The organism is Pelomonas sp. SE-A7 (genome assembly GCF_030345705.1).
Lineage (GTDB): Bacteria > Pseudomonadota > Gammaproteobacteria > Burkholderiales > Burkholderiaceae_C > JAUASW01.
Genome location: NZ_JAUASW010000001.1, coordinates 1,138,798 through 1,193,592, shown reverse-complemented (window position 1 = coordinate 1,193,592; position 54,795 = coordinate 1,138,798). Strand labels below are relative to the sequence as shown.

Annotated in this window: 53 protein-coding genes, 2 tRNA genes and 1 pseudogene (2 of these 56 cut by a window edge); 31 read left to right on the top strand and 25 right to left on the bottom strand. The window is 67.1% G+C overall.

All coding sequences use genetic code 11. The features are described from left to right. A protein-coding gene (locus QT382_RS05310; RefSeq protein ID WP_289252999.1) for a hypothetical protein crosses the window boundary here: on the top strand, positions 1 to 388 show its 3' portion. 140 nt of this gene lie to the left of the window's left edge; only the last 388 of its 528 coding nucleotides appear in the window; its start codon lies off the left edge, out of view; its stop codon occupies positions 386 to 388. A 77-nt stretch (positions 389 to 465) separates the two neighbouring features. Here the strand turns inward: QT382_RS05310 and mnmC are convergent, their stop codons facing one another. The 7 genes from mnmC to QT382_RS05275 all read right to left on the bottom strand — a co-directional run bounded on the left by mnmC (position 466) and on the right by QT382_RS05275 (position 10,266). Continuing rightward, positions 466 to 2,367: a bifunctional tRNA (5-methylaminomethyl-2-thiouridine)(34)-methyltransferase MnmC2/FAD-dependent 5-carboxymethylaminomethyl-2-thiouridine(34) oxidoreductase MnmC1 gene (mnmC, locus tag QT382_RS05305; protein WP_289252998.1), complete on the bottom strand. Its 1,902-nt coding sequence runs from the start codon at positions 2,365 to 2,367 to the stop codon at positions 466 to 468. Next, positions 2,364 to 3,197, bottom strand: coding sequence for a DUF4010 domain-containing protein (locus QT382_RS05300; protein ID WP_289252997.1), 834 nt, complete (start codon positions 3,195 to 3,197; stop codon positions 2,364 to 2,366). Before QT382_RS05300 ends, mnmC begins: the two co-directional genes overlap by 4 nt. Continuing rightward, positions 3,194 to 4,555, bottom strand: coding sequence for an MBL fold metallo-hydrolase RNA specificity domain-containing protein (locus QT382_RS05295; protein WP_289252996.1), 1,362 nt, complete (start codon positions 4,553 to 4,555; stop codon positions 3,194 to 3,196). Before QT382_RS05295 ends, QT382_RS05300 begins: the two co-directional genes overlap by 4 nt. Positions 4,556 to 4,685: 130 nt before the next feature. Next, positions 4,686 to 5,372, bottom strand: a complete 687-nt coding sequence (locus QT382_RS05290) for a dioxygenase family protein (protein ID WP_289252995.1) — start codon at positions 5,370 to 5,372, stop codon at positions 4,686 to 4,688. 99 nt (positions 5,373 to 5,471) lie between these two features. Then, on the bottom strand, positions 5,472 to 6,914 hold the full coding sequence (locus QT382_RS05285) for a DEAD/DEAH box helicase (RefSeq protein ID WP_289252994.1): 1,443 nt from the start codon (positions 6,912 to 6,914) through the stop codon (positions 5,472 to 5,474). A gap of 164 nt (positions 6,915 to 7,078) precedes the next feature. Next, on the bottom strand, positions 7,079 to 8,653 hold the full coding sequence (locus QT382_RS05280; protein WP_289252993.1) for an ABC transporter substrate-binding protein: 1,575 nt from the start codon (positions 8,651 to 8,653) through the stop codon (positions 7,079 to 7,081). A gap of 35 nt (positions 8,654 to 8,688) precedes the next feature. After that, positions 8,689 to 10,266: an ABC transporter substrate-binding protein gene (locus QT382_RS05275; RefSeq protein ID WP_289252992.1), complete on the bottom strand. Its 1,578-nt coding sequence runs from the start codon at positions 10,264 to 10,266 to the stop codon at positions 8,689 to 8,691. Positions 10,267 to 10,444: 178 nt separating this feature from the next. Between QT382_RS05275 and ettA the strand changes: the two genes are divergently transcribed. The 4 genes from ettA (at position 10,445) to QT382_RS05255 (ending at position 14,926) form a co-directional block, all read left to right on the top strand. Next, positions 10,445 to 12,109: an energy-dependent translational throttle protein EttA gene (gene ettA / locus QT382_RS05270; protein WP_289252991.1), complete on the top strand. Its 1,665-nt coding sequence runs from the start codon at positions 10,445 to 10,447 to the stop codon at positions 12,107 to 12,109. A 135-nt stretch (positions 12,110 to 12,244) separates the two neighbouring features. After that, complete coding sequence (locus tag QT382_RS05265; protein ID WP_289252990.1) at positions 12,245 to 12,745, top strand: Spy/CpxP family protein refolding chaperone; 501 nt, start codon at positions 12,245 to 12,247, stop codon at positions 12,743 to 12,745. A gap of 96 nt (positions 12,746 to 12,841) precedes the next feature. After that, on the top strand, positions 12,842 to 13,549 hold the full coding sequence (locus tag QT382_RS05260) for a response regulator (RefSeq protein WP_289252989.1): 708 nt from the start codon (positions 12,842 to 12,844) through the stop codon (positions 13,547 to 13,549). A 15-nt stretch (positions 13,550 to 13,564) separates the two neighbouring features. Beyond that, a complete protein-coding gene (locus QT382_RS05255; RefSeq protein WP_289252988.1) occupies positions 13,565 to 14,926 on the top strand; it encodes a sensor histidine kinase in 1,362 nt (453 codons plus the stop codon). Positions 14,927 to 14,941: 15 nt separating this feature from the next. On the opposite strand, the gene QT382_RS05250 is transcribed toward QT382_RS05255, so the two are convergent. Further along, positions 14,942 to 15,352, bottom strand: coding sequence for a hypothetical protein (locus tag QT382_RS05250; RefSeq protein WP_289252987.1), 411 nt, complete (start codon positions 15,350 to 15,352; stop codon positions 14,942 to 14,944). Between the two features lie 233 nt (positions 15,353 to 15,585). On the opposite strand from QT382_RS05250, the gene QT382_RS05245 reads away from it, so the two are divergent. From QT382_RS05245 to QT382_RS05235, 3 genes are read left to right on the top strand one after another with little or no spacing between them, the layout of a single operon-like run. Beyond that, positions 15,586 to 17,181 carry a flavin monoamine oxidase family protein gene (locus tag QT382_RS05245; RefSeq protein ID WP_289252986.1) on the top strand — a complete coding sequence of 532 codons (1,596 nt, stop codon included), beginning with the start codon at positions 15,586 to 15,588 and terminating at the stop codon, positions 17,179 to 17,181. Between the two features lie 3 nt (positions 17,182 to 17,184). Next, complete coding sequence (locus QT382_RS05240; protein ID WP_289252985.1) at positions 17,185 to 17,592, top strand: c-type cytochrome; 408 nt, start codon at positions 17,185 to 17,187, stop codon at positions 17,590 to 17,592. Then, positions 17,589 to 18,098, top strand: coding sequence for a RidA family protein (locus tag QT382_RS05235; RefSeq protein WP_289252984.1), 510 nt, complete (start codon positions 17,589 to 17,591; stop codon positions 18,096 to 18,098). Before QT382_RS05240 ends, QT382_RS05235 begins: the two co-directional genes overlap by 4 nt. Here the strand turns inward: QT382_RS05235 and QT382_RS05230 are convergent. Genes QT382_RS05230 through trpS form a run of 3 tightly spaced genes read right to left on the bottom strand, consistent with a single transcriptional unit; the run spans position 18,088 to position 20,905 of the window. After that, a complete protein-coding gene (locus tag QT382_RS05230) occupies positions 18,088 to 19,461 on the bottom strand; it encodes an MATE family efflux transporter (protein WP_289252983.1) in 1,374 nt (457 codons plus the stop codon). The two genes, QT382_RS05235 and QT382_RS05230, sit on opposite strands and share 11 nt — an antisense overlap. Continuing rightward, positions 19,458 to 19,880 carry a DUF3717 domain-containing protein gene (locus tag QT382_RS05225; protein WP_289252982.1) on the bottom strand — a complete coding sequence of 141 codons (423 nt, stop codon included), beginning with the start codon at positions 19,878 to 19,880 and terminating at the stop codon, positions 19,458 to 19,460. Before QT382_RS05225 ends, QT382_RS05230 begins: the two co-directional genes overlap by 4 nt. Positions 19,881 to 19,888: 8 nt before the next feature. After that, a complete protein-coding gene (trpS, locus tag QT382_RS05220; RefSeq protein WP_289252981.1) occupies positions 19,889 to 20,905 on the bottom strand; it encodes a tryptophan--tRNA ligase in 1,017 nt (338 codons plus the stop codon). 52 nt (positions 20,906 to 20,957) lie between these two features. Between trpS and purN the strand changes: the two genes are divergently transcribed. Then, positions 20,958 to 21,584 carry a phosphoribosylglycinamide formyltransferase gene (purN, locus tag QT382_RS05215; RefSeq protein WP_289252980.1) on the top strand — a complete coding sequence of 209 codons (627 nt, stop codon included), beginning with the start codon at positions 20,958 to 20,960 and terminating at the stop codon, positions 21,582 to 21,584. A gap of 3 nt (positions 21,585 to 21,587) precedes the next feature. Here purN and QT382_RS05210 read toward each other — a convergent pair whose 3' ends face one another. Together QT382_RS05210 and QT382_RS05205 are read right to left on the bottom strand one after the other, a co-directional pair. Further along, positions 21,588 to 22,241 (bottom strand): DUF1345 domain-containing protein, encoded by a 654-nt coding sequence (locus QT382_RS05210; RefSeq protein ID WP_289252979.1) that lies wholly within the window; start codon positions 22,239 to 22,241, stop codon positions 21,588 to 21,590. Continuing rightward, on the bottom strand, positions 22,238 to 22,477 hold the full coding sequence (locus tag QT382_RS05205; RefSeq protein ID WP_289252978.1) for a DUF1653 domain-containing protein: 240 nt from the start codon (positions 22,475 to 22,477) through the stop codon (positions 22,238 to 22,240). The genes QT382_RS05210 and QT382_RS05205 overlap by 4 nt, the downstream gene beginning before the upstream one ends. Positions 22,478 to 22,512: 35 nt before the next feature. Here QT382_RS05205 and QT382_RS05200 point away from each other — a divergent pair, with 35 nt between their 5' ends. The 3 genes from QT382_RS05200 to QT382_RS05190 all read left to right on the top strand — a co-directional run bounded on the left by QT382_RS05200 (position 22,513) and on the right by QT382_RS05190 (position 25,729). Beyond that, complete coding sequence (locus tag QT382_RS05200; protein WP_289252977.1) at positions 22,513 to 23,772, top strand: RsmB/NOP family class I SAM-dependent RNA methyltransferase; 1,260 nt, start codon at positions 22,513 to 22,515, stop codon at positions 23,770 to 23,772. A gap of 162 nt (positions 23,773 to 23,934) precedes the next feature. Further along, positions 23,935 to 25,143 (top strand): DesA family fatty acid desaturase, encoded by a 1,209-nt coding sequence (locus tag QT382_RS05195; RefSeq protein ID WP_289252976.1) that lies wholly within the window; start codon positions 23,935 to 23,937, stop codon positions 25,141 to 25,143. Between the two features lie 100 nt (positions 25,144 to 25,243). Next, positions 25,244 to 25,729 carry a DUF3016 domain-containing protein gene (locus tag QT382_RS05190; RefSeq protein WP_289252975.1) on the top strand — a complete coding sequence of 162 codons (486 nt, stop codon included), beginning with the start codon at positions 25,244 to 25,246 and terminating at the stop codon, positions 25,727 to 25,729. Positions 25,730 to 25,803: 74 nt separating this feature from the next. On the opposite strand, the gene rpmG is transcribed toward QT382_RS05190, so the two are convergent. Continuing rightward, positions 25,804 to 25,974 (bottom strand): 50S ribosomal protein L33, encoded by a 171-nt coding sequence (rpmG, locus tag QT382_RS05185; RefSeq protein ID WP_289252974.1) that lies wholly within the window; start codon positions 25,972 to 25,974, stop codon positions 25,804 to 25,806. A 35-nt stretch (positions 25,975 to 26,009) separates the two neighbouring features. Next, the gene (gene rpmB / locus QT382_RS05180; RefSeq protein WP_233375050.1) at positions 26,010 to 26,243 is read right to left on the bottom strand and encodes a 50S ribosomal protein L28; all 234 of its coding nucleotides are present in this window, start codon (positions 26,241 to 26,243) and stop codon (positions 26,010 to 26,012) included. Between the two features lie 90 nt (positions 26,244 to 26,333). Here rpmB and QT382_RS05175 point away from each other — a divergent pair, with 90 nt between their 5' ends. Beyond that, entirely contained in the window at positions 26,334 to 26,462 is a 129-nt protein-coding gene (locus QT382_RS05175; RefSeq protein ID WP_289252973.1) for a hypothetical protein, read from the top strand. Positions 26,463 to 26,471: 9 nt separating this feature from the next. On the opposite strand, the gene trxB is transcribed toward QT382_RS05175, so the two are convergent. Further along, a complete protein-coding gene (gene trxB / locus QT382_RS05170) occupies positions 26,472 to 27,431 on the bottom strand; it encodes a thioredoxin-disulfide reductase (RefSeq protein ID WP_289252972.1) in 960 nt (319 codons plus the stop codon). Between the two features lie 175 nt (positions 27,432 to 27,606). Between trxB and QT382_RS05165 the strand changes: the two genes are divergently transcribed. The 9 genes from QT382_RS05165 to QT382_RS05125 all read left to right on the top strand — a co-directional run bounded on the left by QT382_RS05165 (position 27,607) and on the right by QT382_RS05125 (position 38,334). Further along, complete coding sequence (locus QT382_RS05165) at positions 27,607 to 28,275, top strand: Crp/Fnr family transcriptional regulator (RefSeq protein ID WP_289252971.1); 669 nt, start codon at positions 27,607 to 27,609, stop codon at positions 28,273 to 28,275. A 173-nt stretch (positions 28,276 to 28,448) separates the two neighbouring features. Beyond that, positions 28,449 to 30,827, top strand: coding sequence for a DNA translocase FtsK (locus tag QT382_RS05160; RefSeq protein WP_502929819.1), 2,379 nt, complete (start codon positions 28,449 to 28,451; stop codon positions 30,825 to 30,827). An 8-nt stretch (positions 30,828 to 30,835) separates the two neighbouring features. Continuing rightward, positions 30,836 to 31,441, top strand: a complete 606-nt coding sequence (gene lolA / locus QT382_RS05155) for an outer membrane lipoprotein periplasmic chaperone LolA (protein WP_289254691.1) — start codon at positions 30,836 to 30,838, stop codon at positions 31,439 to 31,441. A gap of 33 nt (positions 31,442 to 31,474) precedes the next feature. Further along, positions 31,475 to 33,169 (top strand): cation:proton antiporter domain-containing protein, encoded by a 1,695-nt coding sequence (locus QT382_RS05150; RefSeq protein ID WP_289252970.1) that lies wholly within the window; start codon positions 31,475 to 31,477, stop codon positions 33,167 to 33,169. A gap of 29 nt (positions 33,170 to 33,198) precedes the next feature. Next, on the top strand, positions 33,199 to 34,548 hold the full coding sequence (locus QT382_RS05145) for a replication-associated recombination protein A (RefSeq protein WP_289252969.1): 1,350 nt from the start codon (positions 33,199 to 33,201) through the stop codon (positions 34,546 to 34,548). A 211-nt stretch (positions 34,549 to 34,759) separates the two neighbouring features. After that, positions 34,760 to 35,689, top strand: coding sequence for a branched-chain amino acid ABC transporter permease (locus QT382_RS05140; RefSeq protein WP_289252968.1), 930 nt, complete (start codon positions 34,760 to 34,762; stop codon positions 35,687 to 35,689). A gap of 18 nt (positions 35,690 to 35,707) precedes the next feature. After that, positions 35,708 to 36,802 carry a branched-chain amino acid ABC transporter permease gene (locus QT382_RS05135; protein ID WP_289252967.1) on the top strand — a complete coding sequence of 365 codons (1,095 nt, stop codon included), beginning with the start codon at positions 35,708 to 35,710 and terminating at the stop codon, positions 36,800 to 36,802. A 10-nt stretch (positions 36,803 to 36,812) separates the two neighbouring features. Further along, positions 36,813 to 37,586: an ABC transporter ATP-binding protein gene (locus tag QT382_RS05130; protein ID WP_289252966.1), complete on the top strand. Its 774-nt coding sequence runs from the start codon at positions 36,813 to 36,815 to the stop codon at positions 37,584 to 37,586. A 13-nt stretch (positions 37,587 to 37,599) separates the two neighbouring features. Continuing rightward, positions 37,600 to 38,334: an ABC transporter ATP-binding protein gene (locus tag QT382_RS05125; RefSeq protein ID WP_289254690.1), complete on the top strand. Its 735-nt coding sequence runs from the start codon at positions 37,600 to 37,602 to the stop codon at positions 38,332 to 38,334. A gap of 61 nt (positions 38,335 to 38,395) precedes the next feature. On the opposite strand, the gene QT382_RS05120 is transcribed toward QT382_RS05125, so the two are convergent. The 3 genes from QT382_RS05120 to QT382_RS05110 form a co-directional block, all read right to left on the bottom strand. After that, positions 38,396 to 39,508 carry a Leu/Phe/Val dehydrogenase gene (locus QT382_RS05120; RefSeq protein ID WP_289252965.1) on the bottom strand — a complete coding sequence of 371 codons (1,113 nt, stop codon included), beginning with the start codon at positions 39,506 to 39,508 and terminating at the stop codon, positions 38,396 to 38,398. A gap of 175 nt (positions 39,509 to 39,683) precedes the next feature. Further along, positions 39,684 to 40,409 (bottom strand): 2OG-Fe dioxygenase family protein, encoded by a 726-nt coding sequence (locus QT382_RS05115; protein WP_289252964.1) that lies wholly within the window; start codon positions 40,407 to 40,409, stop codon positions 39,684 to 39,686. Positions 40,410 to 40,419: 10 nt separating this feature from the next. Next, a complete protein-coding gene (locus QT382_RS05110; RefSeq protein WP_289252963.1) occupies positions 40,420 to 41,457 on the bottom strand; it encodes a CDP-6-deoxy-delta-3,4-glucoseen reductase in 1,038 nt (345 codons plus the stop codon). Positions 41,458 to 41,551: 94 nt separating this feature from the next. Here QT382_RS05110 and QT382_RS05105 point away from each other — a divergent pair, with 94 nt between their 5' ends. Next, positions 41,552 to 42,451, top strand: coding sequence for an SDR family oxidoreductase (locus QT382_RS05105; RefSeq protein ID WP_289252962.1), 900 nt, complete (start codon positions 41,552 to 41,554; stop codon positions 42,449 to 42,451). A gap of 4 nt (positions 42,452 to 42,455) precedes the next feature. Here the strand turns inward: QT382_RS05105 and QT382_RS05100 are convergent, their stop codons facing one another. Together QT382_RS05100 and QT382_RS05095 are read right to left on the bottom strand one after the other, a co-directional pair. Then, positions 42,456 to 43,004, bottom strand: coding sequence for a rhomboid family intramembrane serine protease (locus QT382_RS05100; RefSeq protein ID WP_289254689.1), 549 nt, complete (start codon positions 43,002 to 43,004; stop codon positions 42,456 to 42,458). A gap of 96 nt (positions 43,005 to 43,100) precedes the next feature. Next, a tRNA-Leu gene (locus tag QT382_RS05095) sits at positions 43,101 to 43,185 on the bottom strand. A gap of 75 nt (positions 43,186 to 43,260) precedes the next feature. Here QT382_RS05095 and cysM point away from each other — a divergent pair. The 4 genes from cysM (at position 43,261) to QT382_RS05075 (ending at position 46,190) form a co-directional block, all read left to right on the top strand. Beyond that, positions 43,261 to 44,178 (top strand): cysteine synthase CysM, encoded by a 918-nt coding sequence (gene cysM, locus QT382_RS05090; RefSeq protein WP_289252961.1) that lies wholly within the window; start codon positions 43,261 to 43,263, stop codon positions 44,176 to 44,178. Beyond that, positions 44,175 to 44,717 carry an NUDIX hydrolase gene (locus tag QT382_RS05085; RefSeq protein ID WP_289252960.1) on the top strand — a complete coding sequence of 181 codons (543 nt, stop codon included), beginning with the start codon at positions 44,175 to 44,177 and terminating at the stop codon, positions 44,715 to 44,717. The genes cysM and QT382_RS05085 overlap by 4 nt, the downstream gene beginning before the upstream one ends. A 31-nt stretch (positions 44,718 to 44,748) precedes the next feature. After that, a complete protein-coding gene (locus QT382_RS05080) occupies positions 44,749 to 44,976 on the top strand; it encodes a sulfurtransferase TusA family protein (RefSeq protein ID WP_289252959.1) in 228 nt (75 codons plus the stop codon). A 119-nt stretch (positions 44,977 to 45,095) separates the two neighbouring features. After that, positions 45,096 to 46,190, top strand: coding sequence for a sugar-transfer associated ATP-grasp domain-containing protein (locus tag QT382_RS05075; RefSeq protein WP_289252958.1), 1,095 nt, complete (start codon positions 45,096 to 45,098; stop codon positions 46,188 to 46,190). Positions 46,191 to 46,238: 48 nt separating this feature from the next. Here QT382_RS05075 and QT382_RS05070 read toward each other — a convergent pair. The 3 genes from QT382_RS05070 to QT382_RS05060 form a co-directional block, all read right to left on the bottom strand. Next, positions 46,239 to 46,329 (bottom strand) — tRNA-Ser (locus tag QT382_RS05070). 43 nt (positions 46,330 to 46,372) lie between these two features. Next, a complete protein-coding gene (locus QT382_RS05065; RefSeq protein WP_289252957.1) occupies positions 46,373 to 47,290 on the bottom strand; it encodes an SPFH domain-containing protein in 918 nt (305 codons plus the stop codon). 32 nt (positions 47,291 to 47,322) lie between these two features. Further along, a complete protein-coding gene (locus QT382_RS05060) occupies positions 47,323 to 47,757 on the bottom strand; it encodes an NfeD family protein (protein ID WP_289252956.1) in 435 nt (144 codons plus the stop codon). Positions 47,758 to 47,933: 176 nt separating this feature from the next. On the opposite strand from QT382_RS05060, the gene QT382_RS05055 reads away from it, so the two are divergent. After that, the gene (locus QT382_RS05055; protein ID WP_289252955.1) at positions 47,934 to 50,195 is read left to right on the top strand and encodes an arginine/lysine/ornithine decarboxylase; all 2,262 of its coding nucleotides are present in this window, start codon (positions 47,934 to 47,936) and stop codon (positions 50,193 to 50,195) included. Between the two features lie 120 nt (positions 50,196 to 50,315). On the opposite strand, the gene fabI is transcribed toward QT382_RS05055, so the two are convergent. Then, complete coding sequence (gene fabI, locus QT382_RS05050) at positions 50,316 to 51,098, bottom strand: enoyl-ACP reductase FabI (protein ID WP_289252954.1); 783 nt, start codon at positions 51,096 to 51,098, stop codon at positions 50,316 to 50,318. Between the two features lie 314 nt (positions 51,099 to 51,412). Here fabI and rimP point away from each other — a divergent pair. The 3 genes and pseudogenes from rimP to infB form a co-directional block, all read left to right on the top strand. Beyond that, positions 51,413 to 51,880 (top strand): annotated as a pseudogene (gene rimP, locus QT382_RS05045) (ribosome maturation factor RimP); the annotation flags it as partial. Positions 51,881 to 52,020: 140 nt separating this feature from the next. Further along, positions 52,021 to 53,499, top strand: a complete 1,479-nt coding sequence (gene nusA / locus QT382_RS05040) for a transcription termination factor NusA (RefSeq protein WP_289252953.1) — start codon at positions 52,021 to 52,023, stop codon at positions 53,497 to 53,499. Between the two features lie 55 nt (positions 53,500 to 53,554). Next, positions 53,555 to 54,795, top strand: the start of a protein-coding gene (gene infB, locus QT382_RS05035) for a translation initiation factor IF-2 (protein WP_289252952.1). It continues 1,672 nt past the right edge of the window; 1,241 of the gene's 2,913 nt are visible here — the first part of the coding sequence; the start codon lies at positions 53,555 to 53,557; its stop codon lies beyond the right edge, outside the window.

Here is a 54,795-nt window from a genome sequence, read left to right as displayed (position 1 = left end):
CGTGATCTCCTCGCCGCTGTGGGGCATCTTCCTGGCGTCCGAGATCCTGGGTGGAGCCAGCGGTCTGAAGCGGCGGCTGCGCGCCCTGTACTGGCGCGACCGGGAAGGCGTGCACTACGAGTTCAAGGGCGTCTACATCAGCGTCGAGGAAGACGTGGGTCAGCGCTGGATACGGTTGGAGGACCTGGGCCGGGCCCTGGGCGAGAAGCCGAACGAGATGCTGCTGCGCCGGCTCGACGCCGAAGGCCTGCGCGAGATCGACCGTGAGCTCTACGTGCTGGACGACCTGGTGCTGCGCTACCTGGCCGAACGCAGCAGCGACCGGGCGCTCAGCCTGCGCGGCTGGGTGCAGCGCACCATCTGGCATCCGGCGCGGCAGCGGCGCTGAGGCGCCGTGACATTGGGTCTGGCAGGCGGATCCAGTCGATTCCGCCGGCTGCGCGTGCCGGCGTGCGAGCCGCGCGGCTATGTCGTTTGGCGGCGCGACCGGCGCACGGCGAAGCGGGCCGGGTCGATGGCGTCGAGCAGGCTGGCCTCCAGCGGCAGCGGCGCGCCGCTCAACAGCGACGCCGCGACCTGGCCGCACAGCGCGGCCCAGCTGATGCCGCGCGAGGCAAAGCCGGTGCAAAGCACCAGGCCCGGGACGCGGGGCAGCAAGCGCGGCTGGTCGTCACGTCCCTCGTAGCCCGCCATCGGCAGCCCGCCGACCAGGGGCAGGCGGTCGGGGGCCATCAGGCGCCAGGACACGCGGCCGGCCAGCGGTCCTTGCGGCGGCGCCTCCAGGGCGGCGAGCCTGGCCCATTGATCCAGGTTGTAGGCCTGGTCGGCTTCGCGCAGCGCCGGCTCTTCGTCGCCATCCTGCGTGGTGGCGCCGCAGAAGAGGCCGCCATGGCCGTCGGCTATCGCGTAGCCCAGGCCAGCGACCGGCAGCTTGGGCAGCGGCGAGGCCTGAGCCAGATGAGTGAGCTGGCCGCGCTGGCGAACCAAGGGCAGCTCGGGCGCCAGTCGTTGGAGCAGGGGCAGCTGCGCATGGCCGCCGGCCAGCACGATGGCCGGGGCGGTGGCCATCAGCTGGCCTTGCGCGTCGAAGGCAAGCCATTGGCCGGCCTCGTTGCGCTCGACGCGAGTCACCGACCGGCCGCTGATCAGGCGTGCGCCTTGCAGCCATTGCTCGACCAACAAGGCCGGCGGCAAGGCGCCGCCGCCAGGATAGAACCAGGCGGGTTGCTGCAGCGGCAGGCCTGACAGGTGGGCGGCATCGCTTGCCGCCAAGGCCTGGACATAGTCCGGAGGCAAGCCCAGGCGTCCGACCTGCTGACGCATGGCCTCGACACTGCGCTGCAATTCAAGCCGCAACAGACCGTGCTGACGGCCCGGCAGTTCCGGCATCTGCTCCAGTGCCGCCGCCATCGCCAGCGCCGCGGCGCGGTTGAAGCGGGCATGGATGCCATCGTCCGGATTGAGCGTGCCGTGGAACAGGCCCAGCGGATTGCCCGAAGCCTCCTGGGCCGGGCCGGGGTTCGCCTCCAGCACGGTGCAGGCCATGCCTTGGCGCCGCAGTGCCCAGGCACAGGCTGCACCGGCAAGGCCGGCCCCGACGACCAACACCTCGCGGGCCTCGCGGGCCAGCGGCTCGCGACCGGCCGGCTTGTGCATGGCATGCCGGGGTGCGAAGCGGGCGCTGCACATATGCCACTTGGGCGCCAGGCCGGGGCGCCGCTTGACCTCGAAGCCGGCCGTCCTGAGGGCCTGCTTCACCGGGCCGGCCGTGCACCAGCTGGCGGCCGTCGCGCCGGGTGCAGCCAGGCGGGCCAGCCGCTTGAGCGTGTGGGCGTCCCACATGGCCGGGTTCTGGGCCGGCGCGAAACCGTCGAGCACAAAGGCGTCGACCTCGGCCACCAGTTCGCCCAGCCAGGGCCTTACGTCGCCCAGGGCCAGCAGCAGCCGGACCCGGCCCCCGTCGAAGTCGAGCCCATGCAGGTTGTGGGTCAGCGGCGGCCAGCGCTCGATCAGCGCTGCCGCCAGTTCCGGAGCGGGCGAGTGGGCGTGCGCCCGGGCCAGGTCTTCGCGGCGCAGCGGATGCTTTTCGATGCTGATGAAGACCAGGCGCTCGCTGCGCTGCGGGTCGTCGCGCCAGGCCTGCCAGGCGGCCAGGAAGTTGTTGCCCAGGCCGAAGCCGGTTTCCAGCATGACGAAGCTGGCGCGGCCCTGCCAGCGCTGCGGCAGTCCGTTGCCGGCGAGAAAGACATGGCGGGCCTGGTCGAAGGCCCCGGACTTGCTGTGGTAGACGTCGTCGAAATCCGGCGCACGGGTGACGCCGGGTTCGGAGAAATCCACCTGGGCCGGGACGATGGGGCCGCTCTTCATGCCAGCAGCACCGCAGCGGCCAGCAGGGCCGAGCCGGCCAGCGCGGCCATCACCCAGCGAGCGAAGGGCCAGCCTCCGGTACTCAGGGCCACCAGGCTGCGGGTCAGGCTGTTGCAGGCGATGGCCAGGATCACGCCGTGGCGGACCTGGTCGAGCGTGATCTGCGCCGAAGCCTCCAGCGCGGCCAGCGAGGCGACCGGGGCGTGGGCATCACCCAGGCCGGCCAGGGCGATGGCTCCGTACAGGCCCTGGCTGCCGAAGCGCTGCTGGGCCAACCTGACCAGCACAGCCACCAGCACCAGCAGGCCGGTCACAAGCAGGGCCTCGCGCAACTGCAAGGGTGCTCGCTTGCCGCGCGGATTGGCCCGGCCGCGCAAGCCCTGTCGGCGGGTCAGCCAGGCGCCCAACCCCAGGGCGACTGCAGCACCGGCCATGGCCGCCGGCGCAAAGCTGATTGCGGCATCGGGAGCGAGCAAGGCCAGCATCAGCAGGGCCTGCAACCAGGTGGCCGCGGTGGACATCACGGCGCCGGCCGCGCAGGCGCTTTCGAGCTCGCCGTTCTTGCGGGCCGAGCGGCCCATGGAGGCGATGGTCGCCGTGCTGGACACCAGGCCCGACACCAGGCCGGCCAGGGCCAGGCCCAGCTGCGGGCCCAGCTTCTCGAGCGCCAACTGGCCGAGCGCCTGCAGGCCCAGGATCAGCATCAAGAGGGCCAGCAGGCTGCGCGGGCTGAAGCCGGCCAGCCAGGGCAGGGACTCGGCGGGCAGCAGTGTGGCGACGGCGAGGCCGCCGCTGACGACCAGCGCGGCGCGCAAGGACTCGCGGTTCACAGCGTCACGGTCTCGCCATGCTGGGGCACGCGCACCCGCCAGCCCAATTCGTCCTGGATGCGGCTGCGCAGCGCGTCGCTGGCAGCCGGTTCCCCGTGGACCACGAAGACCTGCGAAGGCGGCTGGCGGAAACCCCGCAGCCAGTCCATCAGCTCGTCGCAATCGGCGTGGCCGGAAAAGCCTTCCAGATGGCTGATCTCTGCATTCACCGGCACGTATTCGCCATGCATCTTGATCTCGCGCTCACCGGCAATCAGTTTGGCGCCGCGTGTTCCGCCGACCTGGAAGCCGGGGAAGCAGACCTGATGGCGGCTCGAAGGCAGCAGGGTCTGCAGATAGTTCAGGACCCGGCCGCCGGTGGCCATGCCGCTGGCCGAGATGACGATGGCGCTGCGGCGCGCCACCTGGGCGGCGATCTTCATCGATTCGGGTGCCTTGGCGACCAGGTGGACGCCGTCGGTCAGTCGCCGCAGTTCGGCCGCGCCGATCCTGAGCAGGCGGCCATGCTTGAGCGTGATCTCGGTGGCCTCGCGGGCCATGGGGCTGTCCAGATAGATTGGCAGGTCGGCCGGAATCACGCCGCGCTCGCGCAGCCGCTGTATCACCAGCAGCAGGGCCTGGGCGCGGCCTATGGCGAAGCTGGGCAGCAGCAGGCTGCCGTTGCGCTGCAGGGTGCGCTGGACGATCTGGGCCAGGGCCTGCTCCACGTCCTGGGCCGGATGGCGGCGGTTGCCGTAGGTGGACTCGATCAGCAGCACATCGGCATGCTCAAGCGGCTGCGGCGGTGGCATCAGCAGGTCGCGGCTGCGGCCCAGGTCGCCCGAGAACACCACCGCCTTGCCGCCGTGCTTCACGCTGATCGCGCTGGCACCCAGCAGGTGGCCGACCGGTGTGAAGCGGATCTCGCTCCTGCCCAGGCGCAGCCGGCCGTCGCGTGGCAGGCCGACAAAATGCGCCAGGGCGCGCTGAGCGTCCTTGACCGTGTACAGCGGCAAGGCCTTCTCGTGGCGCGAGCTGCCGATGCGGTTGGCGCGCCGCGCGTCTTCCTCCTGAAGATGGGCCGAGTCGGTCAGCAACACCTCGCAGAGTTCCCGCGTCGCGCCGGTGGAGAAGATCTGGCCGTGGAAGCCTTGCTTGACCAGGGCCGGCAGGTAGCCGCTGTGGTCCAGATGGGCATGCGAAAGCAGCACGGCATCGACGGTCACCGGGGCCACGCCCAGAGGCGCCCAGTTGCGCTCCCGCAAGGCCTTGTAGCCCTGGAACAAGCCGCAGTCGAGCAGCAGGCGCTGCTCGCCGGTGTCGAGCAGGTGGCGCGAGCCGGTAACGCTGTCGGCAGCGCCGAGGAAGCTGAGTTTCATGGGGCAGGAACAGAGGTGGGTTCAGCCGCGATTCCAGCACGATGGCCAGGCGCCTCGGTTGCTGGAACGCAAGGCCATGCGCCACCCGCGGCAGCAAGCGGCAAGCATCCTAGCGCCTGCCCGCGGCGGCTCAGCCGAAGGCCAGCACGATGTCCCAGGTCAGCACCATGGCGTCGCGCTCCTGGCTGCCGCTCGGTGAGCCGGGCCGCGCGATCAGGGTCTTGCGGTCCACCGGCGCCTGCAGCTTGAGCAGGGGATCGGTCTCGTTGCGGGGCTCGCCCTCGAAATACATCTGCGTGACCAGGCGGCTCTGCTTGCCGCGCAGGTCGAAGTGGATATGGCGGGTCCGGCCCTCGTACAGGCCGGGCAGGATGGTCTTGAACTGATAGCTACCATCGGCGCCGCTCTGCAGCCGGGCGAAGCCCCGGAAGTTCGGGTCCAGCGGCGCCTTGCTGGTATCGCCCGGGTGGGCATAGCGGCCCGCGGCATTGGCCTGCCAGATCTCGATCTGGGCCTGCGGTATCGGCTCGCCGCGCGGATTCAGCACGCGGCCGCTGACATAGAGGAGGCGGCCCTTGGCGGCCTCGCTGCGGCCGGGCAGCCGGGTCAGGTCGCCGTTGGCAACATTGGGAATGTCCAGCGGGTAGAAGGGGCCCAGAAAATCGGCGGACGTCCAGCGCAGGCCTTCGCTGGCTTCGGCGGGGCCAGTCATCGCCAGCCCGGCCAGGGCGGCCGACACCATGTGCCTTCGCGTCAGACCCTGTGGGGCCTCATGTCCATGGTCCAGGTCTTCTTGCGAGGCGGTGACTCTCAGCATGTCGGTACTCCGGTGAGACGGCGCGCCGACTGTAGGACCAAAAGAAGAAAGCCCCAAGCGGGGAAGCTTGGGGCCTCGTGCATTTGCGGGAGGGCGTGATCAGCGCTTGGGCGAGGTCAGCCTGGCGCCTTGCGGGCGGCCACCGCCGCCGCCGCCACCTTCGCGACGCGGCTGCTGGCCCTGCGGCGCCGGACGGCGCTGCTGCTGGCCCTGGGGCTGGCCGCCGCCATGGGCGGCATGGCCGCCTTGAGGACGGCCCTGGCCTTGCGGACGGCCACCGCCACCACCGGGACGGCCACCACGGCCACCGCCGCCGCCGCCACCCGGACGGCCGCCGCGACCGGCGCCGACGCCTATGGTCATGCGGCCCAGCACGATGGGCTCGGGTTTCTCGTCGGCACGCGGCTCGAAGCCGGCGATGCTCTCGCGCGGGATCTCGCGCTTGATCAGCTTCTGTATCTCGCGCAGGAAGATGTCCTCATCGACGCAGACCAGGCTCACGGCCTCGCCCTGCGCGCCGGCGCGGCCGGTGCGGCCGATGCGGTGCACATAGTCCTCGGGCACATTGGGCAGCTCGAAGTTCACGACGTGGGGCAGTTGGTCGATGTCGATGCCGCGGGCCGCGATGTCGGTGGCCACCAGCACCTGCAGGGTGCCGGCCTTGAACTCGGACAGCGCCTTGGTGCGAGCACCCTGGCTCTTGTTGCCGTGGATGGCCATGGCGCTGATGCCCTGGTCGTTCAGGTAGTCGCTGAGGCGATTGGCGCCATGCTTCATGCGCGTGAACACCAGCACCTGGTGCCAGTCGCCGTCCTTGATCAGCTTGGCCAGCAGTTCCTTCTTCTTGTCGCGGCTGACCGGGTGAACCTTTTGCGCGATCGCATCGTTGGTCTGGTTGCGGCGGGCCACCTCGATCAGGGCGGGCTGGTTCAGCAGGCGGTCGGCCAGCGCCTTGATGTCGTCGCTGAAGGTGGCCGAGAACAGCAGGCTCTGCTTCTTCTGCGGCAGCACGGCCAGCACCTTCTTGATGTCGTGGATGAAGCCCATGTCCAGCATGCGGTCGGCTTCGTCCAGCACCAGGATCTCGACCTTGGAGAGGTCCAGCGTGCCTTGCTGGTGGTGGTCCAGCAGGCGGCCCGGCGTGGCGACGAGGATGTCGACGCCATCGCGCAGCTTGTTGACTTGCGGCTGCATGCCGACGCCGCCGAACATCACCATGCTCTTGAGCGGCAGGTACTTGCCGTAGGTCTGCACCGATTCCTCGACCTGGGCTGCCAGTTCGCGGGTGGGCGTCAGCACCAGGGCACGCACCATGGGGCGGCCGCGGGCGTTCTTCACCGGCTGGCCGGCGGCCAGTCGATGCAGCATGGGCAGGGTGAAACCGGCGGTCTTGCCGGTGCCCGTCTGGGCGCCGGCCAGCAGATCACCACCCTGCAGCACGGCGGGGATGGCTTGCGCCTGGATCGGGGTGGGGGAGTTGTAGCCGGCGTCGGCGATGGCCTTCAGCAGCGGTGCTGCAAGGCCCAGGGATTCAAAGGACATTGACTGAGGGGAGTGGGCACGTTGCCCTGTGGGCGGGTCACGCAGCACTTGCGGCTTGCGCCAGTCTTCGACCACGCCAGGATCGTGCTTTGTTGGATCAACAAAAAACAAACGCTGCACAAAGACTGTCATGTGCAGCGTCGGGCCGCATTATAGGCGAGGCTTCATGGCGAAACGGTGACCCAGTTCAGCTCCAGCCAGTTGTCGGCACGGTGCTGGGCCGTGACTTTTGCACGCATCGCCCATGGAGCCGTCTGCCGATGCAGCGGCAGGATGGGCAGGGCCTCGCGGTATTCGCGCAGCGCGGCCCTGATCAGGCCCTCGCGCTTGGCGGGGTCGGCCTCGATGCTGGAGGCGGCGGCCAGCGCATCGGCCTTCTCATGCTTCCAGCCACCGAAATTGGCATAGCCCACCCCCTGCTCGCCGCGGCCTCGCAGCACCGGCGTCAGCATGGTCTCGGCATCGGTGATCGCGCCACCCCAGCCGTAGAGAAAGAGGCTGGTGTCCTGCTTTTCCAGCTTGGGGAAGAGCAGGGCGCGCGGCTGGGCGTTGACCTTGACCGCGACCTTCAGCTTCTTCCACATGGCGGCCAGGGCGATGCAGATTTCCTCGTCATTGACATAGCGGTTGTTGGGGCAGTCAAGCAGGACTTCGAAGCCCTCGGCATAGCCTGCTTCAAGCATCAGCTTCTGCGCGGCGGCCAAGTCATGCGGCAGGCGGGCTTCCAGCTGCGGGTCGTTGAAGCTGCCCAGCGGCGAGGGCGTCAGGCCGCCGGTGGGCGCGCTCTGGCCGTTCATCAGCTTGGTCTTGATCGCCTCGATGTCTATGGCCTGGTAAAGCGCCCGCCGCACGCGCTGGTCCTTGAAAGGGTTCTTGCCGCCCGGGGCCTTGCCGTGCAGCAGCGTGTCGCGCGCCTGGTCCATGCCTATGTAGATCAGCCGGTTCTCCAGGCCCTCGGCCAGCTTGATGCCGGGCGTCTGGCGCAGCCGGGCCAGGTCGCGCGGCGCCGGATCCAGCACCAGGTCGACCTCACCCGAGATCAGGGCGGCATTGCGGGTCGCATCGTTGGCGATAGGGATCAGCTGCGCTTCCTGCACATTGCCGGCGGCCTGGTCCCACCAGGCAGGATTGCGCCTGAGCACGGTCTTGATGCCCGGCTGGCGCTCGGCCAGCACGAAGGGGCCGGTGCCGTTGGCGTGCAGGGCGGCGTAACTCTCTTCGCGCTCCTTGAAGTTCAGGGGGCGCACGACCTTGTGCTTCTCGGCCCAGGGCTTGCTCATGATCCAGAGCTGGACCAGGTGGTCGAGGAACAGCGGGTTGGGCCTGTCGAGCTGGAACTCCAGCGTGGTGGCGTCGATTTTCTTCACCTTGCCCACCGGCGCGGCATAGACCCGCAGCAGCGAGTTCGCATCATTGGCGCGCTGGAGAGAGAACACCACGTCCTCGGCGGTCAGCGGCGTGCCGTCATGGAACCTGACGCCCTGGCGCAGCTTGAGCCGCCACAGCAGCGGCGAGACCTGCTTCCATTCGGTGGCAAGACCTGGCACGGCCCGGAGCTGGCGGTCGCGGCGGACCAGGGTCTCGTAGATCTGGCCATTGACCATATTGGTCAGGATCTCGTTCTGCGAATGCGGGTCCAGGGTCTGGACATCGCCCTGGGCGGCCCAGCGCAGGGTCTGGGCCGGCGCGGCCAGCGGTACGAGCAGGGCGAGGCTGAGGAGTAGGGACTGCAGTTTCATGGGAGGCCGCAGTGTAGGTTTGCGGCCTTACCCTTTCATGGCCGAGGGTTCACCGTCACCAGGTCCAGCGCCAGCCAGTTGTTGGCCGCATGGACCGGCGTGACACCCTGGCGCATCACCCACAGCGTGACCTGGCGGTGCAACGGCAGGATGGGCAGCAGCTCGCGGTAGGCCTGCAGCGCGGCCTTGACCAGGGGCTGGCGCTTGTCGGGGTTGACCTCCAGCGCCGAAGCGACTGCGAGCTGGTCGGCCTTGTCATAGCCCCACTGGCCGTAGTTGGCGTAGCCGATGCCGTCGGCCCCGCGCTTGCGCAGGATCTGGGAGAACATCACCTCGGCATCGTTGGCGCCGCCGCCCCAGCCAAACAGGTAGAGGCTGGTGTCCAGGTTCTCCAGCTTGGGGAACACCAGCGCGCGGGGCTGGGCATTGACCTTGACCTTGAGCTTGAGCTGCGACCACATGGAGGCCAAGGCGATGCAGATCTCCTCGTCATTGACGTAGCGGTTGTTCGGGCAATCCAGCGTGACCTCGAAGCCGTCCGGATAGCCGGCCTCCTGCATCAGCTTTCTCGCCGCCGCGAGGTCGAAGGGCAAGCGGGTCTCCAGCGCGGCGTCGTGGTAGGCGCCGATGGGAGAGGGCGTGAAGCCGCCGCTGGGATGCGACAGCCCGTTCATCAGCTTGGCCCGGATTGCCTCGATGTCGATCGCCTGGTACATGGCGCGGCGCACGCGCAGGTCCTTGAACGGATTGGTGTCGCCCGGCACCTTGCCGTAGAGCAGCTTGTCGCGGGCCTGGTCCATGCCGATGAAGATCATCCGGTTCTCCGGGCCTTCCATGACCTTGAAACCGGGCGTCTGACGCAGCCGCGTCACGTCGCGCGGGGCGGGGTCGAGCAGAAAGTCGATCTCGCCCGACAGCAGCGCGGCCAGGCGGGTCGCGTCATTGCCAATCGGCAGGTAGACGAACTCCTGCAGATTGCCCTGGAACTTGTTCCACCAGGCCGGGTTGCGCTTGTAGCTGGTGCGCGTGCCGGGTTCGCGCTTGACCAGCATGAACGGGCCCGTGCCATTGGCGTTGAGGCTGGCGTAGCTTTCTTCCTTGGCCTTGTAGTTCAGCGGCCGCGTGATCTTGTGCTCCTCGGCCCAGCGCTTGCTCATGATGAACAGGCCGGGCAGCAGCTCGACGAAGATGGGCGTGGGCTTGTCCTGCACGAACTCCACGGTCAGCGGGTCGATGGCCCGCGGGATGCCGACGGCCGAGGCATAGGCACGGAACGGCGAGTAGGCGTCGCGCAGCCGCTGCATGGAGAACACCACGTCGTCGGCGGTGAACGGCGTGCCGTCGTGGAACTTGACGCCGGCGCGCAGTTTCAGGCGCCAGGTGGTGGGCGAGGTCCGCGTCCATTCGGTGGCCAGGTTGGGCACCACACTCTGGTCGGGCAGGCGACGCGCCAGGCCTTCGTAGATCTGTCCATTCAGGGAATTGGTCAGGATCTCGTTCTGCGAATGCGGGTCCAGGGTCTGCAGGTCGCCCTGGCTGGACCAGCGCAGGGTCTGGGCAGCGGCCTGGGCGGCGAGCAGCAGGCTCAGGGTAAGGCAGGCTACGAGGCGCATGGCGGGCTCCGGTTCTGGGCTCGCGGGGCAGTGTAGGCAGGGGCCGGCGGCGCCAGGTCCGGGCAAACCCGGCCGATGCTGCGACAATACGCAGCTTCGCAATCCGCCCCGGCGCGGTTTGCCCCAGGCCGGCCCTGCCGCCTCCCCCAAGAATCTCTCCCGAACATCCAGGAAGCCCATGGCGCAATACGTCTTCTCGATGAACCGTGTCAACAAGACGGTTCCCCCGAAACGCCACATCCTCAAGGACATCTCGCTGTCCTTCTTCCCCGGCGCCAAGATCGGCGTGCTGGGCGTCAATGGCTCGGGCAAGTCCACCCTGCTCAAGATCATGGCCGGCGTCGACAAGGAGATCGAAGGCGAAGCCATCCCGATGCCGGGCATCAAGATCGGCTACCTGGAACAGGAGCCGCGCCTGAACCCGGACCAGACCGTGCGTGAAGCGGTCGAGGAAGGCATCGGCGGCGTGCTGGCCGCCAAGAAGCGCCTGGACGAGGTCTATGCGGCCTATGCCGAGCCGGATGCCGACTTCGACGCGCTGGCGGCCGAGCAGGGCGAGCTGGAGGCCATCATCGCCGCCGCCGGTTCCGAGAACACCGACCTGCAGCTGGAACTGGCCGCCGACGCCCTGAACCTGCCGCCCTGGGACGCCAACATCGGCGTGCTGTCCGGCGGCGAGAAGCGCCGCGTCGCCCTGTGCCGCCTGCTGCTTTCCAAGCCCGACATGCTGCTGCTGGACGAGCCGACCAACCACCTGGACGCCGAGTCGGTCGAGTGGCTGGAGCTGTTCCTGCAGCGCTTCCCCGGCACCGTCGTGGCCATCACCCACGATCGCTACTTCCTCGACAACGCTGCCGAATGGATCCTGGAACTGGACCGCGGCCATGGCATTCCCTGGAAGGGCAACTACTCCGAGTGGCTGGACCAGAAGGAACGCCGCCTGGAGCAGGAGCAGAAGAGCGAAGACGCCCGCATGAAGGCGATGAAGGAAGAACTCAAGTGGGTTCGTTCCAACGCCAAGGGCCGCCAGGCCAAGAGCAAGGCGCGTCTGGCCCGCTTCGAGGAACTGAGCGACGTCGAATATCAGCAGCGCAACGTCACCAACGAAATCTTCATCCCCGTGGCCGAGCGCCTGGGCAATGAGGTGATCGAGTTCGAAGGCGTCAGCAAGAGCTTCGGCGACCGTCTGCTGATCGACAACCTGTCGTTCAAGGTGCCGGCCGGCGCCATCGTCGGCATCATCGGCCCCAACGGCGCCGGCAAGTCCACGCTGTTCCGCATGCTGCAGGGCACGGAGACGCCGGACAGCGGCACGGTCAAGATCGGCAAGACGGCCAAGATGGCCTTCGTCGATCAGAGCCGCGCCAGCCTGGAGGCCGAGAAGACCGTGTGGGAAGACGTCTCGGGCGGCCTGGACAACATCACCGTCGGCAAGTTCGTGATGCCCAGCCGCGCCTATCTGGGCCGCTTCAACTTCAAGGGCAACGACCAGCAGAAGCTGGTGGGCAGCCTGTCCGGCGGTGAACGCGGCCGTCTGCACCTGGCCAAGACCCTGGCCCAGGGCGGCAACGTGCTGATGCTGGACGAGCCGTCCAACGACCTGGACGTTGAAACCCTGCGCGCGCTGGAAGAGGCGCTCTTGGAGTTCGCCGGCTCGGCCATGGTGATCTCCCACGACCGCTGGTTCCTGGACCGCATCTGCACCCACATCCTGGCCTGCGAGGGCGACTCGCAGTGGTTCTTCTTCGACGGCAACTTCCACGAGTACGAAGCCGACAAGAAGAAGCGCCTTGGCGAAGAAGGCGCCCGTCCGAAGCGCGTGCGTTTCAAGCCGATTCGCTAAGCCTCGCTGCTGTTCGAAGGCCGCCCACCCGGGCGGCCTTTTTTCTTGTTTACGGATCTTTACCACCAGGGCATGGCGGCGTTACGGTGGCGGTCGAACATTCGCTCACACCCACTCTGTATCGAGGAGCCTTCGATGAGCACCAAGACCCTGATCAAGCAATTCGCCCTGGCCGGCCTGCTGGGCCTGGCCGCCCTGGCCTCGCAAGCCCAGCCGATGGGACGCCATGGCGGCCCCGGCGCCGGTGGCCCGGGCCTGCTGCCCTTCGGCCGCATGGAGCAGGTGCTGGAAAGCGTGGACGCCACCGACGCCCAGCGCACCCAGATCCACAACATCATGAAGGCTGCGATGCAGGACCTGAAGGCCCAGCATGAGGCCGGCCGCAAGCTGCACGAGCAGGGCCTCGCCCTGTTCGCCGCGCCCAATATCGATGCCGCCGCCTTCGAGTCGCTGCGCCAGCAGATGCAGGCCCAGCACGAGGTTGCGAGCAAGCGCATGACGCAGGCCATGGTCGACGCGGCCCGCGTGCTGACGCCCGAGCAGCGCGCCAAGTTCGCCGAGAAGATGAAGAAGCGCCAGGCCCGCATGGCCGAGCACATGAAGGCCCGCGCCGCCGGTGCCAAGGCGGGCCAGTAAGCCTCTCGGGATCGGGCTATGCTCGGCCACCATTCCACCAGCCCCCTGCGGGGAGCCGGATCGGGGGCTTCCCGGTCCGGCACCACGCCTGACTGCATGAGCACGAAGCTGCTGCTGATCGACGACGACACCCGCCTGACCACCATGGTGGGCGACTACCTGAGCCACGCGGGTTTCGAGGTGGCCGTGGCCGGCTCGCTGGCCGCCGGCCGCGCGACCATCCACGATTCGCTGCCCGATCTGCTGGTGCTGGACCTGATGCTGCCCGATGGCGACGGCCTGGATTTCTGCCGCGAGCTCCGTGGCAATCCGCGGCTCAAGCGCCTGCCGGTACTGATGCTGTCGGCCCGTGGTGAACCGATGGACCGCATCCTGGGCCTGGAGCTGGGTGCCGACGACTACCTGCCCAAGCCCTTCGAACCGCGCGAGCTGCAGGCCCGCATCAAGGCCCTGCTGCGCCGCGCCGAGCCGGGCGCGGCCGATGACGAGGTGATGCGCTTCGGCCGCCTCGAGATCGACCTGGCCTCGCGCATGGCGCGGCTGGACGGCAAGCCCTGCGACCTGACCAGCCACCAGTTCGACCTGCTGGTCGTGCTGGCCCAGAGTCCCGGCCGCGTGCTGTCGCGCGACCAGATCATGGATGCGCTCAAGGGTCATCCGCTGGATGCCTTCGACCGCTCGATCGACGTCCACATCTCGCGCATCCGCGCCGTCATCGAGGACGACCCCAAGGCACCGCGGCGCGTGCTGACGGTGCGTGGCGCGGGCTATGTCTTTGCCCGCAAGCAAGACGCGGATGCGTGATCGGTCGCTGCGTCCATGAAGGCTCTTTATCTCCGTATCTACCTGACCGTCGTCCTGGTGCTGGCGGCCTTTGCCTTCGGCTCGGCCTGGTTGTTTCAGCACCAGATCGAGCAAGAGCGCGGCAATGCCGATGCGGCGGCCGGCGAGCGCCTGACCGCGATGGCGCTGCTGATCCACCGCGCCCTGCCACCGGCCAGCGCCCCCAAGGAAGACCAGGCCGCCTCGCTGCGCGAGTGGGGCCAGCGCCTGCGCATGGCCATTGCGCTGGAGGATGAGCAGGGGCGCCGCATCGGCGCTTCCGAAGCATTCCTCAGGCGCGAGGACGAGCCCGGCGCCCGCCGGCTCAACATCGACCTGGAGGACGGCCGAAGCCTGACCATCATCCGGCAGTTCCGTCCGCCCGGTTCCGTAGGTGCAGGTGGCGGGCCGGCCGGCGAGCGCGGCCAGCGGCCGCCGCAACGGCGCGACGAGACGCCGCTCAATGTCAACCCGTTCGGCCCGCGACTGGGTGGCGAAGGCCTGGCCCTGCTGCTGGTCCTGCTGTTCCTGGGCGTCGCGGCCGGCGCCTACCCGGTGGTGCGCCGCCTGACGCGCCGGCTGGAAGGCCTGCAACGCGGTGTCGAACGTTTCGGCGAAGGCAATCTCAGCCATCGCATCGATGACGACGGCAAGGATGAGGTGGCGCGTCTGGCCGAGAGCTTCAACCGCGCCGCCGGCCAGATCGAGGCCCTGGTGCGCTCGCACCAGAGCCTGTTGGCCAATGCCAGCCATGAGCTGCGCTCGCCGCTGGCGCGGCTGAAGATGGCGTTCTCGATGATCGAGGACGCGCCGCCGGCCCAGCGTGAAAGACTTCGCCGCGAGATCGAGACCAATATCGGCGAGCTGGACGCCCTGGTCGAGGAGGTGTTGCTGGCCAGCCGCCTGGAGGGCGGTGCCGGCGAACCACACAAGGATCCGGTCGACCTGCTGGGCGTGGCCGCGGAAGAGGCGGCCCATCTGGGCGCCCAGCTCGATGTCGAGAACGGCATGGCCGACCTGCGCGTCATGGGCGAGGAACGCCTGCTGCGCCGCGCCCTGCGCAACCTGCTGGAGAACGCTCGCCGCTACGGCGGCGGCGAGGTCATGCTGCAGCTGCACCGCTCGCTGCGCGAGGCGCAGCTGCGCGTGTGCGACCGCGGCCCCGGTGTGCCGCCGGACATGCGCGAACGCATCTTCGAGCCCTTCTTTCGCCTGCCCGGCCATGCCGAGCAGGCCGGTGGCGTGGGCTTGGGGCTCAGCCTGGTCAAGCAGATCGCGGCCCGCCACCGTGGCTCGGTGCACTGCGAGTCGCGCGAGGGCGGTGGCAGCTGCTTCGTGCTGACGCTGCCCCTGGCCTGAGCCGGCTGTAGCGGATCAGCGGCTTAGCAGCGCGACCTGCTGGCCGCCGCGGCGGACTTCATCGTCATCCAGCACGCGCAATTGCAGTGCGAAGTTCTGTGCATGGGGCTGGCCGCTGCAGTCCAGGCTGCGCAGCACGCGGCGGATTTCGTTGGCATAGGCCTTGGGCTTGCCCTCCACCAGGATCTCTTGCACCTCGCCGTTGGTGAGGTTGAAGTCGACCCGGAATTCACCCCCCATCTGCAGCTGTCGCCACTGGTAGGCGAGGCGGTCCTGCATCTGCTGCTCCAGCTGGGGGCAGGCCACGCGCACCGGCACGGCGCGGCCCTGAACTTCGATGCGCTTCAGGCCTGCTGAGGACTGCGCCGAAGCGGTGGCGGCAGCAAGGGTGAGGAAAGTAATGACGGCAAAGTGACGCGGCTCCATGTGGACCTCCTGGGTTGGGACGGGCGAAGCCTAGGGCTGTGTTCCGGGCGACGCCGGAGGTCAAACGACAGGCTGCAGAAAGGCCGGTACAGGCTGCGCGATCGGCGCGGTTTTCGATCGGCCGGCGATTGCGGAATACCCTCTGATGGGCGGTCAGTCACGGCGCTATGGTCTGTGGCTGTGCCCCGTTACCGGCCCATCGGCCGGAAGCTGCGGGGCGAGGAGGGCTGACGATGTCCCCTAGCTCCGCGAATCCGACCCGGCGCCAGTGGCTGCTGGCCCTGGGGCGCCATGCCGGCAGCGGCGCTGCCTACGCGGCCATGGCCGGGCTGGGGCTGGCCCATGCTTCACCTGCCGCCACTGAGTTTGCGCTGCAGGGGGCGCCCAAGGGCAAGCGGGTGTTGATCGTCGGTGCCGGCGTGGCCGGCATGGTGGCCGGCTATGAGCTGCAGAGGGCGGGCTACCAGGTCCAGTTGATCGAGTTCAACCAGCGCGCCGGCGGCCGCTGCTGGACCTTGCGCGGCGGCGACCGGTTCACCGAGCTGGGCGGTGCGACTCAGGTCTGCCGTTTCGACAAGGGCCAGTACCTGAACCCGGGCCCCTGGCGCATTCCGCATCACCACCATGGCCTGCTCTCTTATTGCCGGCGCTTCGGTGTGGAGCTGCAGCCCTTCATTCACGTCAACCACAACGCCTATCTGCACAGCCCGCGCCTGTTCGGGGGCAAGCCGCAACGTTTGCGCAGCATGCAGGCGGATGGACACGGCCATGTGTCCGAGCTGCTGGCCAAGGTTGTGGCACGCCACCAGCTGGACCAGGAGCTGAGCGTCGAGGATCGCGAGAAGCTGCGCGAGGCACTGCGCGAGTTCGGCGGCCTGGACAGAGAATTCCGCTACCGGCCCGGGCCCAACTACACGCTCAGGCGCGGCTTCGAGCCGCACGAGGGCCAGAACGTCTCGGCCGATCCGCCGGCCGAGCAGCCTGTAGGTCTGCATGAGCTGCTGGATGCCGGCCTCTGGGGCGCGCTGGCCCACAACGCCGAGTTCGATTTCCAGATGCCGCTGTTCCAGCCGGTCGGGGGCATGGACGCCGTGGCCCGCGCCCTGGCCAAGGCGGTGGGGCCGCGCATCCAGTACCGGACCCGGGTGCGCAGTATCGGCCAGGACGAGCAGGGCGTCAGTGTCGAGTGCGAGGACCTGGCCCGGCCCGGCTCGCCGGTGCGTACGCTCAAGGCCGACTACTGCGTGGTGGCGATTCCGCTGTCGGTGCTGTCACAGCTGGAGATCGCCGTCGGCCCGGCGCTGAAGGCGGCGATCTCGGCCTGTCCCTATGCGGCGGCGGCCAAGGTCGGCCTGCAGTTCAAGCGCCGTTTCTGGGAGCAGGACGAAGGCATCTATGGCGGCATCAGCTACACCGAACTTCCCAACCGCGTGATCGGCTATCCCAGCCACGAGATCCACAGCCGCAAGGGCGTGCTGCTGGGCGCCTATGCCTTCGGCCCGAACGCCTTCGAGTACACGGCGATGGCGCCCGAGCGGCGGCTGCGCGAAACCCTGGCCATGGTGGGCCAGGTCCATCCGCAGGCTGCGGCGGAGTTCGAGTGCGGCATTTCGGTGGGCTGGCACCGCTCGCCGTTCTCGCTGGGCTGCTTCGGCGAATGGGACGACGAGGCCCGGCGCGTCCATTACCCGGCGCTCTTGAAGATGGACGGCCGCATCGTGCTGGCCGGTGAGCATGCCTCGCTGCTGCCGGGCTGGCAGGAGGGGGCGGTGCTGTCGGCTCGGCATGCGATCACCGAATTGCACAGGCGCGCCAGCGCCCGGGGGTGAGCCATGAAGATTCGCCTTTGCGCCGTGTTGCTGCTGTCCACCCCGCTGGCCCAGGCGGACGACGCCCAGTTCTCGAATGGCTGGCGTTTCCAGCAGCGCGACGGGCCCAAGCTCTATGCCTCGATCTGCGCTGGCTGCCACATGCCGGACGGGCGCGGAGCGAGCGGCGCCGCCAGCTACCCGGCTTTGGCAGGCAATGGCAAGCTGGCCAGCAAGGAATTTGTCTTGCTGACCGTGCTGAACGGCCGCGGTGCCATGCCGGCCTTTGGCTGGCAGCTGGACGACGCCCAGATTGCCGCCGTATCCAGCCTGGTCCGGCAGCGCTTCGGCAAGCCGGACTACGAGGCGACTCGGCCTGAGGAGGTCAAGGCGCTGCGCCCCCAACATCCAGAACAGAAGGAGAAGCCATGAAGAGACCCATGATGATCCGCACCGCCCTGCTGACCGGCCTGCTGCTGGCGAGCCAGGCGATCAAGGCCGATACGGCGCCCGTCGTGCGGCACAAGATTCCCGGCTCCAACTTCCCGATTGCCAGCGCGGTCGAGGTGCCGGCCGGGCGCACCCTGGTCTTCCTCAGCGGTGCCGTGCCGCCGGTGGTGGACGACAAGGCGCCGGCCGGCTCTTTGGCAGCCTATGGCGATACCAAGTTGCAGACGCAAGGCACGCTGGCCGCGATAGAGCGAACGCTCAAGGGTCTGGGCCTGTCCATGGGCGACGTGATCAAGATGCAGGTCTTCCTGGTCGGCGATCCGGCCAAGGGAGGGCGCATGGATTTCGAAGGCTTCATGGCGGCCTACCGCGAGCATTTCGGCCATGCGGCCCAGCCCAATCTGCCTTCGCGCTCGGTGATGCAGGTGGCCGGCCTGGTCCTGCCGGGTTGGCTGGTCGAGATCGAGGTGACCGCGGTCAGGCCCTAGCCGACTCGGCGGCTTCCTGCCGGTGCACCCAGGCCAGCACGGCCGTCATGCCGGCGGCCGCGACGACCAGGCCGACCGTGGCCGCAGCCCAGAAACCCTGGGCGCCGGCCAGCGCCTCGACCGGCCGCGAGAAGGCCAGCCAATAGCCGCCCGCCATGCCCACGCCCCAGATGGCCAGGGCATAGACCACCATGGGCGCGGTGGCGATGCGGTACGAGCGCAGCACGAAGGCTGCCACGGTCTGGGCCGCATCGGCCGTGTGAAAGAACCAGAGCCAGACCAGCAGCGGCATGGCCGCGGCCACCACGGCGGCGTCGTTCGTATAGAGGCCGAGCACGCTCTGGCGGCCCAGCGCCAGCAGGCCGCCATTGACGGCGGCGAGGAGCACGGCCGTGATCAGGCCGTGCCAGCCGAGCCGAGCGGCATCGGCCGGGTCCCTAGCGCCTATGCGTTGCGCCACCAGGGTGGAGCTGGCATTGGCCAGGGCCAGCGGCATCATGAAGAGCAGCGACACCAGGTTCATCGCCAACTGATGGCCGGCCACGGCCGTGGCGCCCAGGCGTGCGATGAAGATGGCCATGAAGGTGAAGCCGCTGACCTCGATCACGATCGAGCAGCCCATGGGCACGCCCAGCTTCAGCAATTCGCACATCGCCGCCCAGCGTGGTCGGTGCAGGCCACGGCCTTCGTGCAGGCCGAACTTGGCATAGAACGGGTCGCGGCGCGTGATGCCCAGTGTGACGGCCACCTGAATCCACATCACCACCGAGGTGGCGATTCCGCAGCCAACCACGCCCAGTGCTGGTAGCCAGTCGCCGTGGCCGTGGATCAGCAGGGCCGTCAGCGGCAGCTTGAGCAGCAGAGCCGCCAGCTGCAGCAGCATCACCATCTTGGGCCGCGAGACGGCGGTGTTGAAGCCGCGGTAGGCGGTGAACACCAGGGCCGCAGGCAGGGCGGGCGCCAGGGCCAATAGATAGTGCCGGATCTTGGTCTCGACCTCGGGGCTGGTACGCGCGATCCACAGAAAAGGATCGGGCATCAACAGGACGGCCAGGCCGGGCAGGGACAGCATCAGCGCTGTCCAGACCGCCTGGTGCAATTCGTCACCGGCCTCGCGCAGCCGGCCGGCGCCGAAATGCTGGCCCGACAGCGGCATCACCGCCAGCACCACGCCCATCAGGCCTACGAAGACCGTCATGTAGACCGCTGCGCCAACCGCCAGCGAAGCCAGGTCGGTGGCCGAATAGCGGCCGACCAGCACGGTGTCTATGGTCGAGAAGGCCAACACAGCCAACTGGCCGATGAAGACCGGCCAGGCCAGCGGCAGGATGCGTGAAAGGCTGTGCCGGAACGGGCTGCTCAAGCGTCCGCCCCCCGCGACTCCAGCGCCCGCTCGGCATAGCGGTTGAAGCGCCAGGCGCTGGCTTCCAGCGTGATGCGCTGCCAGGTCTCGCGCTTCTCCACCGGCGTCAGCACCGGCCAGTTCTGCACCTCGTCGAAGCTGCGCCCACAGCCCTTGCAGACTTCGTCACCCTGGCTGGTGGAGCAGATGGCGATGCAGGGCGCGTCGGGCGTGCTCTCGTACCAGGCGAGCCAGGCCTGCATGGCCGCGGCCGGCATGGCTTCTTCTTCGACGCAGCGGCTGTGTTCGTAGGCCATGCGGCCATAGACCTCGGCCAAGGCCAGTACCTCGGCGCAGGCTTGCACGCCGTCTAGGCTGGGGCGGCGCTCGCGCCACCAGTTGATGGCCGCCTCGATGTCGATGAGGTGCAGGCGGGCCACGGCGATCTTCAGTAGCTCAGGCCGATCGCGCCGCGGACTTCGCGCAGCGTCTTGCGTGCGACCGCACGCGCGCGCTCGGTGCCGACCTCGACGATCCAGTGCACCTTTTTCGGATCGGCCAGCAACTCCTCGGCGCGTTCGCGCCAGGGCGCCTGCTCCTTCTGGATTGCTTCGATCAGGGGGCGCTTGCAGTCCAGGCAGCCTATCGAGGCGGTGCGGCAGCCTTGCTCAAGCTCGACCCTCGTGTCCAGGCTGGAATAGACCTGGTGCAGCGGCCAGACCGGGCAGCGCGACGGATCACCTGCGTCGCTGCGGCGCACCCGCTGCGGGTCGGTGGGCATGGTGTTGATCTTGGACTCGACCAGCTCGGGCGCGTCGCGCATGGCGATGGCATTGCCGGCGCTCTTGCTCATCTTCTGGCCGTCCAGGCCGGTCAGGCGCGAGGTCTCGGTCAGCAGGGCCTGGGGTTCCGGCAGTACCGGCTGCTCGCCGCAATAGATGCGGTTGAAGCGGCGCGCGACCTCGCGGGTGATCTCGACGTGGGCGGTCTGGTCCTCGCCGACCGGCACGCCCGAGGCCTTGTAGAGCAGGATGTCGGCGGCCTGCAGCAGCGGGTAGCCGAGGAAGCCGTAGGTGGCGAGCTCGCGGTTCTTGTCGACCTGGTCCTTGTAGCTGGGAATGCGTTCCAGCCAGGAGGAGGGCGTGCTCATGGCGAGCAGGGTGAACAGCTCGGCATGCTCGGGCATGCGGCTTTGGATGAAGAGCGTGGCCTGTTCGGCGTCTATGCCGGCGGCCAGCCAGTCCACCACCATGTCGTAGACGTGGTGTTCGAGGTTCTCGCGTTGCTGGTAATGCGTGGTCAGCGCATGCCAGTCGGCGACGAAGAAGAAGCAGTCATGGGTCTGCTGCAGGCGCAGCCAGTTCTTCAGGGCGCCGTGGTAATGGCCCAGGTGCAGGGCTCCGGTCGGACGCATGCCCGAGAGCACGCGCTCGCGGGACTGGCTGGGGGTGGCTGACTCGGTCATGAAGGGAGGCGGCTGAGGGTCGCGAATTGTAGGCAGCTACACTGCTGCCCGCATGAAACGCATCGTCATTCTGATCTCGGGCCGAGGCTCCAACATGGAGGCCATCGTCAAGGCCCATGCACAGGAAGCCTGGCAGGCCGAGATCGCCGCCGTGATCAGCAACCGGCCCGATTCCGCCGGCCTGAAGTTCGCCGCCGAGCATGGTGTGGCGACGGCCGTGGTGGATCACAAGGCCTATCCCAGCCGCGAGGCCTTTGATGCCGAGCTGCAGCGCGTGATCGATGGCTTTGCGCCCGATCTGGTGGTGCTGGCCGGCTTCATGCGCATCCTGACACCGGGCTTCACCCGCCACTACGAAGGCCGGATGCTGAACATCCATCCCTCGCTGCTGCCGGCCTTCACCGGCCTGCACACGCATGAGCGGGCCATCGAGGCTGGCTGCCGCTTCGCCGGTGCGACGGTGCACTTCGTCACCGCCGAGCTGGACCATGGCGCCATCGTGGCGCAGGCCGTCGTGCCGGTGCTGGATGGTGACGATGCGTCCAAGCTGGCCGCCCGTGTGCTGGTTCAGGAGCACCGCATGTATCCGCGCGCCGTGCGCTGGTTCATCGAGGGCCAGTTGCGGATCGAGGGCGAGCGTGTCGTCCAGCTCGCCGGCGAATCGCAGTCTTTCAGCTGAGCTTCAGCCGACCAGGCCGGCCAGCACGTTGATCGTCAGCGCCAGCACCCCGGTGTTGAAGACGAAGGACAGCACGGCCTGGACCAGGACCAGGCGCCGCACCGGCCGCGCGCTGACCGTGACGTCCGAGGTCTGCGAGGTCGCGGCCAGCGTGACCGCGAAGTAAAGGAAATCGCCGTAGTCGGGCACTTCGCCGTTGCCCGGAAACTCCAGGCCATGCGGCCCCTCGCCCCGGTGATAGAGGCTGGCATAGGCGAGGGCGAATTCCACCGGCAGCAGCAGCCAGGTGCCGGCCACCGTGCCCACGGCCAGCAGCAGATAGGGCCAGCCCTCGATCACGTTGACGCCATGCCGGACGCGGTTCAGCTCCAGCGCTATGGCGGCCAGGCTGGCCAGGGCGCCCACCATGGCCAGCAGCAGCACGGCCGTCATGCTGTCGGCCTGGGCGATGGCCCGCTGCTTCAGGTGATGGGCATCGGTGCCGCGCATCAGCACCAGGATCAGCAGCAGGTAGAGCCAGACACCGCTGGTCCAGCCCAGCAGCAGGCGGGTGACCAGGGGCAGGCCGGGCCAGGCCACCGCCAGGGCCGCGCCGAATCCGATGGCGGTCAGCAGGCGCGGCCGCATCCGCAACTGGCGAAGCAGGCGGCCGCTCATGCCTCCACGGGCGCGAAGCGCCGGACCAGGACCCCATCGATCTCCAGGCTGCCGAAGAACATCTCGTGGGGCCGCACCCAGAGGCCCGTGGCGTTGTAGAGCGGCCGGTAGACCACCAGCGGCTCCAGCGTTTCACTGTGCCTCGCCACGCCCATGACCTCGTACTCGCCGCCCTTGTAGTGGCGGTAGCGGCCGGGCGGAGTGGCGGGGAGCGGGGGCAGGTCGTCTGAGCTCATCTGGGGCGGCGCAAGGGCCTGGGATAATCGGCGCCATGCATCCTAATGCCCTTCTCGACATGTGCTGCGAGCTGCTGCGCAGCGTCCTCAAGCTCGATTCGCCGGCCGACGCCGTGGTGTCGAGCTTCTTCCGCAAGAACAAGACGCTGGGCCAGCGCGAACGCCATACGCTGGCCGAAACCGTCTACACCGTGCTGCGCCAGCGCCAGCTGCTTCAGCATCTGGCTCAATCCGGCAGCGGCGCGCTGGAGCGCCGCCTGTGTCTGCTGGCCTGGCAGGGCAGCGAGACTTTTCTGCGCGGTGCGCTGAGCGAGACCGAACAGCAATGGCTGAAGCAGGTGGCCAGCATCGACAGGGGCCAATTGGCGCCCAAGCTGCGCCACAACCTGCCGGACTGGCTGGCCGAGCCGCTGCTGGCGCGACTGGGCGAGGTCGATTTCTGGCCGCTGGTCGATGCAATGAACCAGGCGGCGCCGCTGGACCTGCGGGTCAATCTGCTCAAGCTCAAGCGCGAAGAAGCCCAGGCCCAACTCGCCGCTCAAGGTGTGACGACCGAGGCCACGCCTTACTCGCCCTGGGGCCTGCGCGCCCAGGGCAAGCCGGCGCTGAACAAGCTGGACATCTTCACCAGCGGCGGCGTCGAGGTGCAGGACGAGGGCAGCCAGCTGCTGGCCCTGCTGCTCGAGGCCAAGCGCAGCGAGATGGTCGTGGACTTCTGCGCCGGTGCCGGCGGCAAGACCCTGGCCCTGGGCGCGGCGATGCGCAATACCGGCCGCCTCTATGCCTTTGACGTGTCCGGCCATCGCCTGGATGCGCTCAAGCCCCGGCTGGCCCGCAGCGGCCTGTCCAACGTCTACCCGGCCCAGATCGCCCATGAGCGCGATGACCGGGTCAAGCGCCTGGCCGGAAAAATCGACCGTGTGCTGGTCGACGCGCCTTGCTCGGGCCTGGGCACGCTGCGTCGCAATCCCGACCTCAAGTGGCGCCAGTCGCCGCAGGCGGTGACCGAGTTGCAAGAAAAGCAGCGCGCCATCCTGGCCAGCGCCGCGCGCATGCTCAAGCCGGGCGGCCGGCTGGTCTATGCGACCTGCAGCCTGCTGGAGGCGGAGAACGAGGAAATCGCCCGTGAGTTCAGCGCGGCCCATCCCGACTTCGAGTTCCTGGACGCCGGTGCCTTGCTGGCCAAGGCCCAGGTCGCGCGGGCCGAAGAGCTGGTCGACCAGGGATTCCTCAGGCTCTGGCCGCACCGCCACGGCAGCGATGGCTTCTTCGCTGCCGTCTGGCAGCGCCGTTGATATACCGGGCTAGCGTCTCAAACTGCACTGTTCTTGCCCAAGCGCAAGAACGACCCGGGCTTGCGGGGGCCGGATTTAGAGCGTCTCGCCTACAATCCGGGCCTCGTGTTTCCCCAATTTGGCGCCCCACAAGGGCAGGGTAAGGACTGAATGAACGTTTTGATGAGCATCCACGATGCATTGGTGCAATGGCTGGGCTACGGCCTGTTGGACGCCAGCGCCTGGCAGATCGTGTTGTACACCCTGGTCCTGACCCACTTCACCATCTTGAGCGTGACCATCTTCCTGCACCGTGCGCAATCGCACCGTGCTTTGGAACTGGGTCCCATCCCCTCGCATTTCTTCCGCTTCTGGCTGTGGCTGACCACGGGCATGGTGACCAAGGAATTCGTCGCCATCCACCGCAAGCACCACGCCAAGTGCGAGACCGAGGAAGATCCGCACAGCCCGCAGACCCGCGGCCTCAAGGCCCTGCTGCTGACCGGCGTCGAGCTCTACCGCGCCGAGTCCAAGAACATGGAGACCATGGCCAAGTACGGCACGGGCACGCCGGACGACTGGATCGAGCGCAATCTCTACACGCGCTTCTCCTGGCAGGGTGTCGGCCTGATGCTGATCATCAACCTGGCCCTGTTTGGTGCCATCGGCGCCACCATCTGGGCGATCCAGATGGCCTGGATCCCGGTCTGGGCGACCGGCGTGATCAACGGCATCGGTCACTACTGGGGCTATCGCAACTTCGAAGCGCCTGATGCGTCCCGCAACGTGGTGCCTTGGGGCATCCTGATCGGCGGCGAAGAACTGCACAACAACCACCACACCTATCCGGTGTCGGCCAAGTTCTCGGTCAAGCCCTTTGAATTCGACATCGGCTGGGGCTATATCCGCGCCTTCGAGTTGATCGGCTGGGCCAAGGTCCGCAAGACAGCGCCCAAGCTGACGCTGGGTGAGATCAAGCCGGCCGACAAGGACACGCTGGAGGCGGTGATCTCCAACCGCTACGAAGTGATGGCTGCCTATGGCCGCAGCCTCAAGGCCGCCTGCGCTGCCGAACTGGCCAAGCTGAAGGCCCAGGGCGAACAGCACAGCGCCAAGTGGGCGCAGTTCAAGCTGGCCAAGCGCTGGCTGCACCGCGACAACGACTTCATTCCGGCCGATGGACAGGCTGGCATCAGTGGTGCCCGCGCCGCCAGCCCGGCAATCGACAAGCTCCTGTCCATGCGCGAGGAACTGCGCCAGCTCTGGACCCGCACCAATGTGTCGGCCGAGCAATTGGTGGCGGACCTGCAAGCCTGGTGCCGCAAGGCGGAAGAGAGCGGCATTGCTGAGCTGCGCGCTTTCTCCATGAGTCTGCGAGCTGCCCGGGCCTGAAAGCCTGCGCGTTAAGCGAGGTAAAGGCGCCGCGAGTCGGCGCCTTTTTCATGGGTGCTGCCTATACTTCTCCATGTCTTTCATGACGAAGGAGGCTCCCATGAACAGGATCTTCAAGCCGCTGCTGATGGCAGCCCTGCTGGTGAGTGCTGGTGCACAGGCTGCGGTGACCGTGCGTTTCGTCCAGCCTGAGAAGTTCGTTGACCTGGGCTGGTTCACCGGTGATCGTGACGAGACGCTCAAGGGCATCCAGTCGCATCTGCAGACCCAGGCCGCCAAATACCTGAGTGGCAGCCAGGACCTCGCGATCGAGGTTTCCGACGTCAACCTGGCCGGTGAAGAGGAGCCCTGGGGGCGGCGCATGGACCATATCCGCGTGATGCGCCAAATTACGATCCCGACCATGGACCTCAGCTACAAGCTCACCGAAGGCGGTCGGGTGCTCAAGGAAGGCAAGGCCCATGTCGTGGACATGAACTACATGGACCGTTCCAACCGCTATTCCACGGGTGATCAGCTGCGCTTCGAGAAGCGCATGCTCGACGAGTGGCTGAAGGAAGAGTTCGGCGGCGGCAAAAAGCCCTGAGCCATTCGCTCGACCAGAAAGCAAAAAACCCGCCGAGGCGGGTTTCTTGTTGAAGGCGCAAGCCTGGCGCCGAATTACTTCAGCTTGATTTCCTTGTACAGGACGTGCTTGCGAGCCTTGGGGTCGAACTTCATGAATTCGAGCTTTTCGGGCGTCGTCTTCTTGTTCTTGTTGGTGGTGTAGAAGTGACCGGTACCAGCCGTGGATTCCAGCTTGATCTTCTCGCGTCCGCCTTTTGCAGCCATGTTGATGCTCCTAGATAGTTAAAGGGGACTGGCGATCAGAGCTCGCCCTTGGCGCGCAGATCGGCGACGACTTGGTCGATGCCGACCTTGTCGATCAAACGCAGAGCGGCGTTGCTGATGCGCAGGCGGACCCAGCGGTTCTCGCTCTCGACCCAGAAACGGCGGTACTGCAGATTGGGCAGGAACCGACGCTTGGTCTTGTTGTTGGCGTGGGAGACATTGTTTCCCACCATGGGCTTCTTGCCCGTGACTTGACAGACGCGTGCCATGACGCTTCTCCGGTTTGATTACTATCGCTTCACCAGGTGGCTTGAAGATCCCGTGCGGGATCCGAAAACCAAGACACCCCTTCGACCGCAATGCCTGCCAAGCCGGGTCAGGTTCGCAAGGAACCCGACAACGGTGCGGTCTATCCAGCAGGCAAGCCGGCGATTATAGCCACAAAAGAAAAGCCCGGCCAGCTGGCGCTGCCGGGCTTGCCGTCGTAGGCGCGGGGATCAGCCCTGTTCCTGCTCCAGGAACCGCTGGGCGTCCAGCGCGGCCATGCAGCCGGTGCCGGCCGAGGTGATGGCTTGGCGGTAGACATGGTCCTGCACGTCGCCGGCGGCAAAGACGCCGGGCACGCTGGTCATGGTGGCAAATCCGTTCAGGCCGCTCTTGGTGACGATGTAGCCGTCCTTCATCTCCAGCTGGCCCTTGAAGATGTCGGTGTTGGGCTGGTGGCCGATGGCGATGAAGCAGCCCTGCAGCTTCAGATCGGTGGTCGAGCCGTCCTGCGTGCTCTTGATTCGGACGCCGGTGACGCCGCTCTGGTCGCCCAGCACTTCGTCCAGCGTGTGGAAGGTGTGCAGCACCATCTTGCCCTCGGCGACCTTGGCCATCATTTTGTCCACCAGGATGGGCTCGGCGCGGAACTTGTCGCGGCGGTGGATCACGTGGACCTTGGTGGCGATATTGCTCAGGTACAGGGCCTCCTCGACGGCGGTGTTGCCTCCGCCGACCACGCAGACTTCCTGGCCGCGGTAGAAGAAGCCGTCGCAGGTCGCACAACCGCTGACACCGCGGCCCATGAAGCTCTCTTCCGAAGGCAGGCCCAGGTATTTGGCCGAGGCGCCGGTGGCGATGATCAGGGCGTCGCAGCCGTAGCTGCCGCTGTCGCCCTTGAGCGTGAACGGGCGCTTGGACAGGTCGACCTCGTTGATGTGGTCGAACACCATCTGGGTGTTGAAGCGCTCGGCATGCTGCTGGAAGCGCTGCATCAGCTCCGGGCCCTGGACGCCCATCACGTCCGCCGGCCAGTTGTCCACCTCGGTCGTGGTCATCAGCTGGCCGCCCTGGGCGATGCCGGTGATCAAGGTCGGCTGCAGGTTGGCGCGGGCGGCATAGATGGCGGCCGTGTAGCCGGCCGGGCCGGAGCCGAGGATCAGCAGCTTGTGGTGTTGGGTGCTTTGGGTCATGGGGGCTATCTGGGGTTGCGTGCGGCCTACACAAGCCGGCGGGGCTGCGCTTATACGGCCTACACCCTATTGGAGGGCGTGAAGCAGTTGGCACAATGCGGCCATTTTAGGCACGCGACCCTTGCGCCTGGCTGGCGTGAGGTCATCGCAAAACATTCCCAACTGGAGGCTATACATGGCGATGCTGTCGAACCTGGACCTGATCCGCAGGGTGCCCCTGTTCTCTCTGCTGACCACCGATCAGGCTCAGTCGATTGCCGACAGCGTGGTGAAGCGCCGCTTCAAGCGGGGCGAGATCATCGTCGAGCAAGGCACGAAGTCCAATGCGCTGTTTATCCTGCTGAACGGTCGCGCCCGTGTGCTGACGGCGGACAGCCGCGGCCGCGAGGTCATCCTGGCGGTGCTTCAGCCCGGCGACTACGTGGGCGAGATGAGCCTGATCGACAACGAAAACCATTCGGCCACGGTGCGCGCCGAAGTCCAGACCGACATGCTGGTGCTGGGCCGCATGGAGTTCGCCCGCTGCCTGCCCGAGAGCAGCAGCCTGGCCTACGCCATCCTGCGCGGCCTGGTGGCCAGGCTGCGCAATGCCGACCGGCAGATCGAATCGCTGGCCCTGCTGGACGTCTACGGCCGCGTGGCCCGCACCCTGCTCGACATGGCCGAGGAAGAGAAGGGCATCAAGATCATCCGCGGCAAGGTCTCGCGGCAAGACATGGCCAAGGTGGTCGGCGCCTCGCGCGAGATGGTCAGCCGTGTGATGAAGGACCTGGAAGACAAGGGCGTGATCGAGACGCTGGAGAACGGTTCGGTCGTCATCAAGGAACGCCTGCAGCACGACTGAGCGTTCGAGGGCCGTCCCGGGAGGGGCGGCCCAGAGTCATGGCCACCATGGCGCCATGAGCTTTAGCGAAACTCATGGCAGGGGCCAATCGGCGCATGCGCCACAATGCGCGCCATGAGTTTTAGCGAAACTCATGGCAGGGGCCAATCGGCGCATGCGCCACAATGCGCGCCATGAGTTTTCCTCTCGGTTCTTTGCTGGGTGGCGGTGGTGATGCCGCCCCGGCCCAAGGCAAGGTCTACAAGCGCCAAGGCCGCAAGGCCGCGGCGCCGCCCGTACCGGCCAGCCATCCCATGCGCACGCCGCTATGGCTGATTCTTGGCGCGTTCGCCTGGTTCCTGGTGCTGCTGGCCCTGGTCAGCCACGACAAGGCCGACGCCGCCTTCTCGATCTCCGGCAGCCGCGAGCTCTATGCCAACCGCCTGGGCGCGCTGGGCGCCTGGATCTCCGACCTGCTGCTGTTTTGCTTCGGCTACTCAGCCTGGTGGCTGATGTTGGTGTCCCTGCGCCTGTGGTTGGGCCTGCTGGCGCGGGTGCTGCGCGCTCAGGAGGCGACGCATGTGGTTTCGCATCCTGCCCGGGGAGCCGGCCTGTGGTTGCTGGGCCTGGTCCTGCTGGTCGCCGCGAGTTGCGCACTGGAATGGTCGCGCCTCTACGGCTGGGAGCCGCGCCTGCCCGGCCATGCCGGCGGCGTCATCGGTTATCTGCTGGGGCCGTGGAGCATGAAGGCCCTGGGCTTCGCCGGCTCCGGCGTGGTCTGGATTGCCTTGCTGCTGCTGGGTGCGGCCCTGGCCCTGAAGTTCTCCTGGCTGAACCTTGCCGAGCAGCTGGGCAGCTGGCTGGAGTCGCTGCGCGAACGCCGCCAGGAGCGCCGCGAGATCGCCGAGGACCAGAAGGTCGGCGAGCAGGCTGCGCTGGAACGCGAGCAGGTGGTCGAGGTCGAGCGGGCCGTCGTCGAGGAGCACAAGCCCATCGTCATCGAGGCGCCGGTGATCGAGGTGCCCAAGTCCACGCGCGTGGCCAAGGAGCGCCAGCAGACCCTGTTCAGCGACCCCAGCGATGCCAAGCTGCCGCAGATCGACCTGCTGGATGCCGCGCCGACCCGCGTGGAGACGGTGACGCCCGAGTCGCTGGAAATGACCTCACGCATGATCGAGAAGAAGCTGCGCGACTTCGGCGTCGAGGTGCGCGTGGTGGCGGCCTCGCCCGGCCCGGTAATCACCCGTTACGAAATCGAACCCGCCACCGGCGTCAAGGGCTCGCAGATCGTCAACCTGGCCAAGGACCTGGCGCGTTCCCTCAGTCTCGTGAGCATCCGCGTGGTCGAGACCATCCCTGGCAAGAACTTCATGGCGCTGGAGCTGCCCAATGCGCGGCGCCAGACCATACGCCTGTCCGAGATCCTCGGTTCCCAGGTGTATGCCGATGCGGCTTCCATGCTGACCATGGCCCTTGGCAAGGACATCGTGGGCGCGCCCATGGTGGCCGACCTGGCCAAGATGCCGCACTGCCTGGTGGCCGGCACCACCGGTTCGGGCAAGTCGGTGGGCATCAACGCCATGATCCTGAGCCTGCTCTACAAGGCAGAGGCGCGCGACGTGCGCCTGATCATGATCGACCCCAAGATGCTGGAAATGAGCGTCTACGAGGGCATCCCGCACCTGCTGGCGCCGGTCGTGACCGACATGAAGCAGGCGGCCAACGCGCTCAACTGGTGCGTGGGCGAGATGGAGCGGCGCTACAAGCTGATGTCCAAGATGGGCGTCCGCAACCTGGCCGGCTACAACAAGAAGATCGACGAGGCCACCGAGCGCGGCGAGAAGATAGGCAACCCGTTCAGCCTCACGCCTGAGGAGCCGGAACCGCTTGAGCGCCTGCCGCACATCGTGGTGGTGATCGACGAGCTGGCCGACCTGATGATGGTGGTCGGCAAGAAGATCGAGGAACTGATCGCCCGCCTGGCCCAGAAGGCCCGCGCCGCCGGCATTCACCTGATCCTGGCCACGCAGCGTCCGTCCGTGGACGTGATTACCGGCCTGATCAAGGCCAATATCCCGACCCGCCTGTCCTTCCAGGTCAGCTCCAAGATCGACAGCCGCACCATCCTCGACCAGATGGGCGCCGAGGCGCTCCTGGGCATGGGCGACATGCTCTACATGGCCTCGGGTACCGGCCTGCCGGTGCGGGTGCATGGCGCCTTCGTCAGCGACGAGGAAGTGCACCGCGTCGTCGAATATCTGAAGGAGCAGGGCGGCGAGCCCAACTACATCGAGGGCATCCTCGAAGGCGGCGTGCTGGAAGGCGAGGGCGGCGAGCCCGGTGCCCTGGGCGGCGGCGGTGGCGGCGACGGCGAAGCCGATCCCATGTACGACCAGGCCGTGGGCATCGTGCTGCAGCACCGCCGGGCCTCGATCTCGCTGGTGCAGCGCCACCTGCGCATTGGCTACAACCGCGCGGCCCGCCTGCTGGAGCAGATGGAGAAGTCGGGCGTGGTCGGTGCCATGGCCACCAACGGCAGCCGCGAACTGATCGTGCCCAAGCGCGACGAATGACGATGACGATGAAACGAATCCTGGTCTCCCTGGCCGCGGTCCTGGCCCTGTCTGCCAAGGCCGACTCGGTGGACACGCTGAACGGCTTCCTGAAGGACGTGAAGAGCGGCCGTGCCAGCTTCAGCCAGACGGTCACCTCGCCGGACGGCAAGAAGACCAAGAAGTCCTCGGGCAGCTTCGAGTTCCAGCGGCCCAACCAGTTCCGTTTCGTCTACCAGAAGCCTTTCGAGCAGACCATCGTGGCTGACGGCCAGAAGGTCTGGATCTACGACCCCGACCTGAACCAGGCCAGCAGCCGGAGAATCGACCAGGCCCTGGGCGCCACGCCCGCGGCCCTGCTGGCCGGCGGCAATGTGGCCAAGGACTTCGTGCTCAAGGCCCTGCCCGCGGACAAAGGCCTGGACTGGGTGCTCGCCACGCCGCGCCAGGCCGAGGGCAGCATCCAGAGCCTCAAGATTGGCTTCAAGGCCGGCGAGCTGGCCGCGCTGGAAATCGTCGATGCCTTCGGCCAGAAATCGCTGCTGGAATTCGCCGGCGTCGTGCCCAACCCGGCCATCGCGGCCGAGCGCTTCCGTTTCCAGTTGCCTGCAGGCGCCGACCTGATCGAGCAGTAGTCAAGACAACCCCATCCCCAGGAGCCCGCGAGGATGCCCCATGACGTCAGCCTGATTGCCATCCTCGCCGCCGGTTTCGGCCTTGCCCTGATCCTCGGCTTTGTGGCGCTCAAGCTGCGTCTGCCCCCGCTGGTCGGTTATCTGCTGGCGGGCATCGCCATAGGCCCGTCGACGCCTGGCTTCGTCGGCGACCTGGCCTTGGCCTCGCAGCTGTCCGAGATCGGCGTGATGCTGCTGATGTTCGGCGTGGGCCTGCATTTCTCGTTTGCCGACCTGCTCTCGGTCAAACGCATCGCCGTGCCGGGCGCTGTCGTGCAGATCGCCGTGGCCACGGCCATGGGGGCGGGTCTTGCCTGGGCCTGGGGCTGGGGCGCCGGTGCGGCCCTGGTGTTCGGGCTTGCGCTGTCGGTGGCCAGCACCGTGGTGCTGCTGCGCGCGCTGGAATCCCGCCAGCAATTGGACACGGCCAACGGCCGCATCGCCGTCGGCTGGCTGGTGGTCGAAGACCTGGTGATGGTCCTGGTCCTGGTGCTGCTGCCGCCGCTGGCCGGTCTGCTCAATGGTGGTCAGCTGAGCAGCGGCCTGGCGACCACCTTGCTGATCACGCTGGCCAAGGTGGCCGCCTTCATTGCGCTGATGCTGGTGATAGGCCGCCGGGCCCTGCCCAAGCTGCTGTGGGCCGTGGCCTCGACCGGCTCGCGCGAGCTGTTCACGCTGTGCGTGATCTCGGCGGCCGTGGGCGTGGCCTTTGCGGCGGCCAAGCTGTTCGAAGTCTCGTTCGCGCTGGGCGCCTTCTTCGCCGGCATGATGCTGCGCGAGTCGCAGTACAGCCATCGCGCAGCCGACGAGTCGCTGCCGCTGCGCGACGCCTTCGCCGTGCTGTTCTTCGTCTCGGTGGGCATGCTGTTCGAGCCGCGGGTGCTGATAGACGAGCCGCTCAAGGTGCTGCTGGTCGTGGCCGTCATCGTCGTCGGCAAGACGCTGGCAGCGATGGGTCTGGTGCTGCTCTTGCGCTACCCGCTGAACACCGCGCTGACCGTGGGCGCCAGCCTGGCCCAGATCGGCGAGTTCAGCTTCATCCTGATGGGCCTGGGCCGCTCGCTGGGCCTGGTGGACGCCCAGGCGCAGAGCCTGGTGCTGGCAGGAGCCCTGATCTCGATCGCCTTGAACACCTTGCTGTTCTCGGTGGTCACGCCGGCCGAGAGCTGGATACTCAGGCGCTCGCCGCTGGCCCGCCGCCTGGCCCAGCGCGACGATCCGCTGGCCGAGCTGCCCACGAGTACCAGCGCCGAGCACCTGGCAGGGCAGGTGGTGCTGGTCGGCCATGGCCGCGTCGGCAGCCGTGTCGCACAGGCTTTGCGCGCTCAGGGCCTGGCCCTGGTGATCGCCGAGCAGCAGCGCGAGGTCGTCGAGGCGCTGCGAGCTGAAGGCCTGGCCGCCGTGTGTGGCGATGCGGCCGAACCGGGCGTGCTGATCCAGGCCCACATCGCCCGTGCCGCGCTGCTGGTGATTGCCGGTGGCGACAGCCTGCAGGCCCGCCGCATGTGCGAGACCGCCCGCCAGCTCAACCCCGGCATCCGGGTCCTGCTGCGCGCCGAGAACGAGGACGAGGCCGAGCTGCTGCGTGCAGAGGGCCTAGGCGATGTGCTGGTGGCCGAATCGGCGCTCGCCGAGTCGCTGGAAGCCAAGGCTCTCGCCGCCATGCGGACCAGCCCCTCGACGCATTGAGGGCAGGGGCCGGCTGCGACAATGCCGGCATGTCCGACGCCAATGCCTCGCTGTTCTCCGACTGGCCCGATCCCGAACCGACGGCCGCGCCTGCCGCCAAGGCACCGCACCGGCCGCTGGCCGAGCGTCTGAGGCCGGCCACGCTGGATCAGGTCATAGGCCAGGCCCAGTTGCTGGGCGACGGCATGCCGCTGCGCGTGGCCTTCGATTCGGGCCGTCTGCATTCGATGATCCTGTGGGGCCCGCCCGGCGTCGGCAAGACCACGTTGGCCCAGCTGATGACCCAGGCCTTCGATGCCCAGTTCATCCAGATCTCGGCCGTGCTCGGAGGCGTCAAGGAAATCCGCGAGGCGGTCGAACGGGCCCAGGCCGCGGCCGGCCAGGGGCGGCGCACCGTGGTCTTCGTCGACGAAGTCCACCGCTTCAACAAGAGCCAGCAGGATGCCTTCCTGCCCCATGTCGAGTCGGGCCTGTTCACCTTCATTGGCGCGACCACCGAGAACCCGTCCTTCGAGGTCAACTCGGCCCTGCTGTCGCGGGCCACGGTCCATGTCCTGAAGTCGCTGGACGAGGCCCAGCTGCTGGCCCTGATCGCCCGCGGCACGGCCGAGCTGCAGTGCCCGCCGTTCAGCGACGCTGCAGCCAAGCGCCTGGCGGCCTATGCGGACGGTGACGCACGCCGCCTGCTCAATGCGGTCGAGGCCGTCGCCAACGTGGTGCCAGCCAAGGCAACCGAGATCGACGAAGCCGTCTTGCAGCGCGCGCTCGGCGAACAGCTGCGCCGCTACGACAAGGGCGGCGAGCAGTTCTACGATGTGATCTCGGCCTTGCACAAGTCGGTGCGCGGCTCCGACCCCGACGCGGCGCTCTACTGGTTCGCCCGCATGCTCGATGGGGGCGTCGATGCACGCTACATCGCCCGCCGGCTGATCCGCATGGCCAGCGAGGACATAGGCCTTGCCGACCCGCGCGCCCTGCGCCTGTGCCTGGATGCGGCCGAGACCTACGAGCGCCTGGGCAGCCCGGAAGGCGAGCTGACCCTGGCCCAGGCCGTGGTCTACCTGGCCATCGCGCCCAAGTCGAACGCGGTCTACAAGGCCTACAACGCGGTGAAGGCCCTGGTGAAGCAGGACGCCAGCCGCCCGGTGCCGCTGCAGCTGCGCAATGCGCCAACCGCCCTGATGAAGGGCCTGGGCTATGGCCGCGACTACCGCTATGCGCACGACGAGGCCGGTGGCTTCGCGGCCGGCGAGCAGTACCTGCCCGAAGGCCTGGAAGACCAGCGCTTCTACGAGCCTGTGCCGCGTGGCCTGGAGTTGAAGATTGGCGAACGCCTGGCCGAATTGCGGCGCTTGAACGAAAGCGCCCGCGAAAGCTGATTTCGTTCCTGGGCTCGACTCCGGGTTATCACCAGGATTTGACCAAAGGGATGGCCGAGGAGGCCTCCTACAATGCCGCTCGCCTGCAGGACTGAAGGCTTCAGCTGGGCCCGCGCCACATCGACGACGCGGGCCTTTGTTTTAGGCCCTACGGGCGGCGTATGAATCTGGGAGCGGCCCTACGAGGGCGGCTCCGGCGGGAGAGAGTTCGATGGATACCTTGATCCAGCAGGTCGTCAACGGCCTGGTGCTGGGCAGCATGTATGCCCTGGTGGCCCTGGGCTACACGATGGTGTACGGCATCATCAACCTGATCAATTTCGCCCATGGCGAGATCCTGATGGTCGGGGCCCTGGTGAGCTGGTCGGTGGTGGGAGCGCTGCAGGACAGCGGCCTGCCGGGCTGGGCCCTGATGGGCGTGGCCCTGTGCTGTGCCATCCTGGCCTGCACGGTGCTGAACTTCGTGATCGAGAAGATCGCCTACCGGCCGCTGCGCAATGCACCGCGCCTGGCGCCGCTGATCACCGCCATGGGCATGTCGCTGCTGCTGCAGACCCTGGCCATGATCATCTGGAAACCCAATCCCAAGGCCTTCCCGCAGTTGCTGCCGGATGTGCAGTACGAGGTGCTGGGCTCCACCGCCGTGATCACGCTGACCCAATGCGTGATCCTGGGCCTGACCGTGATGATCCTGGCGGCGCTGCTGTGGCTGGTCCACCGTACCAAGCTGGGCCGCGCAATGCGCGCCACGGCCGAGAACCCGCGCGTGGCCTCGCTGATGGGCGTGCGGCCCGACGTGATCATCTCGTCCACCTTCGTCATCGGCGCCGCGCTGGCCGCCGTGGCCGGCCTGATGTGGGCGGCCAAGGACGGCACGGTCACCCACACCATGGGCTTCCTGCCCGGCCTCAAGGCCTTCACGGCCGCCGTGCTGGGCGGCATCGGCAACCTGGCCGGCGCCATGCTGGGCGGTGTGCTGCTGGGCCTGCTGGAGGCCATCGGCGCCGGCTACCTCGGCGAGCTGACCGGCGACGTGCTGGGCAGCAACTACGTGGACATCTTCGCCTTCATCGCCCTGATCCTGGTGCTCACGCTGCGGCCCTCGGGCCTCTTGGGCGAGCGCGTGGCCGATCGCGCCTGAACCGGGAGGGACCATTTCATGCAAGAACAAAAGAAAAAGCTGTTCGTCTTCGGCCTGGCCGCGCTGGGCCTGCTGCTGGTGCCGGCACTGAATCAGATGATCGGCTGGGGCAACGGCCCCATGCGCATCATCGACCTGGCCCTGCTTTACGTGCTGCTGGCCCTGGGTCTGAACATCGTGGTCGGCTATGCCGGCCTGCTGGATCTGGGTTACGTGGCCTTCTATGCCGTCGGCGCCTACATGTTCGGCCTGATGGCCAGTCCGCACCTGAGCGAGAACTTCGAGGCCTTCGCCGCGGCGTTCCCGAACGGCTTGCACATGCCGCTGTGGGTGGTGATACCGGCCGGCGCGGCGCTGGCGGCCTTTGCCGGCGTGATGCTGGGCGCGCCTACGCTGAAGCTGCGCGGTGACTACCTGGCCATCGTGACGCTGGGCTTCGGCGAAATCATCCGGGTGTTCATGAACAACCTGGACTACCCGCTGAACATCACCAATGGTCCGCGCGGCATAGGCCAGATCGACGGCATGCACTTCTTCGGCTATGACATGGGCAAGCCGCTGGAGGTGTTCGGCATCACGCTGGCGCCGATAGCGCAGTACTACTACCTGTTCCTGGCTCTGGTGGTGGTCAGCGTCGTGATCTGCCATCGCCTGGAGAACTCGCGCATCGGCCGCGCCTGGATGGCGATCCGCGAAGACGAGATCGCTGCCAAGGCCATGGGCATCAACACCCGCAACCTCAAGCTGCTGGCTTTCGGCATGGGCGCCACCTTCGGCGGCGTGTCGGGCTCGATGTTCGCGGCCTTCCAGGGCTTCGTCTCGCCCGAGTCCTTCAGCCTGCAGGAGTCGGTGATGATCGTCGCCATGGTGGTGCTGGGTGGCATCGGCCACCTGCCCGGCGTGGTGCTGGGCGCGCTGCTGCTGGCGGCCCTGCCCGAGGTGCTGCGCTATGCGGCCGGTCCGCTGCAGGAGCTCAGCGACGGCCGTCTCGACGCCGCCATCCTGCGCCAGCTGCTGATTGCGCTGGCCATGATCAGCGTGATGCTCTTGCGTCCGCGCGGCCTGTGGCCGGCGCCGGAACATGGCAAGTCCGCCCCCAAGGCCAAGAACTGAGGAGGGCGCCATGACTGATTTCGTTTTGAACGTGAGCGGCGTCGCCAAGCGCTTCGGCGGCCTGCAGGCCTTGTCCGACGTGGGCCTCAAGATCGCCCGTGGCCAGGTCTACGGCCTGATCGGCCCCAACGGCGCCGGCAAGACCACCTTCTTCAATGTGCTGACCGGCCTCTACACGCCGGATGCCGGTACTTTCGAGCTGGGCGGCAAGGCCTACAAGCCGCAGGCCGTGCATCAGGTGGCCAAGGCCGGCATCGCCCGCACCTTCCAGAACATCCGCCTGTTCGCCGAGATGACGGCGCTGGAGAACGTGATGGTGGGCCGCCATGTGCGCACCCATTCGGGCATCGTCGGCGCCATCCTGCGCACGCCGGGCTTCAAGGCTGAGGAAGCTGCCATCGCCAAGCGGGCCCAGGAGCTGCTGGACTATGTCGGCATCGGCCACCTGGCCGAGTTCAAGGCCCGCACGCTGAGCTACGGCGACCAGCGCCGGCTCGAGATCGCCCGCGCCCTCGCCACCGACCCGCAGCTGATCGCGCTGGACGAGCCGGCCGCCGGCATGAACGCCACCGAGAAGGTGGTGCTGCGCGAGCTGATCGACCGCATCCGCAAGGACGGCCGCACCATCCTCCTGATCGAGCATGACGTGAAGCTGGTGATGGGCCTGTGCGACCGGGTCACCGTGCTGGACTACGGCAAGCAGATTGCCGAGGGCACGCCGGCCGAAGTGCAGCGCAACGAGAAGGTCATCGAGGCCTATTTGGGCGCCCATGCCGCGCATTGAGAAGAACGAGAAGATGGCGAACGAGACAGACAACAAGCAGGTCCTGCTCACGGTGAGCGGGCTCAAGGTGGCCTATGGCGGCATCCAGGCGGTCAAGGGCGTGGATTTCGAGGTGCGCCAGGGCGAGCTGGTCAGCCTGATCGGCGCCAACGGCGCCGGCAAGTCCACCACGCTGAAGGCCATCACCGGCCTGCAGCCCTGCAATGCCGGCGAAGTGCGCTACCAAGGCAAGCCGGTCAAGGGCCAGGGCGCCTGGGACCTGGTCAAGCAGGGCCTGGTCATGGTGCCCGAGGGCCGTGGCACCTTCACCCGCATGACCATCACCGAGAACCTGCAGATGGGCGCCTACATCCGCAGCGACTCCAAGGAGATCGAGGCCGACATCGAGAAGGTGTTCGCCCTGTTCCCGCGCCTGAAGGAGCGCCGCAAGCAGCTGGCCGGCACCATGTCGGGCGGCGAGCAGCAGATGCTGGCCATGGGCCGGGCGCTGATGGCCCGCCCCAAGCTGCTGCTGCTGGACGAACCCTCGATGGGCCTGTCGCCCATCATGGTGGACAAGATCTTCGAGGTGGTGAACGACATCCACCAGCAGGGCGTGACCGTGCTGCTGGTCGAGCAGAACGCCAGCCGGGCCCTGCAACTGGCCAACCGCGGCTATGTGATGGAAAGCGGTGAGATCACCATGACCGGCGCCGGCCAGGACCTGCTGAACGATCCCAAGGTGAGGGCGGCCTATCTCGGCGAGTGAGCCTTGTGGGCCCAAAGAAAAAGGCGGCCTCGGCCGCCTTTGTCGTTTCTGAGTCGGACGCTCAGACGGGCTTGACCAGCAGCGAGCGGGCCCAGGCATCGGCCACGCGGCCGGGCGTCGAGCCTTCGCTGGCCTTGACGCGCTCCAGCAGCTCGCTGACGCGGTCGGCGATCAGGGCGACCTCGGCCATGACGGCGTTCTCTTCGCCTTCATTGCGGTACTCGCGCGCCACACTGATGATGCCGCCGGCATTGACCAGGTAGTCGGGCAGGTAGGTGATGCCGCGGGCTTGCAGGGCGTCGCCGTCGGTCACAGTGGCCAACTGGTTGTTGGCAGCACCGGCGATCAGCTTGGCCTTCAGCGTGGGGATCGATTGGGCGTTCAGCGAGGCACCCAGGGCGCAGGGAGCCAGCACGTCCACGTCGGCCGCCAGGATCTCGCCGATGCCGACGGCCGTGGCGCCCAGTTGCTCCTGGGCACGCTGTACCTTGGCAGCGTCCACATCGGCCACGACCAGCTTGGCGCCGGCCTTGTGCAGGTATTCGGCCAGGTGCCAGCCGACGGCGCCCAGGCCTTGCAGGGCCACCCGCACGCCTTCCAGCGATTCACGGCCCAGCACCAGCTTGGCGCCGCGCTGGATGGAGACGAAGACGCCGTAGGCGGTCTTGGGGCTGGGGTCGCCGCCGAAGGCGCCGGCACGCGGGATGCCCGAGACGAATTGGGTGGAGGCCTGCATGCCCAGCATGTCGGCCGTGGTCGTGCCCACGTCCTCGGCGGTGATGTAGGCGCCTTCCAGCGACTGCACGGCGCGGCCGAAGGCGGCGAACAGGGCGGCACGGTCCTTGATCTCGGCCGGCTTCAGGATCACGGCCTTGCCGCCGCCGAAGGGCAGCTGGGCCAGGGCGTTCTTCAGGCTCATGCCTTGCGACAGGCGCAGCGCGTCGTTCAGCGCGGCCAGCTCGTTGTCGTAGCTCCAGAAGCGGCAGCCGCCGAAGGCCGGGCCGCGGGCCGTGCTGTGCACCGCCAGGATGGCCTTCAGTCCGGTTTGCTCATCGGCCGCCAGCAGCACGCGCTCATGGGGCTTCTGCTCGGGCAGGCCGAACAGCGAGGTGGGCAGGGAGGCGGTCGGTGCGGATTGCAGCGCGCGGACGAGGTCGTTGGTGACGGCGTTCATGGTCGGGAGCCTGGCATTCGTGGTGCGATGAGGAGCCGGCCGGGGGCCGGACGAGGTGCCGCTTGTGGCAGCGCCGGCAGTTTAGGGGTGAGGGCCCTCGTCAGCCTTCGCCAGAACGGCATCGAGCCATGCCGTGGCGGCATGGCCGGCTCCAGCCCGTGCAGGAATGCGCGTTTCAAGGGTCCTGGAAGCCACCCGAACGCAGGGTGACGACCAGGGTGTCGCGGTGGCCGTGGCCGCCGTCCGGCTGGATGGGCGTGGTTTCGTGGATCACACGCTCGTCGTCCAGCAGCAGCAGGGTCCAGGGCTCGGTCATGGTGAAGCGCTGGCCCTGCGGGCCGGCCGCCTCGAAGACCCGCGATTCGCCGCCCTTGATCTGGTGGCGCTGGATCAGGAATACCGCTACCAGGTCGACGCCGTCGCGGTGGGCGCCCTCGGGCGTCGGCCGGCCTATGCCGTCGGTGGTGTCGATGCGGAACTGGTGGGCTTCGACGAACCAGGGCTTGGCGCCCTTGAGGCTTGAGGCAATGCCGCCCAGGCCGCGCAGCAGCTTTCGCCAGGCGGGCAGGGCGACCGCCTCGGCCTGCATGGGCTCGAACATGCGCTCAATGCCGCCGTGCAGGGCGTTGTAGTCCACCGGCTGCCAATGCGGCCGATGCGGGCATTGGCTGACGCTCTCGCCCGCGACGACGAAGCTGCTGTGCCGGCGGAACCGGTAGCGGCCACCGTCCTTCAGGTATTGGTCGGTCGGGAGGTTCTTCCAGAACGCCGCGAGTCCAGCGAGTTCGGCCGAGCTGCAACCCAGGGTTTCGACCAGGCTTGCCGGGGCGAGGACTGCGTGTCCCAGCCGCTTGAGCTGATCAGCGCATTGCGCGGGATCGACATACGGCGGGGTGAACATGCGACTCTCCTCAGCCCCCGTGTTTATCGGCCTCGGAGGTGAACGAGTCCGCATAGAACTCGTCTTCCGGCAGCCCGCTCTTCGCCACGAAATCGCGCTTGGCCGACTCGACCATGATGGGCGCGCCGCAGGCATAGACCTGGTGGCCGGACAGGTCGGCCTGGTCGGCCATCACGGCCTGGTGGACGAAGCCGGTGCGGCCGGTCCAGGCGTCCTCGGGCTTGGGCTCGGACAGCACCGGGATGTAGTCCAGCATGTCCATCTCGGCCGCGGCTTGCAGGGCCCAGTCGTGCAGGTAGAGGTCGGACTTGCTGCGGCAGCCCCAGTAGAGCTTGACCGGACGCGTCAGGCCCAGGTGGCGGATGCGTTCGATGATGGCCTTGATGGGCGCGAAGCCGGTGCCGCTGGCCAGCAGCACGATGGGCTTGGCACTGTCCTCGCGCAGGAAGAAGCTGCCGAACGGGCCTTCCATGCGCAGGATGTCTTTCTCCTTCATCGCGCCGAACACATGGTCGGTGAACTTGCCGCCGGCCATGTGGCGGATGTGCAGCTCGATGGCGGCCGGCGTACCCAGGTTGTGCGGGGCATTGGCCATGCTGTACGAGCGGCGGGCGCCGTCGCGCAGGATGAACTCGACATACTGGCCGGCGTGGAACTGGAAGTTCTGCGTGGCCGGCAGCTGCAGCTTGACCACGGCCACGTCGGCAGCCGGCTTTTCCAGGCTCAGCACGCGGCTGGGCAGTTTGAGTACGGCAAACTCGCCGGCGCCCGGCACGGTGCGGGCTTCCAGCACGCAGTCGGTCTGCGGCTTGGCGCAGCAGGTCAGCACGAAGCCGGCGGCTTCTTCCTCGGCGCTCAGGGCCTTGGACTGGTGCTCGCGCAGTGCGACCTTGCCTTCCAGCAGCTTGCACTTGCAGGAGCCGCAGGCGCCATCGCGGCAGCCATAGGGCAGGCCCACGCCGGCGCGGATGGCAGCGGCCAGCAGGGTTTCGTCGGACTCGACCTCGTAGATGCGCTGGCTGGGCTGGACGGTGACCTGGAAGTTCATGGCGGGCGGCAAGGAGAAAAAGGACGGCCCGCAGGTTCCGGCGGGCCGTGGCGTTCGATTTGTAAACTCGGGCGCCATTTTGCCTGAGCCGCCCATGCCCCTGTCCTGCACTCCGATGTTTCGCCGGCCGCGTCTGCTGATCGTGGGCTGCGGCGATGTGGGGCTGCGGGTGTTGCGTCTGCTGGGGCCGCGCTGGCAGGTGTTTGCCTTGAGCAGCAGCGCTGACCGGCTCGCGGCTTTGCGGGCAGCGGGTGCGAAGCCCTTGCTCGGAGACCTTGACCGCCCCGAGACCCTGGGCCGGCTGGCCGGGCTGGCCGACCGCGTCCTGCACCTGGCGCCGCCACCGGGCAGCGGTGATACCGACAGCCGTACCCGTCATCTGCTGCAGGCCCTGGCCCGGCGGGACGCGCCGCGAAGCCTGGTCTATGTGAGCACCACCGGCGTCTACGGCGATTGCCAGGGAGCGCGCTTCGACGAAACCCGGGCCCTGGCGCCGGCCACCAACCGCGCCAGGCGCCGCGTGGATGCGGAACGCCAGCTGCGCGCCTTTGGCCAGCGCTTTGGCAGCGTCGTCAGCCTGCTGCGAGTGCCGGGCATCTATGGGGCTGATCGTGAGGGTGGGCATCCGCGCGAACGCCTGCTGGCCGGCACGCCGGTGCTGCGGCGCGAGGACGATGTCTACACCAACCATATCCACGCCGATGACCTGGCTCGAGCCTGCGTGGCGGCGCTGTTCCGGGGCCTGCCTCAGCGGACGGTCCATGTCTGTGACGACACCAAGCTGTTGATGGGGGACTACTTCGACCTGGCGGCCGACCTCTGTGGCCTGCCCAGGCCGGCGCGCATCAGCCGCGCGGAAGCGGTGGCGCAGATGAATCCGGTCCGCCTGTCTTTCCTGAGCGAGTCGCGCCGCCTGGCCAACGACAGGCTCAAGCTCGAGCTGGGACTGCGGTTGCGCTATCCGACGGTGCGCGAGGGCTTGTTGGCCGGCTGAGGACTCAGCGCAGCCGGCGAGGGCCGCGGGTGCGCCAGTAGCGGATCAGCAAGTAGGCACCCAACATGCCGCCCAGGTGGGCGAAGTGGGCCACATTGGTCGGCCCGAATTCCAGGATATGGGTACCCATCAGCAGCTCGAGGATGCCGAACATGGCGACGAAGTACTTGGCCTTCATCGGAATCGGCGGTATCAGCGGCATGATGGTGCGGTTGGGGAACAGCATGCCGTAGGCCAGCATCAGGCCGAACAGGGCGCCGGAGGCTCCGACGGTCTGCGTGGGTTCGACGAGTGAATAGAGCATCTGCACCAGGGCCGCGCTGAGCGTGCTCGCGACCAGCAAGCCAACATACCGTTTGCGACCGTAGACCTGTTCCAGCTCGCCGCCGAACATCCACAGGCCGAGCATGTTCAGCAGCAGGTGCGAGAAATTGCCGTGCAGGAAGGCGTAGCTGATCAGCTGCCAGGGATAGAACCAACCCGACAGCGGCGGGTAGAGCACGAACCAGTGCTGGAACTGGGGAAACAGCGAGAAGAAGCAGGCGCTGCCCACACAGGCCAAGATCAGAGCTTTGGTCAGGGGCGGCAGTTGCTGCATTGGGGTGGTGATGCGCGCGGGGCTTTGCGCATGTTGAAGCAGATCTATCTTTGGTGCCTCGGGCCGGACTCGAACCGGCACACCTTGCGGCGGGGGATTTTGAGTCCCCTGCGTCTACCGATTTCGCCACCGAGGCAAAGGCAGATCCTGCTGAGGCCGCGGATTATGCCATGGGGACCATGGCTTTCCGGGGCCTGCCACAATGCCGGCCATGGACAGCAAGCACGCGCATTACCCGACCCTCGAAGACGTCATCGGCAACACGCCCCTGATCCGGCTGCAGCGCCTGGCGGCGGCCGAGCTGGAGGCGCGTGGCAACGTGATCCTGGCCAAGCTGGAGGGCAACAACCCGGCGGGTTCGGTCAAGGACCGGCCCGCCATCAGCATGATCCGGCGCGCCGAGGAGCGCGGCGAGATCAAGCCGGGCGACACGCTGATCGAAGCCACCTCCGGCAACACCGGCATTGCCCTCGCGATGGCGGCCGCAGTGCGCGGCTACCGCATGCTGCTGATCATGCCGGAGGACCTGTCCATAGAACGGGCCCAGACCATGAAGGCCTTCGGGGCCGAGCTGATCCTGACGCCGCGTTCCGGCGGCATGGAATACGCCCGCGACCTGGCCGAGCAGATGCAGCGCGACGGCAAGGGCCGGGTGCTGGACCAGTTCGCCAATGCGGACAACCCGCGCATCCACTACGAGACCACCGGCCCCGAGATCTGGCGCGACACGGCCGGCCGCATCACCCATTTCGTCAGCGCCATGGGCACGACCGGCACCATCACCGGCACCTCGCGCTTCCTGAAGGAACAGAACCCGGCGGTGCGCATCATCGGGGCCCAGCCGGCCGAGGGTTCGCGCATCCCCGGCATCCGCAAATGGCCCGAGGCCTACCTGCCCAAGATCTACGACGCCAGTGCGGTGGACGAGCTGATCCTGGTCAGCCAGGCCGACGCCGAGGACATGGCCCGGCGCCTGGCCCGCGAGGAAGGCCTGTTCGGCGGCATCTCGGCGGCCGGTGCCTGCTGGGCGGCGCTGCAGCTGGCGCGCACGGTCAGCGACGCGACCATCGTCTTCGTGGTCTGCGACCGCGGCGACCGCTATCTGTCCACCGGCGTGTTCCCCGCATGAGCGGACCCGACTTCCGGTTCTGCCCGCGCTGCGCCACCGAGCTGGCGCTGCTGGTCCAGGATGAGGATGGCGGACCCAAGGAGCGACTGCGCTGCGCTAGCTGCGGCTTCACGCACTGGAACAACCCGACGCCGGTGCTGGCTGCAGTGGTGGAATGCCTGGACCGGGAGGGCCAGGTCTTGCTGGCGCGCAATGCGGCCTGGCCGGGGCGCTTCTTCGGTCTGATCACCGGTTTCATGGAGGCGGGAGAGACGCCTGAAGACGGCATCGTGCGCGAGCTGGCCGAGGAGACCGGCCTGCAGGCGGCGGCGCGGCCCAGCCTGATCGGCGTCTACGACTTCCAGCGCATGAACCAGGTCATCATTGCCTACCATGTGCCGGCGCTGGGCGAGATCAGCCTGTCGCCCGAGCTGGCCGAGTACAAGCTGCTTGAGCCCGCTCAGGTGCGCTGCTGGCCGGCAGGCACCGGCCAGGCCATGGCTCAATGGCTGCGTTCGCGGGGCATTGAGCCCCAGTGGCTGGACCTGCCCAAGCCCTAGAATCGCCGCAACTCGATTGGGACACCTGCACATGCACATCGACAAGGAAATCGACACCCGCGGCCTGAACTGCCCGCTGCCCATCCTCAAGGCCAAGAAGGCCCTGGCGGAAATGGAGAGCGGCCAGTTGCTCAGGGTCGTGGCCACCGACCCTGGCTCGATGCGCGACTTCCAGGCCTTTGCCCGCCAGACCGGCAACGAGCTGGTCGAGCAGGCCAGCCTGTCGGACGAGTTCATCCATGTGCTGAAGCGGCGCTGAGCCGGCGATTGAAGAAGAGCCCGTCACCGACGGGCTTTTTTGCTTTCAGCCCCTCAAGCTCGGGGAGGGCTGGTGCAAGTACCAGCCGGCAGGCCAGCTGCTGCTAACTAGACTCGGCCATGCCTGAAACCTGGCGCAAGCGTGTTGAGCAATGGCTGGCCTCGGCGACCGCTGCCCGTGCCGAATCCGGCCGGGGACTGGGCCGCCAACTGGTCGAGGCACTGCTATTGCGGCTGCCACCGTCCCGGCTCGGACTCAGCGAGTACTACGACTACCGGCTGTTCGATGCCTCCTTGCGGTGGCAGGACCGACGGCGCTTCGTCGGCTGGCGCGGCGAGCCCGCTCTTGATCGGGCGAATGCCGCCTCCTGGCGCGCCTATGCAGACGACAAGCTGCTTCTGACCCAGCGGCTGTCACAGGCAGGCGTGCCGCAGCCACGCCTGCATTGCACCTATCTCGCATCTACGGATCCCGGCAATGGCTGTCCCAGACATGGCTCTGCGGCAGAACTGGCTGACTGGTTGCGACAGAACCGCAGCTTTCCGCTGTTCCTGAAACCGGTCCATGGCGGCTTTGGCCGCGGTGCGGCGCTGATCGAGGGCTATGTGCCGGAAGCTGATCAGCTGCTGCTGGACGGCGGCAGGCGGGTCTCGGTCGGTGAGTTCGTGGCCAGCCTGCTCAATTTGGCCGGGCAGGGCTTGCTGATCCAGGAATGCATGGCCGGCGTGAGCTGCTTCGAGGCCTTGCTCAGCGGCCGTCTCTCGACCCTGAGGGTGATGACGCTCGATGAAGGCCAGGGGCCGAGGATTTTCCGCGCCATCTGGAAGCTGCCGCGGGCGCACAACATCGTCGACAACTTCGAGAGCGGCACCCTGGGCAATCTGCTGGCGGCGGTCGATCTCGACACGGGGCGCGTCAAACGGGTGATCCAGGGGTTCGGCCTTGGTCTGCGTGAACTGGACCGCCATCCTGATTCCGGCCTGAGCGTCGAGGGGTTGACGATTCCGGACTGGGGCGCGGTTTGCGACACGACCTTGCAAGCAGCGCGACTGCTGCCTGGTTTGCGTTTCCAGCATTGGGACGTGGCGCTGGCGGCCCAGGGGCCGACGCCCATCGAGGTCAACCTGTTTGCGGCAGGCGGGGCGGAACTCAGCCAGTTGGTCGAGCAGCGCGGGCTGCTGGAGCCGCGTCTGCTGGCGCAATGCCGCCGTTGAGCTCGGCAAAAGAAAACGGGCCACAAGGGCCCGTGTTTTCTGTGTTCCTGGCGGAGAGGGCGGGATTCGAACCCGCGGTGGGCTATTAACCCACACACGCTTTCCAGGCGTGCGACTTAAACCGCTCATCCACCTCTCCGAAGCCCGCCATGATAGCGCAGTTTCCTGGCGCTTCCGGCACATCAAGCCTTGGACGGCGTGTTCTTCATCAGCGCCATGGCCGTGCCAATGAGGCCTGAGACCTCGCTCATATTGCCGGGCACGATCATGGTGTTGTTCTTCTGGGCCAGCTGGGCATAGGCATCGACCGCTTTCTCGGCGACCTTGAGCTGCACGGCCTGGCTGCCGCCGGGCTGCTCGATGGCCGAGGCGATCTTGCGGATGGCGTCGGCCGTGGCTTCGGCCACCGCAGTGATGGCGGCGGCCTCGCCCTGGGCCTTGTTGATCTCGGCTTGCTTCTCGCCCTCAGAGCGGGCGATGGCGGCCTCGCGCTCGCCGGTGGCGATGTTGATCTGCTCCTGGCGGCGGCCTTCGGACGCGGCGATCAGGGCGCGCTTCTCGCGCTCGGCCGTGATCTGGGCCTGCATCGCGTGCAGGATGGCGGGCGGCGGCGTCAGGTCCTTGATCTCGTAACGCAGCACCTTGACGCCCCAGTTCAGCGCGGCCTCGTCCAGCGCCTGGACCACGGCGCTGTTGATCGCCTCGCGTTCCTCGAAGGTGCGGTCCAGTTCCATGCGGCCTATCACACTGCGCAGCGTGGTCTGGGCCAGCTGGGTGATGGCAATGATGTAGTTGCTGGAGCCATAGCTGGCCCGCATCGGGTCGGTGATCTGGAAGTACAGGATGCCGTCCACCGTCAGCTGGGTGTTGTCCTTGGTGATGCAGACCTGGCTGGGCACGTCCAGCGGGATCTCCTTCAGCGAATGCTTGTAGGCCAGCCGGTCGACGAAGGGCACCAGGAAGTTGAGGCCCGGCGTGAGCGTGCCGTGGTAGCGGCCCAGCCGCTCGACCACCCAGGCATGCTGCTGGGGCACGACCTTGACCGAACGGACGATGAAAAGAGCTGCGACGACGAGCAGCACCAGGGCGATCATTTCCATGCTGTGGGTTCCTCTCTGGATATCGAAGAGCTTCAGGCGGCGTCGAGCAGCAGGCAGCTGCCATCCACGGCGCGAATCACATGGCGGCCACTGTGCGGCGTGCCGCTGCCCTGGAAGCGGGCCTGCCATTCGGCGCCGCGGTACTTGACCGTGGCACTGCCGTCGGCCTGCCACTGGCCGACGTCCACCGTCTGGCCTATGTCGAGGTTGACGTCGCGATTCGATTCGGCCGGCTCGCGCGGGCTGCGGGCACGCTTGCTGTGCCAGACCGCCACCGCAGCACCGCCGACCGCGGCTGCCGCCACCAGCTGGGCGCTGAAGCCCAGGCCGAGGTGCGCACAGAGCGCCGCCGCCACGGCACCCAGGGCCATCATCAAGAGGTAGAAAGTGCCGGTGGCCAACTCGATGGCGACCAGGACGCCGGCGATGATCCACCAGGCGATGGCGGGGTTGCTAGTCGTCTCCATGGAGCCCTCCTTTTTGTTGCGGGCCAGTTTAGCGCCGGGGTGCTGCTGCCCAGCGCGTCCGGTTTGTGCGACAAAGCGGCTTGGGCTCTACAGGCGCCATCGGATCGTCGCCTGCTTGGCCCTACACTTCGCGCCTTCGTTTTTTGTCCCGTCCCCGTGCCCCTGGAGGCCCAGCCATGCTGCGTTTTCGCTTTCCCATCGTCATCATCGACGAGGACTACCGTTCCGAGAACACCTCGGGCCTGGGCATTCGCGCCCTGGCCGAGGCGATCCAGAAGGAGGGCTTCGAGGTCCTGGGCGTCACCAGCTACGGCGACCTGAGCCAGTTCGCCCAGCAGCAGAGTCGGGCCAGCGCCTTCATCCTGTCGATCGACGACGAGGAGTTCACGCCCGGCCCCGAGCTCGACCCGGCGGTGCTGAACCTGCGCAAGTTCATCGAGGAGATCCGCTTCAAGAATGCGGACATCCCCATCTACGTCTATGGCGAGACGCGCACCTCGCAGCACTTGCCTAACGATGTGCTGCGCGAGCTGCATGGCTTCATCCACATGTTCGAGGACACGCCGGAGTTCGTGGCCCGCCACATCATCCGCGAGGCTCGCAGCTACCTGGACGGCCTGGCACCGCCGTTCTTCAAGGCGCTGATGGACTATGCGCAGGACGGCTCCTACTCCTGGCATTGCCCCGGTCACTCGGGCGGCGTCGCCTTCCTGAAGAGCCCTGTCGGCCAGATGTTCCACCAGTTCTTCGGCGAGAACATGCTGCGCGCCGACGTCTGCAATGCCGTTGAAGAGCTGGGCCAATTGCTGGATCACACCGGCCCGGTGGCCGCGTCGGAGAAGAATGCCGCGCGCATCTTCAATGCCGACCACTGCTTCTTCGTCACCAACGGCACCTCCACCTCGAACAAGATGGTCTGGCACCACACGGTGGCGCCGGGCGACGTGGTCGTCGTCGACCGCAACTGCCACAAGTCCATCCTGCACTCGATCATCATGACCGGCGCCGTGCCGGTGTTCATGACGCCGACGCGCAATCACTACGGCATCATCGGTCCCATCCCCGAGAGCGAGTTCTCGCCGGAGACGATCCGCAAGAAGATCGCCAAGAATCCGCTGCTCAAGGGCGTGGACGCCAAGAAGGTCAAGCCGCGCATCATGACGCTGACGCAGTCGACTTACGACGGCGTGCTTTACAACACCGAGACCATCAAGGGCAAGCTGGACGGCTGGATCGACACCCTGCATTTCGACGAAGCCTGGCTGCCGCACGCGGCCTTCCACAATTTCTACGGCTCGTACCACGCGATGGGCAAGAACCGTCCGCGTCCGAAGACGGCCATGGTCTACGCGACCCAGTCGACCCACAAGCTGCTGGCCGGCCTTTCGCAGGCCTCGCAGGTGCTGGTTCAGGACTCTCAGAACGTGAAGCTGGACAAGCATCTGTTCAACGAGGCCTACCTGATGCACACCTCGACCAGCCCGCAGTATTCGATCATCGCCAGCTGCGATGTCGCGGCCGCGATGATGGAGCCGCCCGGCGGCACGGCACTCGTCGAAGAGAGCCTGGCCGAGGCGCTGGACTTCCGCCGCGCGATGCGCAAGGTCGAGAAGGACTATGGCAAGGCCGACTGGTGGTTCAAGGTCTGGGGTCCGGACAAGCAGCTGGCGGCCGAGGGCGTTGGCAAGCCGACCGACTGGATGCTCAAGGCCAACGAGAAGTGGCACGGCTTCGGTCCCATCGAGGCCGGCTTCAACATGCTGGACCCGATCAAGTCCACCATCATCACGCCCGGCCTGGACATGAGTGGCAAGTTCGCCAAGAGCGGCATCCCGGCGTCCATCGTCACCAAGTTCCTGGCCGAGCATGGCGTGGTGGTCGAGAAGACCGGCCTGTATTCGTTCTTCATCATGTTCACCATCGGCATCACCAAGGGCCGCTGGAACACGCTGCTGACCGCGCTGCAGCAGTTCAAGGACGACTACGACAAGAACGCACCGCTGTGGCGCATCATGCCGGAGTTCTGCGCCGCCCAGCCGCGGTACGAGCGCATGGGCCTGCGCGACCTCTGCCAGAGCATCCACGAGGCCTATGCCAAGGGCGACATTGCGCGGCTGACGACCGAGGTCTATCTGTCGGACCTGGAGCCGGCGATGAAGCCCAGCGATGCCTATGCCCATATTGCCCAGCGCAAGACCGAGCGTGTGGCCATCGACAAGCTGGAAGGCCGGGTTACGACTTCGCTGCTGACGCCTTACCCGCCGGGCATTCCGCTCTTGATCCCGGGCGAGCGCTTCAACAAGAAGATCGTCGACTACCTGAAGTTCACCCGCGAGTTCAACCTAAAGTTCCCGGGCTTCGCGACCGATGTGCATGGCCTGGTGGCTGAGGCCGGCGAAGACGGGCGCACTCACTACTACGTGGACTGCGTAGCCTGAGCTTGTTGACCCCTCGCCCAGGGATTACCTGGTCGATCCCGCGAGGGGATGAAAAAAGGCGCTGGATTGACCAGCGCCTTTTGTCTTTGAGCCGCCCTTGGAAGCGGCCCGGCGGGCGGCTTAGGCCTCGCCAGCGAGCGCGACGTGGCTGAAGCCGCCGTCCACATAGATGATCTCCGAGCTGATGCCGCCGGACAGGTCCGAGAACAGGAAGGCCGCGGTATTGCCCACGTCCTCGATGGTCACGTTGCGGCGGATCGGGGTGGTCGCGGCAAAGGCCGACAGCAGCTTGCCGAAGTCCTTGATGCCCGAGGCGGCCAGGGTCTTGATCGGGCCGGCCGAGATGCCGTTGACCCGAACGCCCTTGGCGCCCAGGTTGTAGGCCAGGTAGCGCACGCTGGCTTCCAGCGAGGCCTTGGCCAGGCCCATGGTGTTGTAGTTGGGAACGAAACGCTCGGCGCCCAGGTAGGACAGGGTCAGCAGCGAGCTGCCGGCACGCAGGCGGGGCAGGGCGGCCTTGGCCATGGCCGGGAAGCTGTAGGCCGAGATGTCATGGGCGATGCGGAAGTTCTCGCGGGTGAGGCCGTCCAGGAATTCACCGGCGATGGCGTCGCGCGGCGCGAACCCGATCGAATGGACAAAGCCGTCGAATTCGGGCCAGACCTCGCCCAGCTGGGCGAACAGGCGCTCGATCTGGGCATCGTCAGAGACGTCGCAGTCGAAGGTCAGGTTCGAGCCAAACTCGGCAGCGAACTCGGTGATGCGGTCCTTGAAGCGCTCGCCGACATAGCTGAAGGCCAGCTCGGCGCCTTCACGGTGGCAGGCCTTGGCGATGCCGTAGGCGATCGAACGGTTGGAAAGAACGCCCGTGATCAGCAGTCGCTTGCCGGCGAGAAAACCCATGGTGGCTCCTTTTGTTGTCTGTCGTCTGGTATCGGGGGCCGGATTTTGGCATGGCAGGCATTCACTGCAAGCTGCAGCCTTGCCGGCATGGTGCTTGCATAGTACAATCCCTGCTTCGCTGGCTAGGCATGGTCAGTGAACGCAAAGCGATGTGCGGCCCGGATGCAGCGAGTTGATCGCGGTTTCCGGTGAGGCGCGCAAGTGAGTGGGCGGATTCATCCAGCCCATTTTTTTTGCTTGATCGGTTTGCGACCCGGTTCTCGAGGCCTGGGTTTTGCGAGGAATTTCACGTTGGCGAGAAGCGATACGAACGCATGAATTGGCAAGCAGCTGTTGAAAAAACCGTGACCGGTCTCGGTTACGACCTGGTGGACTGCGAACGCAGTGCCGCCGGCTTGCTGCGCGTGTATATCGACAAGACCGCCGAGGCCGCCGCTGCCGGTGAATTCATCACCGTCGACGACTGCGAGAAAGTGACGCGCCAGCTGCAGTATCTGCTGGAGGTCGAGAACGTGCCGTATGAAAGGCTTGAGGTTTCCTCGCCCGGCATGGATCGCCCGCTGAAGACGGTGGCGCATTACCAGCGCTTCGCTGGCCAGGAAGTGCAGATCACGCTGCGGGCTGCCTTCCAGGGCCGCAAGAAATACAAGGGCCTGCTCGAGGCGCAAGGCGAGGCCTGGCGCCTGGTTTTCAGCGATGGCAAGGTCGAGCAGGCATTGGACTTCTCGTTCGAGGAAGTCCGCGAGGCACGCCTGGTGCCGCAGATCAGCTTCAAGGGGCGCAATGCCCAGGGTGCACAGGAGGCCGGCAAGTCGGCCGAGGCCAAGAAGGCCAAGGCACCCAAGAAGCGCAGCAATGCAAAGTCGCGTCAGTCGGTCACGACTGACGCCGAAGATGAAAAGGTTGATGGAGGTCCTGATCAATGAACCGCGAACTGTTGATGCTGGTGGACGCGATCTCGCGCGAGAAGAGCGTGGAGCGCGATGTCGTGTTCGGTGCCGTGGAAGCGGCCCTGGCCTCGGCCACCAAGAAGCTCTATGGCACGGAAGTCGACATCCGCGTTGCCATTGATCGCGACTCCGGCGAGTACGAGACCTTCCGCCGCTGGCATGTCGTGCCCAACGAGGCCGGCCTGCAGAACGCCGATGCCGAAATCCTGCTGTTCGAAGCCCAGGAGCAGATCGCCGACATCGAGATCGACGACCACATCGAGGAAGCCATCGAGTCGGTGCCCATCGGCCGCATCGGTGCTCAGGCTGCCAAGCAGGTGATCCTGCAGAAGATCCGCGACGCCGAGCGCGAGCAGCTGCTGAACGACTTCATGTCGCGCGGCGAGAAGATCTTCGTCGGCACGGTCAAGCGCCTGGATAAGGGCGACCTGATCTGCGAATCGGGCCGTGTCGAAGGCCGCCTGCGCCGCAACGAGATGATCTCCAAGGAGAACCTGCGCACCGGTGACCGCGTGCGTGCCGTGATCCTGGGCGTGGATCCGACCCAGCGTGGCCCGCAGATCATGCTGTCGCGTTCGTCGCCCGAGTTCATGAAGGAACTGTTCGCCCAGGAAGTGCCCGAGATCGAGCAGGGCCTGCTGGAGATCAAGAGCTGCGCCCGTGATTCCGGCAGCCGCGCCAAGATCGCCGTGCTGTCGCACGACAAGCGCGTCGACCCGATCGGTACCTGCGTCGGCGTCCGCGGTTCACGCGTCAACGGCGTGACCAACGAGCTGGCCGGCGAGCGCGTCGACATCGTGCTGTGGTCCGAAGACCCGGCGCAGTTCGTCATCGGCGCCCTGGCCCCGGCCAATGTGCAGTCCATCGTGGTGGACGAAGAGCGCCATGCCATGGATGTGGTGGTCGACGAGGAGAATCTCGCCATCGCCATCGGCCGTGGTGGCCAGAACGTGCGTCTGGCCTCGGAGCTGACCGGCTGGCGCATCAACATCATGACCGCCGAGGAATCGGCCGCCAAGCAGGAACAGGAATCCGAATCGGTGCGCAAGCTCTTCGTCGACAAGCTCGACGTGGACGAGGAAGTCGCCGACATCCTGATCGCCGAAGGTTTCACCAGCCTTGAAGAAGTCGCCTACGTGCCGATGCAGGAAATGCTGGAGATCGAGGCCTTCGACGAGGACACGGTCAACGAGCTGCGCACCCGCGCCAAGGATGCCCTGCTGACCCTGGAGATCGCCAAGGAAGAGAAGGTCGAGGAAGTCTCGCAGGACCTGCGTGACCTCGAGGGCGTGACGCCCGACCTGATCGCCAAGCTCGCCGACGGCGGCATCCACACCCGCGACGACCTGGCCGACCTGGCCGTCGACGAACTGGTCGAAATGGCCGGCATGGAAGAGGGTGCAGCACGCACCCTGATCATGAAGGCCCGCGAACACTGGTTCACGGCTTGAGCCGCAACGAGACCGCCAAGCCCACCCCAGATTCGCTAAGCACAAGGATTTAACAATGGCTGTGACCACCGTCGCCCAGTTCGCTGCAGAGCTGAACCGGCCTGCAGGCACGCTGCTGGAGCAGCTGCAAGCCGCGGGCGTCAAGAAGGCGTCTGCCGAGGACGCCCTCAACGAGGCCGACAAGGAAAAGCTGCTGGACTACCTGCGCACCGCGCACGGCACCAGCGGCGCTGAACGCAAGAAGATCACGCTGACCCGCAAGTCGACCAGCGAGATCAAGCAGGCCGATGCCAGCGGCAAGGCCCGCACCATCCAGGTCGAGGTGCGCAAGAAGCGCGTCTTCGTCAAGCGCGACGACGTTGCCGGCGTTGACGAGGCCGCTGCCGCCGCCGCCGAGGAAGCCGAGCTGGCCCGCCGCGAGGAAGAAGCCCAGGCCCAGGCCGAGGCGCTGCGTCAGCAAGAGGAAGAGCTGGCCGCCAAGCTGCGTGAACGTGAGGAAGCCGAAGCAGCCGCCCGTGCTGCCGAGGAAGAGCGCCGCCAGGAGCGCCTGGCCGCCGAAGCCCGTGCCGCCGAGGAAGCTGCTGCCGCCAAGGCCGCCGCCGATGCTGCCGCCAAGGAAGCCGCTGCCGCCGCCAAAAAGGGCGCTGCCGCTCCGGTCGCAGCCGCACCGGCGCCGGCTCCGGCAGCCGAGGTTGTGGCGCCGCCGCCGGCCCCGGTCGAACCGCCCAAGCCCGCGCTGCGCGTGGTCAAGGCTGCGGCTCCTGCCGCTGACGACAAGCAGAAGGCCGCCGACCTGGAGCGTCGCCGCAAGGCCGCCGAGGCCGAGGCCGCGGCGATCCGCGCCATGATGAATGCGCCCAAGAAGGTGCTGGTGGCCAAGAAGCCGGAAGAACCCAAGCCGGCCGAGGCCCCCGCCATCAAGGGCACGATCCACAAGAAGGCGGGTACGCCGGGTGCGGCGCCTGCTGCTGCCGGAGCCGCTGCCAAGCCGGGCGACAAGAAGTCGGTCAAGTCCGAGAAGCTGTCTTCGAGCTGGGCCGATGACGCCGCCAAGAAGCGCGGCCTCAAGACCCTGGGTGGTCCCGGTGGCGCAGCCCCGGGCCGCGGCACGCCTGGCTGGCGTGCTCCCAAGGGCGCTGCCGGTCGCCGTGGCGACCGTGGCGACCGCAACGGTGGCTCGTCCAACTTCGTTGCGCCGACCGAACCGGTGATCCAGGAAGTCCATGTGCCCGAGACCATCTCGGTGGCCGACCTGGCGCACAAGATGTCGATCAAGGCCTCCGAACTGATCAAGCA

Coding starts and splice junctions, on each gene's coding strand:
- mnmC (WP_289252998.1), bottom strand. CDS start 2,367: ATGAAGAGCGGCCCCATCGTCCCGGCCCAGGTGGATTTCTCCGAACCC.
- QT382_RS05295 (WP_289252996.1), bottom strand. CDS start 4,555: ATGAAACTCAGCTTCCTCGGCGCTGCCGACAGCGTTACCGGCTCGCGC.
- QT382_RS05290 (WP_289252995.1), bottom strand. CDS start 5,372: ATGCTGAGAGTCACCGCCTCGCAAGAAGACCTGGACCATGGACATGAG.
- QT382_RS05285 (WP_289252994.1), bottom strand. CDS start 6,914: ATGTCCTTTGAATCCCTGGGCCTTGCAGCACCGCTGCTGAAGGCCATC.
- QT382_RS05280 (WP_289252993.1), bottom strand. CDS start 8,653: ATGAAACTGCAGTCCCTACTCCTCAGCCTCGCCCTGCTCGTACCGCTG.
- QT382_RS05275 (WP_289252992.1), bottom strand. CDS start 10,266: ATGCGCCTCGTAGCCTGCCTTACCCTGAGCCTGCTGCTCGCCGCCCAG.
- ettA (WP_289252991.1), top strand. CDS start 10,445: ATGGCGCAATACGTCTTCTCGATGAACCGTGTCAACAAGACGGTTCCC.
- QT382_RS05265 (WP_289252990.1), top strand. CDS start 12,245: ATGAGCACCAAGACCCTGATCAAGCAATTCGCCCTGGCCGGCCTGCTG.
- QT382_RS05260 (WP_289252989.1), top strand. CDS start 12,842: ATGAGCACGAAGCTGCTGCTGATCGACGACGACACCCGCCTGACCACC.
- QT382_RS05255 (WP_289252988.1), top strand. CDS start 13,565: ATGAAGGCTCTTTATCTCCGTATCTACCTGACCGTCGTCCTGGTGCTG.
- QT382_RS05250 (WP_289252987.1), bottom strand. CDS start 15,352: ATGGAGCCGCGTCACTTTGCCGTCATTACTTTCCTCACCCTTGCTGCC.
- QT382_RS05245 (WP_289252986.1), top strand. CDS start 15,586: ATGTCCCCTAGCTCCGCGAATCCGACCCGGCGCCAGTGGCTGCTGGCC.
- QT382_RS05240 (WP_289252985.1), top strand. CDS start 17,185: ATGAAGATTCGCCTTTGCGCCGTGTTGCTGCTGTCCACCCCGCTGGCC.
- QT382_RS05235 (WP_289252984.1), top strand. CDS start 17,589: ATGAAGAGACCCATGATGATCCGCACCGCCCTGCTGACCGGCCTGCTG.
- trpS (WP_289252981.1), bottom strand. CDS start 20,905: ATGACCGAGTCAGCCACCCCCAGCCAGTCCCGCGAGCGCGTGCTCTCG.
- purN (WP_289252980.1), top strand. CDS start 20,958: ATGAAACGCATCGTCATTCTGATCTCGGGCCGAGGCTCCAACATGGAG.
- QT382_RS05210 (WP_289252979.1), bottom strand. CDS start 22,241: ATGAGCGGCCGCCTGCTTCGCCAGTTGCGGATGCGGCCGCGCCTGCTG.
- QT382_RS05205 (WP_289252978.1), bottom strand. CDS start 22,477: ATGAGCTCAGACGACCTGCCCCCGCTCCCCGCCACTCCGCCCGGCCGC.
- QT382_RS05200 (WP_289252977.1), top strand. CDS start 22,513: ATGCATCCTAATGCCCTTCTCGACATGTGCTGCGAGCTGCTGCGCAGC.
- QT382_RS05195 (WP_289252976.1), top strand. CDS start 23,935: ATGAGCATCCACGATGCATTGGTGCAATGGCTGGGCTACGGCCTGTTG.
- QT382_RS05190 (WP_289252975.1), top strand. CDS start 25,244: ATGAACAGGATCTTCAAGCCGCTGCTGATGGCAGCCCTGCTGGTGAGT.
- rpmG (WP_289252974.1), bottom strand. CDS start 25,974: ATGGCTGCAAAAGGCGGACGCGAGAAGATCAAGCTGGAATCCACGGCT.
- rpmB (WP_233375050.1), bottom strand. CDS start 26,243: ATGGCACGCGTCTGTCAAGTCACGGGCAAGAAGCCCATGGTGGGAAAC.
- QT382_RS05175 (WP_289252973.1), top strand. CDS start 26,334: ATGCCTGCCAAGCCGGGTCAGGTTCGCAAGGAACCCGACAACGGTGCG.
- trxB (WP_289252972.1), bottom strand. CDS start 27,431: ATGACCCAAAGCACCCAACACCACAAGCTGCTGATCCTCGGCTCCGGC.
- QT382_RS05165 (WP_289252971.1), top strand. CDS start 27,607: ATGGCGATGCTGTCGAACCTGGACCTGATCCGCAGGGTGCCCCTGTTC.
- QT382_RS05160 (WP_502929819.1), top strand. CDS start 28,449: ATGAGTTTTCCTCTCGGTTCTTTGCTGGGTGGCGGTGGTGATGCCGCC.
- lolA (WP_289254691.1), top strand. CDS start 30,836: ATGAAACGAATCCTGGTCTCCCTGGCCGCGGTCCTGGCCCTGTCTGCC.
- QT382_RS05150 (WP_289252970.1), top strand. CDS start 31,475: ATGCCCCATGACGTCAGCCTGATTGCCATCCTCGCCGCCGGTTTCGGC.
- QT382_RS05145 (WP_289252969.1), top strand. CDS start 33,199: ATGTCCGACGCCAATGCCTCGCTGTTCTCCGACTGGCCCGATCCCGAA.
- QT382_RS05140 (WP_289252968.1), top strand. CDS start 34,760: ATGGATACCTTGATCCAGCAGGTCGTCAACGGCCTGGTGCTGGGCAGC.
- QT382_RS05135 (WP_289252967.1), top strand. CDS start 35,708: ATGCAAGAACAAAAGAAAAAGCTGTTCGTCTTCGGCCTGGCCGCGCTG.
- QT382_RS05130 (WP_289252966.1), top strand. CDS start 36,813: ATGACTGATTTCGTTTTGAACGTGAGCGGCGTCGCCAAGCGCTTCGGC.
- QT382_RS05125 (WP_289254690.1), top strand. CDS start 37,600: ATGGCGAACGAGACAGACAACAAGCAGGTCCTGCTCACGGTGAGCGGG.
- QT382_RS05120 (WP_289252965.1), bottom strand. CDS start 39,508: ATGAACGCCGTCACCAACGACCTCGTCCGCGCGCTGCAATCCGCACCG.
- QT382_RS05115 (WP_289252964.1), bottom strand. CDS start 40,409: ATGTTCACCCCGCCGTATGTCGATCCCGCGCAATGCGCTGATCAGCTC.
- QT382_RS05110 (WP_289252963.1), bottom strand. CDS start 41,457: ATGAACTTCCAGGTCACCGTCCAGCCCAGCCAGCGCATCTACGAGGTC.
- QT382_RS05105 (WP_289252962.1), top strand. CDS start 41,552: ATGCCCCTGTCCTGCACTCCGATGTTTCGCCGGCCGCGTCTGCTGATC.
- cysM (WP_289252961.1), top strand. CDS start 43,261: ATGGACAGCAAGCACGCGCATTACCCGACCCTCGAAGACGTCATCGGC.
- QT382_RS05085 (WP_289252960.1), top strand. CDS start 44,175: ATGAGCGGACCCGACTTCCGGTTCTGCCCGCGCTGCGCCACCGAGCTG.
- QT382_RS05080 (WP_289252959.1), top strand. CDS start 44,749: ATGCACATCGACAAGGAAATCGACACCCGCGGCCTGAACTGCCCGCTG.
- QT382_RS05075 (WP_289252958.1), top strand. CDS start 45,096: ATGCCTGAAACCTGGCGCAAGCGTGTTGAGCAATGGCTGGCCTCGGCG.
- QT382_RS05065 (WP_289252957.1), bottom strand. CDS start 47,290: ATGGAAATGATCGCCCTGGTGCTGCTCGTCGTCGCAGCTCTTTTCATC.
- QT382_RS05060 (WP_289252956.1), bottom strand. CDS start 47,757: ATGGAGACGACTAGCAACCCCGCCATCGCCTGGTGGATCATCGCCGGC.
- QT382_RS05055 (WP_289252955.1), top strand. CDS start 47,934: ATGCTGCGTTTTCGCTTTCCCATCGTCATCATCGACGAGGACTACCGT.
- fabI (WP_289252954.1), bottom strand. CDS start 51,098: ATGGGTTTTCTCGCCGGCAAGCGACTGCTGATCACGGGCGTTCTTTCC.
- nusA (WP_289252953.1), top strand. CDS start 52,021: ATGAACCGCGAACTGTTGATGCTGGTGGACGCGATCTCGCGCGAGAAG.